At 71.7% G+C, this 56,700-nt stretch carries 49 protein-coding genes and 1 tRNA gene (1 of these 50 only partly in view); 15 read left to right on the top strand and 35 right to left on the bottom strand.

Translation table 11 applies throughout. The features are described 5' to 3' along the window. Nucleotides 1-155 precede the first annotated feature (155 nt). Complete coding sequence (locus BV907_RS15085) at nucleotides 156-599, bottom strand: SRPBCC family protein (RefSeq protein ID WP_077490561.1); 444 nt, start codon at nucleotides 597-599, stop codon at nucleotides 156-158. Between the two features lie 93 nt (nucleotides 600-692). Next, the gene (locus tag BV907_RS15080; protein WP_077490560.1) at nucleotides 693-1,475 is read right to left on the bottom strand and encodes an HpcH/HpaI aldolase family protein; all 783 of its coding nucleotides are present in this window, start codon (nucleotides 1,473-1,475) and stop codon (nucleotides 693-695) included. A gap of 258 nt (nucleotides 1,476-1,733) precedes the next feature. Between BV907_RS15080 and BV907_RS15075 the strand changes: the two genes are divergently transcribed. From BV907_RS15075 to BV907_RS15055, 5 genes are read left to right on the top strand one after another with little or no spacing between them, the layout of a single operon-like run. Continuing rightward, nucleotides 1,734-2,921, top strand: a complete 1,188-nt coding sequence (locus BV907_RS15075; RefSeq protein ID WP_217697950.1) for an ATP-grasp domain-containing protein — start codon at nucleotides 1,734-1,736, stop codon at nucleotides 2,919-2,921. Next, on the top strand, nucleotides 2,918-4,828 hold the full coding sequence (locus BV907_RS15070; protein WP_217697949.1) for an IucA/IucC family protein: 1,911 nt from the start codon (nucleotides 2,918-2,920) through the stop codon (nucleotides 4,826-4,828). The genes BV907_RS15075 and BV907_RS15070 overlap by 4 nt, the downstream gene beginning before the upstream one ends. Beyond that, nucleotides 4,825-6,333 carry an MFS transporter gene (locus BV907_RS15065; protein ID WP_217697948.1) on the top strand — a complete coding sequence of 503 codons (1,509 nt, stop codon included), beginning with the start codon at nucleotides 4,825-4,827 and terminating at the stop codon, nucleotides 6,331-6,333. The genes BV907_RS15070 and BV907_RS15065 overlap by 4 nt, the downstream gene beginning before the upstream one ends. Continuing rightward, the gene (locus BV907_RS15060) at nucleotides 6,330-8,183 is read left to right on the top strand and encodes an IucA/IucC family protein (RefSeq protein ID WP_077490556.1); all 1,854 of its coding nucleotides are present in this window, start codon (nucleotides 6,330-6,332) and stop codon (nucleotides 8,181-8,183) included. The genes BV907_RS15065 and BV907_RS15060 overlap by 4 nt, the downstream gene beginning before the upstream one ends. Beyond that, nucleotides 8,180-9,493, top strand: a complete 1,314-nt coding sequence (locus BV907_RS15055; RefSeq protein WP_245828011.1) for a type III PLP-dependent enzyme — start codon at nucleotides 8,180-8,182, stop codon at nucleotides 9,491-9,493. The genes BV907_RS15060 and BV907_RS15055 overlap by 4 nt, the downstream gene beginning before the upstream one ends. A gap of 219 nt (nucleotides 9,494-9,712) precedes the next feature. Here BV907_RS15055 and BV907_RS15050 read toward each other — a convergent pair. Together BV907_RS15050 and BV907_RS19700 are read right to left on the bottom strand one after the other, a co-directional pair. Further along, a tRNA-Tyr gene (locus BV907_RS15050) sits at nucleotides 9,713-9,794 on the bottom strand. A gap of 120 nt (nucleotides 9,795-9,914) precedes the next feature. Continuing rightward, nucleotides 9,915-10,292: a hypothetical protein gene (locus BV907_RS19700; RefSeq protein WP_342745564.1), complete on the bottom strand. Its 378-nt coding sequence runs from the start codon at nucleotides 10,290-10,292 to the stop codon at nucleotides 9,915-9,917. A 176-nt stretch (nucleotides 10,293-10,468) separates the two neighbouring features. Here BV907_RS19700 and BV907_RS15040 point away from each other — a divergent pair, with 176 nt between their 5' ends. Then, on the top strand, nucleotides 10,469-10,954 hold the full coding sequence (locus BV907_RS15040) for a YajQ family cyclic di-GMP-binding protein (RefSeq protein WP_077490555.1): 486 nt from the start codon (nucleotides 10,469-10,471) through the stop codon (nucleotides 10,952-10,954). Nucleotides 10,955-11,029: 75 nt separating this feature from the next. Here the strand turns inward: BV907_RS15040 and BV907_RS15035 are convergent, their stop codons facing one another. The 4 genes from BV907_RS15035 to htpX form a co-directional block, all read right to left on the bottom strand. After that, on the bottom strand, nucleotides 11,030-11,854 hold the full coding sequence (locus tag BV907_RS15035) for an HTTM domain-containing protein (protein WP_077490554.1): 825 nt from the start codon (nucleotides 11,852-11,854) through the stop codon (nucleotides 11,030-11,032). Continuing rightward, entirely contained in the window at nucleotides 11,839-12,144 is a 306-nt protein-coding gene (locus tag BV907_RS15030; protein ID WP_139346808.1) for a hypothetical protein, read from the bottom strand. Before BV907_RS15030 ends, BV907_RS15035 begins: the two co-directional genes overlap by 16 nt. 224 nt (nucleotides 12,145-12,368) lie before the next feature. After that, on the bottom strand, nucleotides 12,369-13,481 hold the full coding sequence (locus BV907_RS15025; RefSeq protein WP_077490552.1) for an MFS transporter: 1,113 nt from the start codon (nucleotides 13,479-13,481) through the stop codon (nucleotides 12,369-12,371). A gap of 27 nt (nucleotides 13,482-13,508) precedes the next feature. Next, nucleotides 13,509-14,387, bottom strand: coding sequence for a zinc metalloprotease HtpX (gene htpX / locus BV907_RS15020; RefSeq protein WP_077490551.1), 879 nt, complete (start codon nucleotides 14,385-14,387; stop codon nucleotides 13,509-13,511). A 197-nt stretch (nucleotides 14,388-14,584) separates the two neighbouring features. Here htpX and BV907_RS15015 point away from each other — a divergent pair, with 197 nt between their 5' ends. Both BV907_RS15015 and BV907_RS15010 read left to right on the top strand, forming a co-directional pair. Then, on the top strand, nucleotides 14,585-15,040 hold the full coding sequence (locus BV907_RS15015; protein ID WP_077490550.1) for a Fur family transcriptional regulator: 456 nt from the start codon (nucleotides 14,585-14,587) through the stop codon (nucleotides 15,038-15,040). A 76-nt stretch (nucleotides 15,041-15,116) separates the two neighbouring features. Next, nucleotides 15,117-16,562 carry a catalase gene (locus BV907_RS15010; RefSeq protein ID WP_077490549.1) on the top strand — a complete coding sequence of 482 codons (1,446 nt, stop codon included), beginning with the start codon at nucleotides 15,117-15,119 and terminating at the stop codon, nucleotides 16,560-16,562. Nucleotides 16,563-16,654: 92 nt separating this feature from the next. Here the strand turns inward: BV907_RS15010 and BV907_RS15005 are convergent, their stop codons facing one another. After that, entirely contained in the window at nucleotides 16,655-17,995 is a 1,341-nt protein-coding gene (locus BV907_RS15005; RefSeq protein ID WP_077490548.1) for an MFS transporter, read from the bottom strand. A 266-nt stretch (nucleotides 17,996-18,261) separates the two neighbouring features. Between BV907_RS15005 and BV907_RS15000 the strand changes: the two genes are divergently transcribed. The 4 genes from BV907_RS15000 to BV907_RS14985 all read left to right on the top strand — a co-directional run bounded on the left by BV907_RS15000 (nucleotide 18,262) and on the right by BV907_RS14985 (nucleotide 23,205). Further along, on the top strand, nucleotides 18,262-19,020 hold the full coding sequence (locus tag BV907_RS15000; RefSeq protein WP_077490547.1) for a GntR family transcriptional regulator: 759 nt from the start codon (nucleotides 18,262-18,264) through the stop codon (nucleotides 19,018-19,020). A 149-nt stretch (nucleotides 19,021-19,169) separates the two neighbouring features. Continuing rightward, nucleotides 19,170-20,516, top strand: a complete 1,347-nt coding sequence (locus BV907_RS14995; protein ID WP_077490546.1) for an enolase C-terminal domain-like protein — start codon at nucleotides 19,170-19,172, stop codon at nucleotides 20,514-20,516. Beyond that, a complete protein-coding gene (locus BV907_RS14990) occupies nucleotides 20,513-22,021 on the top strand; it encodes an aldehyde dehydrogenase (NADP(+)) (protein WP_077490545.1) in 1,509 nt (502 codons plus the stop codon). Before BV907_RS14995 ends, BV907_RS14990 begins: the two co-directional genes overlap by 4 nt. After that, nucleotides 22,018-23,205 carry a fumarylacetoacetate hydrolase family protein gene (locus BV907_RS14985; RefSeq protein ID WP_077490544.1) on the top strand — a complete coding sequence of 396 codons (1,188 nt, stop codon included), beginning with the start codon at nucleotides 22,018-22,020 and terminating at the stop codon, nucleotides 23,203-23,205. The genes BV907_RS14990 and BV907_RS14985 overlap by 4 nt, the downstream gene beginning before the upstream one ends. Before the next feature lie 63 nt (nucleotides 23,206-23,268). Here BV907_RS14985 and BV907_RS14980 read toward each other — a convergent pair whose 3' ends face one another. From BV907_RS14980 to BV907_RS14970, 3 genes are all read right to left on the bottom strand, one after another. After that, a complete protein-coding gene (locus BV907_RS14980) occupies nucleotides 23,269-23,892 on the bottom strand; it encodes a TetR/AcrR family transcriptional regulator (protein ID WP_077490543.1) in 624 nt (207 codons plus the stop codon). A 74-nt stretch (nucleotides 23,893-23,966) separates the two neighbouring features. Then, nucleotides 23,967-25,496 carry an amino acid permease gene (locus tag BV907_RS14975; protein ID WP_077490542.1) on the bottom strand — a complete coding sequence of 510 codons (1,530 nt, stop codon included), beginning with the start codon at nucleotides 25,494-25,496 and terminating at the stop codon, nucleotides 23,967-23,969. A 102-nt stretch (nucleotides 25,497-25,598) separates the two neighbouring features. Then, nucleotides 25,599-27,020 (bottom strand): FAD-dependent oxidoreductase, encoded by a 1,422-nt coding sequence (locus tag BV907_RS14970; RefSeq protein ID WP_077490656.1) that lies wholly within the window; start codon nucleotides 27,018-27,020, stop codon nucleotides 25,599-25,601. 174 nt (nucleotides 27,021-27,194) lie between these two features. On the opposite strand from BV907_RS14970, the gene rarD reads away from it, so the two are divergent. Next, nucleotides 27,195-28,205, top strand: a complete 1,011-nt coding sequence (gene rarD / locus BV907_RS14965; protein WP_077490541.1) for an EamA family transporter RarD — start codon at nucleotides 27,195-27,197, stop codon at nucleotides 28,203-28,205. A gap of 142 nt (nucleotides 28,206-28,347) precedes the next feature. Here rarD and BV907_RS14960 read toward each other — a convergent pair whose 3' ends face one another. The 4 genes from BV907_RS14960 to gabT form a co-directional block, all read right to left on the bottom strand. Then, the gene (locus BV907_RS14960; protein ID WP_077490540.1) at nucleotides 28,348-29,310 is read right to left on the bottom strand and encodes a type IV toxin-antitoxin system AbiEi family antitoxin domain-containing protein; all 963 of its coding nucleotides are present in this window, start codon (nucleotides 29,308-29,310) and stop codon (nucleotides 28,348-28,350) included. A 272-nt stretch (nucleotides 29,311-29,582) separates the two neighbouring features. After that, on the bottom strand, nucleotides 29,583-30,011 hold the full coding sequence (locus BV907_RS14955) for an OsmC family protein (RefSeq protein WP_077490539.1): 429 nt from the start codon (nucleotides 30,009-30,011) through the stop codon (nucleotides 29,583-29,585). A 10-nt stretch (nucleotides 30,012-30,021) separates the two neighbouring features. Continuing rightward, the gene (locus BV907_RS14950; protein ID WP_077490538.1) at nucleotides 30,022-30,897 is read right to left on the bottom strand and encodes a universal stress protein; all 876 of its coding nucleotides are present in this window, start codon (nucleotides 30,895-30,897) and stop codon (nucleotides 30,022-30,024) included. 119 nt (nucleotides 30,898-31,016) lie between these two features. Further along, on the bottom strand, nucleotides 31,017-32,378 hold the full coding sequence (gene gabT, locus BV907_RS14945; protein WP_077490537.1) for a 4-aminobutyrate--2-oxoglutarate transaminase: 1,362 nt from the start codon (nucleotides 32,376-32,378) through the stop codon (nucleotides 31,017-31,019). Nucleotides 32,379-32,538: 160 nt separating this feature from the next. Here gabT and BV907_RS14940 point away from each other — a divergent pair, with 160 nt between their 5' ends. Beyond that, nucleotides 32,539-33,972 (top strand): PucR family transcriptional regulator, encoded by a 1,434-nt coding sequence (locus tag BV907_RS14940; RefSeq protein ID WP_077490536.1) that lies wholly within the window; start codon nucleotides 32,539-32,541, stop codon nucleotides 33,970-33,972. A gap of 367 nt (nucleotides 33,973-34,339) precedes the next feature. Here the strand turns inward: BV907_RS14940 and BV907_RS14935 are convergent, their stop codons facing one another. From BV907_RS14935 to BV907_RS14865, 15 genes are all read right to left on the bottom strand, one after another. After that, nucleotides 34,340-35,794 (bottom strand): FAD-dependent oxidoreductase, encoded by a 1,455-nt coding sequence (locus BV907_RS14935; protein ID WP_077490535.1) that lies wholly within the window; start codon nucleotides 35,792-35,794, stop codon nucleotides 34,340-34,342. Between the two features lie 48 nt (nucleotides 35,795-35,842). Continuing rightward, on the bottom strand, nucleotides 35,843-37,087 hold the full coding sequence (cobA, locus tag BV907_RS14930; RefSeq protein ID WP_077490534.1) for a uroporphyrinogen-III C-methyltransferase: 1,245 nt from the start codon (nucleotides 37,085-37,087) through the stop codon (nucleotides 35,843-35,845). Between the two features lie 181 nt (nucleotides 37,088-37,268). Then, complete coding sequence (locus BV907_RS14925; RefSeq protein ID WP_077490533.1) at nucleotides 37,269-38,195, bottom strand: ABC transporter permease; 927 nt, start codon at nucleotides 38,193-38,195, stop codon at nucleotides 37,269-37,271. Then, complete coding sequence (locus BV907_RS14920; RefSeq protein ID WP_077490532.1) at nucleotides 38,185-38,910, bottom strand: ABC transporter ATP-binding protein; 726 nt, start codon at nucleotides 38,908-38,910, stop codon at nucleotides 38,185-38,187. Before BV907_RS14920 ends, BV907_RS14925 begins: the two co-directional genes overlap by 11 nt. A gap of 60 nt (nucleotides 38,911-38,970) precedes the next feature. After that, nucleotides 38,971-40,155 carry an ABC transporter substrate-binding protein gene (locus tag BV907_RS14915; protein WP_077490531.1) on the bottom strand — a complete coding sequence of 395 codons (1,185 nt, stop codon included), beginning with the start codon at nucleotides 40,153-40,155 and terminating at the stop codon, nucleotides 38,971-38,973. Nucleotides 40,156-40,468: 313 nt separating this feature from the next. After that, a complete protein-coding gene (locus BV907_RS14910; RefSeq protein ID WP_077490530.1) occupies nucleotides 40,469-41,098 on the bottom strand; it encodes a DUF6318 family protein in 630 nt (209 codons plus the stop codon). Between the two features lie 198 nt (nucleotides 41,099-41,296). After that, nucleotides 41,297-43,525 carry a catalase/peroxidase HPI gene (katG, locus tag BV907_RS14905; RefSeq protein ID WP_175637486.1) on the bottom strand — a complete coding sequence of 743 codons (2,229 nt, stop codon included), beginning with the start codon at nucleotides 43,523-43,525 and terminating at the stop codon, nucleotides 41,297-41,299. 125 nt (nucleotides 43,526-43,650) lie between these two features. Further along, on the bottom strand, nucleotides 43,651-44,574 hold the full coding sequence (gene mmuM, locus BV907_RS14900) for a homocysteine S-methyltransferase (protein WP_077490528.1): 924 nt from the start codon (nucleotides 44,572-44,574) through the stop codon (nucleotides 43,651-43,653). After that, on the bottom strand, nucleotides 44,571-45,167 hold the full coding sequence (locus tag BV907_RS14895; RefSeq protein WP_077490527.1) for a dihydrofolate reductase family protein: 597 nt from the start codon (nucleotides 45,165-45,167) through the stop codon (nucleotides 44,571-44,573). Before BV907_RS14895 ends, mmuM begins: the two co-directional genes overlap by 4 nt. A 138-nt stretch (nucleotides 45,168-45,305) precedes the next feature. Further along, a complete protein-coding gene (locus tag BV907_RS14890; protein ID WP_077490526.1) occupies nucleotides 45,306-46,688 on the bottom strand; it encodes a sulfate adenylyltransferase subunit 1 in 1,383 nt (460 codons plus the stop codon). Beyond that, complete coding sequence (gene cysD / locus BV907_RS14885) at nucleotides 46,688-47,680, bottom strand: sulfate adenylyltransferase subunit CysD (protein ID WP_139346806.1); 993 nt, start codon at nucleotides 47,678-47,680, stop codon at nucleotides 46,688-46,690. The genes BV907_RS14890 and cysD overlap by 1 nt, the downstream gene beginning before the upstream one ends. Further along, nucleotides 47,677-48,408 carry a phosphoadenylyl-sulfate reductase gene (locus BV907_RS14880; RefSeq protein ID WP_077490525.1) on the bottom strand — a complete coding sequence of 244 codons (732 nt, stop codon included), beginning with the start codon at nucleotides 48,406-48,408 and terminating at the stop codon, nucleotides 47,677-47,679. Before BV907_RS14880 ends, cysD begins: the two co-directional genes overlap by 4 nt. Beyond that, entirely contained in the window at nucleotides 48,405-50,174 is a 1,770-nt protein-coding gene (locus BV907_RS14875; protein WP_077490524.1) for a nitrite/sulfite reductase, read from the bottom strand. The genes BV907_RS14880 and BV907_RS14875 overlap by 4 nt, the downstream gene beginning before the upstream one ends. A gap of 116 nt (nucleotides 50,175-50,290) precedes the next feature. Then, nucleotides 50,291-51,529, bottom strand: coding sequence for an MFS transporter (locus tag BV907_RS14870; protein WP_245828010.1), 1,239 nt, complete (start codon nucleotides 51,527-51,529; stop codon nucleotides 50,291-50,293). Beyond that, nucleotides 51,526-52,215 (bottom strand): sirohydrochlorin chelatase, encoded by a 690-nt coding sequence (locus BV907_RS14865; protein WP_077490523.1) that lies wholly within the window; start codon nucleotides 52,213-52,215, stop codon nucleotides 51,526-51,528. Before BV907_RS14865 ends, BV907_RS14870 begins: the two co-directional genes overlap by 4 nt. A gap of 71 nt (nucleotides 52,216-52,286) precedes the next feature. Here BV907_RS14865 and BV907_RS14860 point away from each other — a divergent pair, with 71 nt between their 5' ends. Then, complete coding sequence (locus BV907_RS14860; RefSeq protein WP_077490522.1) at nucleotides 52,287-52,706, top strand: hypothetical protein; 420 nt, start codon at nucleotides 52,287-52,289, stop codon at nucleotides 52,704-52,706. Between the two features lie 364 nt (nucleotides 52,707-53,070). On the opposite strand, the gene BV907_RS18945 is transcribed toward BV907_RS14860, so the two are convergent. The 4 genes from BV907_RS18945 to BV907_RS14835 form a co-directional block, all read right to left on the bottom strand. After that, a complete protein-coding gene (locus BV907_RS18945; RefSeq protein WP_175637484.1) occupies nucleotides 53,071-53,994 on the bottom strand; it encodes a hypothetical protein in 924 nt (307 codons plus the stop codon). Nucleotides 53,995-54,188: 194 nt separating this feature from the next. Next, the gene (locus BV907_RS14845) at nucleotides 54,189-55,292 is read right to left on the bottom strand and encodes a polyprenyl synthetase family protein (protein WP_077490519.1); all 1,104 of its coding nucleotides are present in this window, start codon (nucleotides 55,290-55,292) and stop codon (nucleotides 54,189-54,191) included. Between the two features lie 9 nt (nucleotides 55,293-55,301). Then, on the bottom strand, nucleotides 55,302-56,633 hold the full coding sequence (locus BV907_RS14840) for a geranylgeranyl reductase family protein (RefSeq protein WP_077490518.1): 1,332 nt from the start codon (nucleotides 56,631-56,633) through the stop codon (nucleotides 55,302-55,304). 5 nt (nucleotides 56,634-56,638) lie between these two features. Further along, on the bottom strand, nucleotides 56,639-56,700 hold the 3' end of the coding sequence (locus BV907_RS14835; RefSeq protein WP_077490517.1) for a demethylmenaquinone methyltransferase. Its footprint extends 715 nt past the window's final position; 62 of the gene's 777 nt are visible here — the last part of the coding sequence; the start codon falls outside the window, past its right edge; it ends in the stop codon at nucleotides 56,639-56,641.

Raw genomic sequence — 56,700 nt, 5'->3', positions numbered from 1 at the left:
TGGCGCGGGGTTCCCGTGCAATTAATCGTACGTTCAGTGAGCATTCACCGGGAGGATCGGCCACCCCCTGGAAGATGAACTTTTGGGGTCTGAGCCGCGGAAACGAACGCTGCCCTGCGGGCCGTCGGCCGACGCTGACAATTCCCGTCCCGGCGTTATCCGCGGGCCTCTAGCCGCTCTTTCAGCCGCCTGTAGCTCGCCGGGGCACCCCGCGCTGCCAGCTCACGTACGGCGGGCACGAACGCCTTGCCGAAGCCCTCACCCTCGAAATCGAGCTCGAACGTCACCCGGGACCGTGCGCCGCCGTCGAGCGGTTCGACGTCGATGCTCGCGTGAGGCCGGATCGGGCCGTCGACGCCTTGCGCGGCGAACCGATGGGACGGCTCGACCTCCGTGATCTCCTGGGTCATCGTGTACTCGTCGGGGCCGATCCGGCGGGTGGTCGTGAACCGCGACCCCACCTCCCCGCCGCCCGCACCCTCGAAGTGCACCTCGAGGACGTCAGGCTGCCACTCTGGGAAGTGAAGCGGGTCGCTCGCATACGCAAAGACCTCATCTGGCGGACGGTCGATTTCTATGGTGTTCGTGAGTGCCGACATGGTTCCTCCTTCTCCTCCATCGTCCCTTCCTCCCACCGAATTCGACCCTGAAAGTATGGATCCTTGAGCGAGCCCTTGACGACGTCGAAGCGGTCAGTTCAGCCCGGCGGGCGCCGCCTCGGCGATGCGGCGCTGGGCGCGGAGGGCCCCGGCCGCGAGGTCCCGGTCCTCGCCAAGGGAGAACGCCCGCACGCCGGCCGCGCGCCACCGCTCGATCGATTCGGCGCTGCGGGCGATCGGGCAGAAGGGAATGCCCGCGGCGGAGCAGGCGTCCGCCAGGCGGGCGACGGCGTCGAGCACGGCCGGGTGGCGGACCTGCCACGGCACGCCGTAGGACTGCGAGAGGTCCCCGGGGCCCGGCATGACCATGTCGACGCCGGGCACGGCCAGGATCTCGTCGATCGCGGCGACGCCGTCGGCGTCCTCGACGAGGGCCACGACCATGACCTCGGCGTTGGCGCGGCGGATGTACTCCTCGGGCGGGATCGCGCCGAAGCCGGCGGGGCGGCCGCCGTTGAGCGACCGCTCGCCCTCGGGGTGGTACCGGGCAGCGCGCACGGCCGCGGCGGCGTCGGAGGCCGAGCGGACATGCGGCACGACGATCCCGAGCGCGCCGGCGTCGAGAGCTCGCAGCACGGCGCCGGGGTCGCCCTCGGGCACGCGGACGAACGGCGTGAGCCCCACGGCCTCGGCGGCGCGGACGAGGTTCTCGAGCTTCTCGGGGTCCACGAGCGCGTGCTCCGTGTCCAAGATCACAAAGTCATACCCAGCGCAGCCGATCATCTCGACGATCTGTGGCATGGGCAGCGAGCAGAAGAGCCCGAAGGCCTCGCCGCCGACGGCGAGCTGGGCCTTGACGGCGTTGGGCTTGAGCATCCTTGGGGTCCTCTCGGCAGCGGTCTCGGGCCGGCCCGCGCCGCCCTCGGCGCGCACCGCAAGGTCACTTGTAATACGCAAGCCTTTTGTGAGCAAATTGGTCGCGGGCGGGGTCGGGCAGCTTGACGTGGGGCACGGGAAGTGATTTAGGTTAGCCTCGCCTAACTTCCCGAGGGGCCGCTGCGCGCGGCCCTGCCGACCCCCGCTGGAGCCCGGCCTGTGACTCTGTACCTGACCGCCCTGAATCCCACTGACTCCGTGACCCACGGCCTGCTGCCGGCCGCGGCGCGGCTGGCCCGGCCCGTCGTCGTCCTCACCGACGACCCCGAGGCCCACGCCGCCGCCTACGCGCGGCTCGACGCCGGGCTGCGCCCCGCCGTCGAGCGCGCCGAGGTGCGCGACGCCGGCGCCGTCGCCGCACGCGTCGAGGCCCTCGCCGCGCGGCACGGCGCTCCCGCGGCCCTGCTGAGCAACAGCGACCACCTGCAGACCCCCACCGCGCTCGCGGCCGAACTGCTCGGCCTCCCCGGCAAGGACTGGCGGGCCACGCTGCGGTGCAAGAACAAGTCCCTCACGCGCAGCGCGCTCGCCGCCGCCGGGCTCGACACCGTCGCCAGCGTCGAGATCGGCCCGGACGACGACGCCGTCGAGGCCGCCGGGGGGCTGCCGTTCCCCGCCGTCGTCAAGCCGCGCGAGGGGGTCGCGAGCGAGGACGTCGTGCTCGTCGCCGACCTCGGCGAGCTCGTGGCCCGGGTCGCGGACATCCGCGAGCGCCGGCCCGGCGCCGTGCTCGTCGCCGAGGAGTACCTCGCCGGCCCGCTGCACACCTACGAGACCCTCGGGGACGGAACCGAGCTGCGGCACGTGAGCTCGTGGCGCACGACCCTCGGCGAGCCGCCCTACTTCACCGAGTCCCGCCGCGACTGGGTCGGGGCGCTGCCGGCCGCCGTCGAGGAGCACCTCCGGGCACAGCTCGCCGCGCTCGGCGTGGGCTTCGGCGCGTGCCACACGGAGTTCGTCGTCCAGGCTGACCGGGCCCGGATCATCGAGGTGAACTACCGGCTCATCGGCGACACGATGGACCTCATCTGCTCCGAGCTGCTCGGCGCGGATCTGTTCGAGGCGCTCCTGCGCGTGCACCTCGGCGAGCCGCTGCCCACCCACGTGCCCACGGCCGCTGCCGTGGACCGCCACGTGCACATCCGCTACCTCACCGCCGAGGCGCCCGGGACCCTCGCCGAATCCCCGGAGCCGCAGACGGCGAAGCTGCCCGGCGGCGTCATGCTCGGCCACCGCCGCCTGCGCGAGCCCGGCGTCACGGCGCCCCTGCACGGGACGAACCGGGACTACCTCTCCGTCGTGCACGCGATCGCGCCCACGGCCGAGGGTGCGTCTGGCGCCGTCGAGGACTTCGTCGCGGCCAACCGCTGGGTGGTCAGCGCGTGAGCGCCGCTGCACCAGGTGCAACCGCCGCCCCTGCCCCCGCGTCCGCCGCCCCGGGTGCGACGGCCGCCGCCGGGGGCGCTGCGCCCGCCGCCGGCCCCGGTTCGCAGGAGGCGCTCATGCTGCGCGTCCTCGACGCCCTGCTCCGCGAGGACCACCTCGGGATCCAGTCCCGGGGCGTCCTCCGCACACGGCCCCAGGGCCTGCCCGCCTCCGGGGACCGCCGCGCGTGGAACGGCCCCTGGTGGTCCGCTCCCCTGCCCGACGGCCGGGCGCTCCACCTCCCCGTGCAGCCGGACGGGTTCCTCGCGCCCTGGCGGCTCGCCGCCGCCTTCGTCGCCGTCGAGGGCCCGGGCGCGCGGCTCTCCGTCGAGGACACCCTTGACGGCGTCCTCGCCGCGCTCGCCCCCGCAGTGGACCCCGCCGAGGATCCCGAGGCCGCGGCCGGATGGGGGGCGTTCACGGAGGAATGCCGGCAGACGTCCGCCGTCGTGCGCCTGCACGACGACGCCGCGCCGCGCCTCTACGGGCGCCTCGCCGGCGGGCCCTCCGGCGGGCTCTCCGGCGGGCCCTCCAGCAATGCAGCGCGCGGCTGCGCGGGGCTCCTGCCCCTCGAGGCCGCCGCGGCGCTGCGCGACCATCCCGTGCACCCGACCGGCCGCTGCCGGTGGGGGCTGTCCGAGGACGAGATCCGCGCCTACGCCCCCGAGTACGCGCCCGAGTTCCGGCTCCGCTGGGCCGTCCTGCCGCGCACCGACGTCCGCCTCTCGGCGGCCCTCGGCACGGGCCTGCCCGCGTGGTGGCCCGCCCCGACCCAGCTCGGCCTTCCGGCCGGAGCGGACGAGGAGCTCGTTGCGCTCCCGGTCCACCCGCTCACCGCCGCGCGCGGCGAGGTGCCGTGCCTCGACGCGCCGGGACCCGCCGTCGTGCCCACCCTCTCGACCCGGACCGTCGCGCTCGTGGATGACCCGCGCGTCCACCTCAAGCTCCCGCTGCCGACGGCGACGCTAGGCAGCCGCAATCGGCGCACCATCAAGCCCGGCTCGCTCGCCGGGGGCGAGGTGTTCGAGTCGCTGCTTCGCGAGGTCCTGGCCCGCGAGCCCGTGCTGGCATCGCGCGTCCTGCTCGCCGACGAGACCCGGTGGGCGGACAGCGGGAGCGACCTGCACGCCGTGCTCGTGCGCGAGTTCCCGCGCGGCCTCGAGCGGGACCGGCTCGCCCCCCTCGCGGCACTCCCGGCCCCCGCCCCCGGCGGCGAGGCCACGGTCCTGGACCTGCTCGCCGCCGAGGCAGGCCTCGCCCCCGTCGCGTGGTTCGACGCCTACGTGGGCGTGCTCCTGGACTGGCACGTCGCGCTGTGGCTGCGCTACGGGATCGCGCTCGAGGCGCACCAGCAGAACATCACCGTCGCCCAGGGCCCGGCGGGCGTGCGGCTCGTGTACAAGGACAACGACAGCGGGCGCATCGACCTCGCCCGGCTCTCGGCGGCCCTCGGCCGGCCGGTGCCCGCGGGCATCTTCGCGGACCCGCGCATCGCCGTGCAGGATCCGGCCGAGCTCGCCGACATGGTCACAACCATCACGCTGCACCTGTGCGTCGGCGCGATCGCAGACGGGCTCGCGGCCGGTGACGCCGGCCTGCGGGCTTCCCTGTTCGCGCTCGCCCGGACCCGGCTGGAGGAGGCCGCGGAGCGCTGGGTCGACCCGCACGACGCCGGCTCGGTCGCCGCCGTGCGGATGCTGCGGGAGCGGATCCTCGACGCCGAGGCGCTTCCGGTCAAGGGCATGGTCACCGCCGGGACGCTCCTGCCCAAGGAGCGCCTGGGCTGCACCGACGTCAACAAGTATTACCTGCGCACCGGGCCGAACTGGCTCCGCAGGGAGTCCGGAGGCCGGGGAGCCCGGTCGTGAGCGCACAGGCCCCCGGCACGGTGGCGCCCGGCACAGCAGCCCCCGGCACGGTAGCGCCCGGAACTGTGGCGCCCGGCACCGTAGCGCCCGGCGCCCTGCGCCGCCGCCACGTCGCCACCGTCGCCGCGGCCCACTGCGCCTCGGCCTTCGCCGCACTGGGCCTGCCGCCGTACCTCTCCCGGCTCCTGCCCGAGCTCGGGGACCCCAGCGCGGCGTGGGCAGGCCTCCTGTACGTCCTGCCCACGCTGTGCACGGCGCTCGCCGCGCCCATGTGGGGGGGCCTCGCGGACCGGTACGGGCCCAAGCCGCTCCTCGTGCGGGCCCAGCTCGGGCTCGCGGTGGCGTTCGGGCTCGCGGCCTGCGCGCAGGACGTCGGCACCCTCGCCCTCGCGCTGGCACTGCAGGGCCTGCTCGGCGGGACGTACGCGGCGAGCACCGCTTACCTTGGCGGCGGCCTCGCAGGCGACCGCCTGGCCGGGGCCCTCGCGCTCATGCAGGGCTCGGCCCGCACAGCGCTCGTCGTGGCGCCGCTCCTCGCGGGTGTGCTCTCGACGGTGCTCGACGTCCGGGCCATGTACGGACTCGCGGCGCTCCTGCCCCTCGCGGCGGCCGGGGCCACGCTCGTGCTCGCCCCGCCGGGGACGGGCGCCGCACGTGCAGAGGCCACCTCGCCCGCGGCGGGAACCGCGCCAGCGCCAGGCGCCGCGGCGGCGGGAACCGCGCCAGCGCCAGACGCCGCGGCGGCGGCGGGAACCGCGCCAGCGCCAGGCGCCGCGGCGCCCGCCGCCCCCGAGCGCCCCGCGACGATCACCGTGTGGGGCCTGTGCCTCGCGGAGGCCGGCTTCGTGCTCGTGACGGTCGCGACCTACCCGTACTTCGTCCCGCTCGCGTCCCAGCTCGTCCCGGGACTGCCGCCCGCCGCGGCCGGGGCGCTCTTCGCGGCCCCCCACGTGTGCTACCTCGCCGCCGCGTGGGGCATGCTCCGGCTCCTGCGCGGCCGGGCACGGCTCGGCCTGACGCTCGGGTACGCGTTCGCCGCGGCCTCGGCGGCGGCGCACCTCGTGCCCGTCGCGGTCCCGGCCCTGGTCCCTGCCTGGGCCGCCGCCCTCGGCTCAGGGCTCAGCCCCCTTCTGACGGCAGGTGCGGCACCCGCGGTGTGGCTCGCCGTCGGCCGCCTCCTGCTCGGCGCGGCCCTCGCGTTCGGCCTCCCGGCCCTCTCCCTCCTCGGCAGCGAGGCCGCGGCGGGCCGAAAGACGGGCCGGCTCTTCGGCCGCGTCGAATCCGGCTCGAAGGCCGGCGCCGTCCTCGCGGGGGCCTCCGCCTCGGGCGCCATGGCCGCTGGCGCCCTCGGGCTCGGCGCCGCCGCACCCCTCGTCCTGCCCGTCCTCGCGGGGGCGGCCCTCGCGGCTGCCGCCCCGCGGTTCACCGCGCCCCGCCCCGCACTGCGCCCCGATGTCCGCCAGCACCAGACCCCCGTCCCGACCCTCGAACGGAGCTCCCCGTGACTGCTTCACTCCTCGCCACCGGACGCGTCCTCGACGCCGACACCGCGTCCGCCCATACCCTGCTCGGCTGCCTCGTCCGCGAGACCGCCGGCCCCGACGGCCAGACCGCGCTCGACGCCGGGCATCTCCTCGTGCGCCTCCCGCACCTCGGCGAGCTCGTCAGGGCCCGCGTCCTGCGGGTCTCCCCCGTCGCGGCCCACCGCTTCACGGGCCCCGTCCAGCTGTACCGCAGTGGCGAAGAGCGTGGCGGGGAGTGGGAGGACCTCGGGCTCGACGCGCTCGCGCGCCTCGTCGGCGCCGAGCTCACGGCCCGCACGGGCGTCCCGAACGAGGAGTTCGCCGCGCAGGCCGCCGCAAGCCGCGACAGCCTTGCCGACATCCTCGCCACCCGCCCCGCCGAGCGGACTGAGACGTCCGGGATGTCCGGGACGCCGCTGGAGGGCGCCCCGGCCCTCTTCGTCGACTCGGAACAGGGCCTCATCGCCGGCCACCCGCGGCATCCCGCGCCCAAGTGGCGCTCGGGGGACCGTGCCCAGTGGCGGCGGTTCTCGCCGGAGGCCCGGACGGCGTTCCCGCTGCACTGGCTCGCCGCGCGTGCAGAGCACATCGTGGAGCACGCCGCCGACGGCCCCGCCGTCGACGGCCCCTCAGGCAGTACCCCGACCCCGGGCTTCGACGGGCACGCCGCGACCGCTCGGCTCCTCGGGGAGTCCGCGGCCCGCGTGCCGGCGGGCTGGAAGGCCGTCCCGGTGCACCCGTGGCAGTTCGAGCTCCTGCGCTCGGACCCGCGCCTCGGCCCCGTCCTCGAGGCGGCCCTCGCGGACGGCGTCCTGCTCGACCTCGGCGAGGTGGGCCTGCCGCTGCACCCGACGGCGAGCGTGCGCACGCTCTACCAGCCGGAGGCGGACGTCTTCCTCAAGACCAGCCTGAGCGTGCGGATCACCAACTGCCTCCGCAAGAACGCCGAGTACGAGCTCTCCGGCGCCGTCGCCCTCACCGAGTTGCTCGAGGCCCCGCTCGCCGAGGTCTCCTCGCGGCACGCGGGCTTCGCCGTCCTGCCCGAGCCGGCCGCGCGCAGCGTCGCGCTGCCCGAGGGCTATGGCACCGCCGAGGACCGGCACGCGCTGCTCGAGGGGCTCGGCTCGATCGTGCGCACGGGCATCGCCCCGCACTACGACGGCGACGAGCGCGTGCACCTCGCGGCGAGCCTCGCCGCCCTGCCCGACTGCATCCCCGCCGGGACCCGCCTTGCCGAGCTCATGGAGCTCAACGGCCCGGCCGTCCCCGCCGCCTGGGCCCGCGAATGGTGGGGCCGCTACCTCGGCCTGCTCGTGCCGCCGGTCCTGCGGCTCTGGGCCGTGCACGGGATTGTCCTCGAGCCGCACCTGCAGAACATCCTCGTCGTCCTGGGCGAGGACTCCCTCCCCGTGCGGGTCCTGGCCCGCGACCTCGAGGGCACCAAGCTCCTGACCCACCGGCACGCCGATGCCCTCGCCGGCCTGCCAGCCCAGATCGCCGAGAACGCCGGCTACGACGAGGAACGCGGCTGGAACCGCATCGCCTACTGCCTCTTCGTGAACCACCTCGCCGAGATGGCCGGGGCCCTCGCGGACCTTGTCCCCGGCGAGCCGGCCTTCGAGGCGGAGCTGTGGGACGCCCTCGGCGAGGCCGTCGCCGAGGCCAGCGCCGAGCTCGGCGAGCCGGCCCGCCTGCGGGCCCTCCTCGCCGGCGTCCCGCTCCCGGCCAAGACCAACCTCATGGTCCGCTGGCAGCGCCGCGCCGACCGCTTCGCCGGCTACGTCCCCTTCCCCAACCCCTTCGGCCGCGCCGTCCCCCAGGAGATCCGATGACCGCCCTCTCCACGCCCACCGCACCAGTCCCCGCCGTGCCCGCCGCCGCGCCGCTGGCGATGTCCGGCCGCGCCGCCGCCGTCGTGCCCGCCGGCACCCCGCTGACCGCCGCCGTCGAGACCGCGGTCCGTGAGCACGCCCACGACGGCGCCCTGCCCGCCTACGTGTACGACCTCGCCCACCTGCGCGCCCACCTCGTGCGCATCCGCGCGGCGCTCGTGGGGACCGGCGTCGAGCTCCTCCATGCGGTCAAGGCCAATCCGGACGCGGCGATCCTCGCGACTGTGGTCCGGCACGTCGACGGGCTCGAGGTGGCCAGCGGCGGCGAGCTCTCGCACGTCCGGGCCGTCGCCCCCGGGGTGCCGCTCGCGTTCGGCGGCCCGGGGAAGACCGACGGCGAACTGGCCGCCGCCGTCGCGGCCGGCGTCGACCGCTTCCATGTCGAGAGCCTGACCGAGCTGCGGCGTCTCGACGCGACCGCCCGTGCCGCCGGCGCGCGGGCCGACGTGCTGCTGCGCGTCAACATCCCGGCGGCGGGGCCTGCGTCGCCGGGGTCCGGCGCCATGGCAGGACCGGCCCTCACCATGGGTGGCGCGCCGAGCCCCTTCGGCATGGACCCGGCCGAGGCGGACGCCGCTGCGCGCGAGCTGCCCCGGCTCCCCGGCGTCGAGGTCCTCGGCGTTCACGCGCACCTCGCGAGCGGCCTCGGGCCCGAGCAGTGCGCGGCGCAGGCAGAGGGGATCGCCGCGTGGGCGGCAGGGTTCGCGGCGCGGCACGGGATCTCCCTGCGCGAGGTCAACGTGGGCGGCGGGATGGACGTCGACTACGGCGCGCCCGCGCGGACCTTCGACTGGGAGGGCTACGGCGCCCGGATCGGCCGGGTCGCCGCCGCCCACCCCGGCGTGACGCTGCGGATCGAGCCGGGGCGGGCGGTGTCCGCATACTCGGGCTGGTACGCGAGCCGTGTCCTGGACGTCAAGCGCAGCCACGGCGAGTGGTTCGCCGTGTGCTCGGGCGGCACGCACCACCTGCGCACGCCCGCGGCGAAGGGTCACAGCCAGCCGCTCGCCGTCCTCCGCGAGGACCGCTGGGAGGCGCCGTGGGAGCGCCCGGCGTCCGACGGCGGGCCAGTCACCTTCGTGGGGCAGCTCTGCACGCCCAAGGACGTCCTGGCCCGGCAGGTCCCGGTCCCTCAGGTGCGGGCGGGCGACCTCGTGGTCTTCGCCATGGCCGGGGCGTACGCGCACAACATCAGCCACACCGGGTTCCTCATGCACCCGGACCCGGCGATCGTGCACGTGGGCGGCTGAGGGCCTGGCTGGCTGACCGCCGGGGCCCGGTTCCTTGTCTGGAACCGGGCCCCGGCCGCGATGTGTACGTCCGCCCGGGAAGCTGCCCCCCGTTTCGGAGAATGCCCCACGGAACGGCGGGGTGCATTTTCCGAAGCACGGGGCACTTCCGAATCGGCGGCTCGGACGGGAAAACGAAGAACGCCCCCGGCCCGAAGACCGAGAGCGTTCTCTCGAAAGTGGCAGATGAGGGATTCGAACCCCCGTAGGCAATGCCAGCTGATTTACAGTCAGCCCCCTTTGGCCGCTCGGGTAATCTGCCAGAGCGCAGCCCCACAGAGACCGGACCCAGTGGCCGGTGTTCCGCGGTGCGAGCAAGACAACCTTACAGAACAATCCGCCACAAATCGAATCGGGCTGAAGGGCCCCCGCCAGCGCCCCCTCAGGCCGCCGACGACGGCGGTGCGGCGACGGCGTTCGGCTCCCCGTCGCCGTCGTCCGGGTCCTCGCCGTCGTCGTCCGCGAGGATCTCCCGGGCGAGCTGGGCCTCGAGGAAGGCCGCCTGTTCCTCCGTGATCTGGTGGAGGGCGACGGCCCGCTGCAGGTCCTCGTGGACGCCGTCGAGGCGCGCGGACGGGGCAGGCGCCGGCGACATCACGACCCCCGCCGCGAGAGTGGCCGCCGCGACGACGCCGCCCGCGGCGGCGACAACCCCTCCGGCGGCGGCCCCGAGGCTGCCCGCGGCCGCGACGACCATCGACCGACCCGTCCGGTAGGCGCGCCCCTGCGGGCCAGGCTCGTTCGCGGGCGTTCCAGCCACGGATCCTCCTTCGTCGGTTCGTCCACCGGATCCAACGCTGCCACCGGCGGATTCGAGCCCGCTGGGGTTTGGCTATGAGTGAACTGTGGAACGGGCCGCCGGCGGCCCGCCCCGACGCGGAGGGCGGCGGGCTAGGCTTGAGGCCAGTATCCGCACACCCCATCCCGGAGGCATCCATGGCAGATTCGACGTTCGACGTGGTCAGCAAGGTGGACAAGCAGGAGGTCGCGAACGCCCTCAACCAGTCCCAGAAGGAGATCGCCCAGCGCTACGACTTCAAGGGCGTCGGCGCGGAGATCGACTTCAGCGGCGAGAAGATCCTCATGAAGGCCAACTCCGAGGAGCGCGTCAAGGCCGTCCTCGACGTCTTCGAGTCCAAGCTCATCAAGCGCGGCATCTCGCTGAAGTCCCTCGACGCGGGCGACCCGTTCGCCTCGGGCAAGGAGTACCGCATCGAGGCCTCCATCAAGGAGGGCATCTCCCAGGAGCACGCGAAGAAGATCTCCAAGCTCATCCGCGATGAGGCGCCCAAGAGCGTCAAGGCGCAGATCCAGGGCGACGAGCTCCGCGTCTCGTCGAAGTCCCGCGACGACCTCCAGGCCACGATCTCCCTGCTCAAGGGCTTCGAAGAGGCCGACCTGCAGTTCGTCAACTTCCGCTGACACGCCCGAGGACCGCAGCCACACGTCCCGATGCTGCGGTCCTCGTCGTCGGCCGTGGGCCAAACGTAGCTGCGGTCACTGCGCCGCGTGGGCTGCGCGGACCCTGGCGCCACGACCCGGGATCCGCCATTGCCCGCTCACCAAGGACTCATGGGCGAAGAGCACATAGCCGCTGGACATGAGCATCGCGAACGAGATCAACGGGCCCGGGTAGAGCAACAGCACCAGGATGCCCACGTGGAGCCCGAATCCCGCGATGAAAGCCAGCAGCCGGGTGCGCGGCAGCCAGAGGGCGACAGCCAAGAACGCCTCGACCACAATGCTCGTCACTGCAACGGCTGGCAGGAGGCTGTCCGGGACCGGAACCCACGGGCGCAGCTGGTCTGCCAAGACGTCGCCTGACAGGTACTGGGGGTTGACCTTCGAGATGGCCGTCCATGCATAGAGCGTCGTGATTTGGGCTTTGATCAGGAACGCCGGCCAGTACGGCACCGGCTGTGTCGCTTTGGGCCGGAGGACCGTCATCGCCTTGGATGCGCCACTGAGCCCAATGAAGGTGCAGAGCATCACCAGCAGCAGGAAATGGTTGCTGTAGACCTGCTGGTCCGCGAGCAGGACGATGGCGGAGCAGGCAGCCACGGCGAGCGCTGGGAGCCCGCCAAAGATGCCCATCACCATGGCGGCGGACCCGAGCAAGGACACGGCGAACAGGCCGTAAACAGCAGCGGTAGGCACAGAGGGCAGGCCGTCGAACACGGGAAGAGCCAGATAGTCGCCAGACGCTACCCTCAGCATCGGTTTGAGCCACTCCACCGGGAGGAGGAACGAGGCCAGCCCGATGATGATCCGAGCCAGCGCGAGCGGCCGCGCATCGATGTCACGGTTCACAAACTGGAGCACCGGAACTCCTGATCAGCTGGAGGGTAGCCACGAGTCAGCCGCACCGACTGAACTGGCTCCTCTCTGGCGCAGATGAACCGGGCCAGTGGCTCCAGGTAATCAGGCTCAGGGCGAAACCTGGCCACGATCTCGGTGGTGTTCCGTGGCTCGACCGTCCCGTCATCAGTCGTTACCTCGATCTCGGGGGCATCGATGCTCCCGGCATACATATGCCAACCGAACGGGGCCGGCCTCCGATCATCCAGGGCAGTCATGGGCACGATCACCATCAAGCCGAGCGCGGCGGCCACGACCGCCACTCTGGCCCTGCTGAGAGCCTTCGGCCTAGCCGTGCGACGCGATGTCAGTCGGGCAGCCGACATGCGCCTGCGCCCCCGGGCATGGCGTGACGGTGTTTCGGCGCCTCCGGTTGCCCGGCGTCCCCCCACATCATGCGGCAATCCTAACGGCACCGCTTGGCCGCGAGTGAGGGCTGGTGGGGTGTTGATCCCGACGCCTTCGCACGGCGGGCCACCTATGGCGTCGGCGATGTCGCGTCGTAGCGCGCGAAGCTCGGCTGGGCCAGATGCAGGATGCCGACGAGCGCGATGCACAGCACCGCCCCGGCGACGACGGCCCACCCCCACCCGAGCCACCCGGCCATGCCGCCGGAGAAGGCGTCCCCGATCCTGGGGCCGCCGCCCACGACGACCGTGAACACGCCCTGCAGCCGCCCGCGCATCGCGTCCGGCGTGGCCGCCTGGAGGATCGTCGAGCGCAGGGCCGCGCTCACGGCGTCGGCCGCGCCCGCGGCGACCATGCAGAGGAAGGCCGGGACGACCCACCACGTCGCGGCGCCGGGCTCGCTCCCCGGGGAGGAGCCGTCCGCGGCCAGGACCACGGCACCGAACGCGAGGATGCTCGCGCCCCAGGCCACGACGGCGAGCTCGACGCCGCGCCCCTGCCAGCGCAGCCGCGCGACCGGCCCCAAGAAGAGCCCGCCGAGGAACGTCCCGGCGGCGATGCCGGCGAGGAGGGCGCCCGCCGTCGCGGCGCCGCCGCCGAGGGCAAGGGCGGCGATGGCCGGCAGGAGCGCGCGGGGCATCGCGAAGACCATCGCCGCCAGGTCCACGAGGAAGGTCATGCGGATGTTGGGCCGGGTCGAGAGGAACGCGAAGCCCTCGGCCACCGAGCGCAGCCCGGCGCGCCGCACGGGCCCCTCGGGCGGGAGCGGCGGGAGCCGGAACAGGGCCCACATCGCGACGGTGAAGGACAGGACGTCGAGCGTGTAGGTCCAGCCGTAGCCGATGGTCGCGACGAGGGCGCCGGCGAGGAGCGGCCCGGCGGCCCCGCCGAGGCCCAACGTGATCATGTTCAGGGCGTTCGCCGCGGCGAGCAGCTCGGGACGGATGAGCCGCGGGATGATGCTGCTCCGGGCCGGCATGTTGATCCCCGAGCCGAAGGCCTGGAGCGCGACGAGGACGTAGATGAGCTCGACGCTGTCGACCCGCAGCCACGCCTGGAGCGCGATGAGGGCGCTCGTGCCCCACAGGAGCCCGGCGGAGGCGATCGCGACGATGCGGCGGTCGTGCGCGTCCACGATGGCGCCGCCGTAGAGGCCCGCGAGGACGAAGGGCACGAGGGCCACGAGGCCGCCAGCGGGAAAGCACCTGCGTCAGCCGCCGAGCGGCCTCCCGGCCATGCGCTCGAGCCGGACGATGCGCTCCGCCATCGGCGGGTGGGTCGCGAACATCTTCGCGAGGCCCACCCCGCCCCGGAACGGGTTGGCGATCATCAGGTGGGACGTGTTGACGAGCCGCTGGTCCGCCGGCAGGGGCGCGATGCGCACGCCGCCCTCGATCTTGCGCAGTGCCGAGGCGAGCGCGAGCGGGTCCCCGGTGAGCTGCGAGCCGTCCTCGTCGGCGTCGTACTCCCGCGTGCGGGAGATCGCGAGCTGGATGAGCGAGGCCGCGAAGGGCGCGAGGAGGCTCAGCGCGATCAGGGCTATCGGGTTGACGTTGCGGTCTCGGCCCCCGCCGCCGAAGAACATCGCGAACTGGGCCACGGACGTGATGACGCCCGCCACGGCGGCGGCGATCGAGGACGTGAGGATGTCCCGGTTGTAGACGTGCATGAGCTCGTGGCCCAGGACGCCCCGGAGCTCGCGCGCGTCGAGCAGTCGCAGGATGCCCTCGGTGCAGCACACGGCGGCGTTCTCCGGGTTGCGGCCGGTCGCGAAGGCGTTCGGCGACTGCGTGGGCGAGACGTAGATCCGCGGCATGGGCTGGTTGGCCCGCTGGGAGAGCTCGCGCACGATCTGGTACAGGCCCGGGGCCTCGCCCTCGCTCACCGGGTAGGCGCGCATCGAGCGCAGCGCGATCTTGTCGCTGTTCCAGTAGCTGTAGAACGTCATGGCGACGCCGAGCAGGGCGAAGATCCAGATCGGCGAGCCGCTGCGCGTCCAGACCCCGACGAGCGCGCCGAGCCCGAGCAGGACAGCCCAGAGCACTCCGAAGAGCGCCGCCGTCTTGAGTCCGTTGTAGTGGTTGTGCACTTCGCATCCCTCCTGCTGGGCTCAACGATTCACGGAGCTCCTGTGTCCCCGCGCGGGTCGGCACCCGTTCTGCCCGACCCGAAGACCCCGATGCCGTGCACGAGCGCGAACCCTCTCCGTGCCCTCCAGCTGAGCGATCGAGCCTACTTAGGCTCGCCTTATTGTGAGTGGATCAAAATAAGTGGTTCAATGGGGCCATGGAACCGAGCACCGAGCACACGCAGTGGGCCGCGGCCCTGCGCGCGCACGGTCGCAGGGTGACCAAGCAGCGTCTGGCCGTCCTGGCCGCCGTCGACCGTCATCCCCACTCCCCCGCCGAGGCGATCCTCGCCTCGGCGCGCGAGGAGCTTCCCGACATGACGCCGCAGTCCGTGTACGTCGTGCTGGGGGACCTGACCGACCTCGGGATGCTCCGGCGCTTCGAGCCGCCGCACTCCCCCGCCCTCTACGAGACGCGGGTCGGCGACAACCACCACCACGCGATCTGCTCGATCTGCGGCCGGGTCGAGGACGTCGAGTGCGCCGTCGGCCACGCCCCGTGCCTCACCCCGAGCGACTCGCACGGCATGACGATCATGATCGCGGACGTCACCTACGTCGGCATCTGCGCCGACTGCGCCGCCTCCCAGGCCTCCAGCCCGGCGGCGGGCTGAGCGCACCGCGCCGCCCCCGCCCACAGACCTTCCGGCTCAACGAACAGCAAGTACAAGGAACACACGAAGGAGAGACATGACGGTCAACTACTCGACGACCCAGTCCGGCGCCCCGGTCACCTCGGACGCACACTCCCAGTCCGTCGGTGCCGACGGCGCCATCATCCTCACGGACCACTACCTGGTCGAGAAGCTCGCCCAGTTCAACCGCGAGCGGGTCCCGGAGCGCGTCGTGCACGCCAAGGGCGGCGGCGCCTTCGGCACCTTCGTCGCCTCCGAGGACGTCTCGAAGTACACCAAGGCCGCGTTCCTGCAGCCGGGCACCGAGACCGAGATGCTCATCCGCTTCTCCTCCGTCGCGGGCGAGAACGGCTCCCCCGACACGTGGCGCGACCCGCGCGGCTTCGCGGTGAAGTTCTACACCACCGAGGGCAACTACGACCTCGTCGGCAACAACACCCCCGTCTTCTTCATCCGCGACGGCATCAAGTTCCCGGACTTCATCCACTCGCAGAAGCGCCTCCCGGGCAGCCACCTGCGCGACGCGGACATGCAGTGGGACTTCTGGACCCTCTCCCCCGAGTCCGCCCACCAGGTCACGTGGCTCATGGGCGACCGCGGCCTGCCGAAGACGTGGCGCAACATGCAGGGCTACGGCTCGCACACCTACCAGTGGATCAACGCCGAGGGCGAGCGCTTCTGGGTCAAGTACCACTTCCACACGAACCAGGGCGTCGAGAACCTCACGGGCGAGGAGGCCGAGCGCATCGCCGGCGAGAACGCCGACTACTACATCCAGGACCTCTACGAGAACATCGCCGAGGGCAACTTCCCGAGCTGGGAGCTCTTCGTCCAGGTCATGCCGTACGAGGAGGCCAAGACCTACCGGTACAACCCGTTCGACCTGACGAAGGTCTGGTCCAAGAAGGACTACCCGCTCATCAAGGTCGGCACCATGACGCTGAACCGCAACCCGGAGAACTACTTCGCGCAGATCGAGCAGGCCGCCTTCGCGCCGTCGAACTTCGTGCCGGGCATCGCGGCCTCGCCGGACAAGATGCTGCAGGCGCGCATCTTCTCCTACGCCGACGCGCACCGCTACCGCGTGGGCACCAACCACGCCCAGCTGCCGGTGAACGCGCCGAAGACCGAGGTGCGCAACTACAGCCAGGACGGCGCCGGCCGCATCAGCTTCAACTCCCCGGAGACCCCGGTCTACGCGCCGAACACCGTCGGCGGCCCCGCCGCCGTCGAGCCGGCCGTCCCGGGCGGCCGCTGGGAGAACGACGGCGAGCTGACCCTCGCGGCGCACTCGCTGCACGCTGAGGACGGCGACTTCGTCCAGGCCGGCATCCTCTACCGCGAGGTGTTCGACGACGCCGCTCGCGGCCGCTTCCTGCAGACCATCGCCGGCGCGGTGGGCGGCGTGCAGCGCGCCGACATCAAGGAGCGCGCGATCCAGTACTGGACCAACGTCGACGCCGAGCTCGGCGCCAAGCTCCGCGCGGAGCTCGGCCAGTAGAGCCCGTCGCAGGCTGAGGCCGCCAGCAAGATCGGCCGACCTCGCACACCAGAAGGGCCCGGTGCCTCGGCACCGGGCCCTTCTGCGTCCGGCTAGGCGGCCGCCGGGACCTTGAGCCGCTCGATCCTGCCCATGAAGAACAGGTAGTTCGCTGCGCCCAGCAGGGCGACGCCTCCGATCACGGCCAGCGGGGCCAGGAAGGATCCCGTGGCGTCGACGAGGACGCCGATGAGGATCGGCGTGAAGATGCCGGCGAGGTTCGAGGCGAAGTTCTGCAGGCCGCCGATCGAGCCCACGTGCCGGGAGCTAGGGGCCACGTCCGCCGGGAGGGACCAGATCCCCGTCGCGGCAACCGTCAGGCTCGAGTAGGCCACGGACAGCAGGGCCAGGGCCATCCACGCCTCTGGGACCATGGCGGCGAACATGATCACGGAGCCGCCGGCCAGACCGCCGGCGATCGCCGCCTTGCGCACCTTGTTCACCGAGTGTCCGCGGCGCACGGCCTTGTCGGCGAGGTAGCCCCCGAGCCAGCCAGCGAGCACCGCGCAGATGCCCGGTATGGCGCCGAAGAAGCCGAGCTTGAGCAGGTCGAAGCCTCGCTCCTTGACGAGGTAGCTCGGGAAGAACGTGATGAAGAAGTAGATGGCGCTGTTCAGGCAGAAGAAGCCGAACATCATCGCCAGGATCGTGCGGTACTTGAACAGCGCACGCCAGGGCAGCTTGGCCGCTCCCTCGTCGTCGCTGTCGCTGCCGCGCGCGCCGCCCTCCTGGATGTAGGCCAGCTCCTCGGCGCCCACCCGCGGGTGCTGCTGCGGATCGCGGTACACCTTCCACCACACGACGGCCCAGACGAGGCCCAGGGCGCCGATGATGATGAACACTCCCTGCCACGAGGTCAGCGAGACGAGCAGGGTCACGATGGGCAGCGCGATCACCGCGCCGACGCGCGAGCCCGAGTCCCAGATGCTGGTCGCGAAGGCCCGCTCGCGCACGGGGAACCAGGTCGCCACGACCTTGGCCGAGGTGCTCGGGGCCGGGCTCTCGCCGACGCCCAGCAGGAAGCGGGCGGCGAAGAGGCTCCAGAAGCCGCGGGCGAAGGCCGTGGCCATGGTGAAGACGGACCACCAGAGCGCGGCCAGGGTGAACGATCGGCGCGGGCCGACCTTGTCCACGTACCAGCCGGCGGCCAGCTGGCAGAAGTCGTAGGCCCAGAAGAAGGCGGCGAAGATGAGGCCCTGCTGGGTGGCGGTCAGGTGGAAGTCCTCGCCCATGAAGGGGAGGGCAACGCCGAGGCTCGAGCGGTCGAGGTAGTTGATGCTGAGGCCGACGAAGGCCAGCCAGATGATGGCCCAGCGCATTCTCGTCATCGTACGGGGCTTGGTGGAGCCGGCGGCGGTGCCGGTCCGGCCCGTGGGGCTTCCTAGCGCAGTCATGCGGGTCTCCTTTGACATGGACATGGCTTGTCGAGGGATCTGGAGCTGGGGGTGAAGCGTCGCCGTACGGGCGGCTTCGGGAATGGCGGAACCGCCGCCTCGGAATCATATAGGAATAGTGACGATCATATAGGCCATGTGATTCAGGTCAAGCGCCCGGGGTCTGGAGGCCCCCTGCCTCGACACCGCTGCGCGCCGCTCGACCGGCGGCGCGCGGCGGCCGCTCGCTTAGACTTCCCCCAGTGCTCGAAGGGAAGAGAGGGACCATGCCCCCACGCAGAACGGCCAGCGACTCCACGGCGGAGGCCCCGAAGTCCGAGGCCCCCAAGGCCAAAGTGGCCGCCGGCGAAGCGTACGCCGTGATGCGGGCATCGATCCTCGACGGCGAGCTGGCGCCGGGGGAGCGGATCAACATCGACGCCCTCGCCCGCCGCCTCCACGTCTCCCCCACGCCCGTGCGCGAGGCCCTCCAGCGGCTCGAAGGCGACAATCTGGTCGTCTACAGCCCGGGCCGGGGCTACAGCACTACCCCCCTGCTCGAACCCTCCGAGTTGCGTTCACTGTTCGAGTTCCGGCTCCTCGTCGAGCCCTGGGCGGCGCGTTCGGCCGCCGTCGACCGCCTCTCCAATCCCGGCCGCACCCTGCATCGGGAACTCGACACGCTCGAGCAGCGGATCGAGGAGGGCGGCGACATCCGGCAGGACCTCGTGGCGCACGATGCGCGCTTCCACGACCTGATCCTCGCCGCCGCGGAGAACCCGGTCGTGCGGCACGCGTACGCGCAGACCCACTGCCATCTGCACACCTTCCGGCTGTACCCCGCGGACGTCGAGGGGGATATCACCCTGGCCGAACACCGTGAGATAGCGACCGCCATCGGCGACTGCGACGCCGCAGGCGCCGAGGCCGCGATGAGCCGGCACGTCTTCAAGTCCTTCGACCGCTTTGCCCAGGCCTTCCAGGGCTCGTCCTCGCTAGAGCCGCTCAAGCGCCCCTGGGGCCCGCGGCGGCGCCTCGCCCCCTAGCCTCCCTCTTCCCGCGCTGAAGCCCCAGCCCTCCCGGCTGGGGCTTTCTTCGTCGTTGACAGAGTTCTGGATTCCTATATGATTCCTGTCATTCATATAGGATTCCCATCCCGGCCTCCGGGCCACTCACCGAAGAGACAGAGAGTCCGATGTCCCGCATCGCTTCCATCACTGTTCACGACATCCGCTTCCCCACCTCGCTCGAGCTCGACGGCTCGGACGCGGTCAACGTGGATCCCGACTACTCCGCCGCGTACGTCATCACCCGCACGGACGACGGCGAGGAGGGCCACGGCTTCGTCTTCACCTGCGGCCGTGGCAACGAGGTCATCGTCAAGGCCATCGAGGCCTACGCCGCGCTGCTGCAGCGACGCGACGTCGACGAGCTGATCTACGATCTCGGCGGCGCCTCGCGCCGGCTCGTGCACGATTCGCAGCTGCGCTGGCTCGGCCCTGAGAAGGGCGTCAGCCAGATGGCCTGCGGCGCCCTCGTCAGCTCACTGTGGGACCTGCGGGCGAAGCGCGAGGGCAAGCCGCTGTGGCTGCTGCTGAGCGGGATGTCCCCGGAGGAGATCGTCGACGTCGTCGACTTCACCCACATCAGCGACGCCCTGTCGCCGGCCCAAGCCCTGGACATCCTCCGGGCCGGGCAGGACGGCAAGGCCGAGCGGATCGCCTCGCTCCAGGCCGAGGGCTTCCCCGCGTACACGACCTCGCCGGGCTGGCTGGGCTACAGCGACGAGAAGCTCGTGCGGCTGAGCAGGCAGGCCGCCGCCGAGGGCTTCTCCATGATCAAGCTCAAGGTGGGCGGCAGCCTCGCCGACGACCAGCGCCGCCTGCGCCTGGCCCGCGAGGCCGTCGGCGACCTGCCGATCGCGATCGACGCCAACCAGCGCTGGGACGTGCCGGAGGCCATCGAGTGGGTCCGGCAGCTGGAGGACTTCCGGCCGTACTGGGTCGAGGAGCCGACGAGCACCGACGACATCCTCGGCCACGCGGCCATCCGGGCGGGCGTCTCCCCCACCCGCGTCGCGACGGGCGAGGCGGTGGCCAACCGCATCGTCTTCAAGCAGCTGCTCCAGGCCAAGGCCATCGACGTCCTCCAGCTGGACTCCACCCGCGTCGCCGGGGTCAACGAGAACATAGCCAACCTCCTCCTCGCCGCCCGCTTCGGCGTCCCGGTCTGCCCGCATGCCGGCGGGGTCGGGCTGTGCGAGCTCGTCCAGCACTTCTCCTTCTTCGACTACGCCGCCGTCTCCGCGAGCCAGGAGGACCGCATGATCGAGTACGTGGACCACCTCCACGAGCACTTCGCCGAGCCGGTACGGATCGGCGGGGGGCGCTACGCCGCACCGCAGAGGCCCGGCACCGGCGCCGAGATGCTCGCCGCCTCGAGGGCCCGGTGGGAGTTCCCCTCGGGGCAGGGCTGGCTCGACGTGGGCGGCCGCACCGCCGTCACCGCTCCGGGGCTCGCGAGCGCGGGGGCCTCGCGATGACGGCCTCCGCCCCGACGTCCGCCCGCCTGTCCACGTCCCCCGAGGAGCTGGCGGCCGCCGTCGAGCGCGCCCAGACGGCCTTCGAACAGGCCCGCGGCACGGACCTGGCCACCCGCGCCGGCTGGCTCGAGTCCATCGCCGCCGCGCTCGAGGCAGAGGCCGAGCCGCTGGTCGACGCCGGGTGCCGGGAGACGCACCTGGGACCGGAGAGGCTCCGCGGCGAGCTGCGCCGCACGGTGTTCCAGCTGCGCCTCCTCGCGCTGGAGGTCCGGGCCGGGGAGCATCTGGACGCGACCGTCGACCACGAGGACCCCGACTGGGGCATGGGCCCCCGCCCGGACCTCCGCCGGGTCAACGTCCCGCTCGGGGTCGTCGGCGTCTTCGGCGCCTCCAACTTCCCCTTCGCGTTCAGCGTCATGGGTGGGGACACCGCCTCCGCGCTGGCGGCGGGCTGCGCCGTCGTGCACAAGGGCCACGACGGGCACCCCGAGCTCGCCGCGCTCACCGCGCGGGCAGTGCTCCACGGCCTCGAGGAGTCCGGGGCGCCCGCTGGGCTCTTCGCCCTCGTCACGGGCCGGCAGGCCGGGGTGGCCCTCGTCGAGCACCCGCTCGTGAAGGCCGTCGGCTTCACGGGCTCGACGGCGGGCGGGCGCGCCCTGCTGGACCGCATCGCCACCCGTCCGGAGCCCATCCCCTTCTTCGGCGAGCTCGGGGGAATCAACGCCGTCTTCGTCACCCCGCGCGCCTGGGACGCCCGGCGGAGCGAGATTCTTGCCGGCTACGCGACGTCCTTCACTGTGGGCATGGGGCAGTTCTGCACCAAGCCGGGACTGCTCTTCGTCCCGTCCGGGGACGGCGAGGGGGTCCGCGACCGCCTCGCGGGGGCACTGGAGGGCTTCCGTCCCGCGCCGCTGCTGACCGAGCGCCTGCACGAGGGGTACACGGAGGCCGTCCGCTCCGTCGCCGAGCGCGACGGCGTCGGGGTGCTGCTGGAGGGCAGCTTCGGCGAGCCCCCGCAGCCCACGGTCCTCGCCACGACCGGCGAGGCCGTCCGGCGGGACCCGGAGATCCTGCGCCGGGAGATGTTCGGCCCGGCCAGCATCGTGGTGCAGTACCGGGACGAGGCGGAGCTGGCCGAACTCGCCGGGCTGCTCGAGGGTCAGCTGACCACCGGGATTCACGCCGAGGCGGGCGACGACGTCGACGAGCTCTCCATCCGCCTGGCCGAGATCAGCGGCCGGGTGCTGTGGAACGGCTGGCCCACGGGCGTGACGGTCAGCTACGCCCAGCACCACGGCGGACCCTACCCTGCCTCCACCTCGGCGTCGACCTCCGTGGGCACCGCTGCCATCCGGCGGTTCCTGCGCCCTGTGGCCTTCCAGTCCTGGCCGCACGAGAGGCTGCCCGAGCCGCTGCGTGACGACAACCCGTGGCGGGTGCCGCAGCGGGTCGACGGCTCCTGGCGGCGACCCGGCCACGATGGCCAGAACGGAGTCCAGGAATGAACAGGGACGAGCTGCTGGGCCTGCTGCCCGAGGACGCCCCCGAGGCGCTGCTGGTCGGCAGGGTCTGGGACGTCGAGAGCGGAGGACCGCGCGTTGTCGCAGTGCTCGGTGAGGAGGTCTTCGACCTCCGGTCCGTCGCCCCGACGGTGGCCGAGCTCCTCGACGACCCCTCCCCCGCGCGGCGGGTGCGGGCCGCCGTCGAACGCCTCTCCCCGCGGTGGAGCGCACTCGAGCTGCTCGAGGCATCCATGGACCGCGACGCGTCCCGCCCTCGCTTGCTGGCCCCGATCGACCTGCAGGTCGTGAAGGCCTGCGGAGTGACCTTCGTGGACAGCATGATCGAGCGCGTCATCGAGGAGAGGGCCAGCGGCGATCCCTCCCGGGCTGCCGAGCTCCGAGGGAAAGTGGGCCGGGCGCTGGGCGGCAGCCTCGAGGGGGTGCGCCCGGGCAGCGCCGAGGCCGAGAGAGCCAAGGCCGTCCTGCAGGAGGAGGGCCTGTGGTCGCAGTACCTCGAGGTCGGCATCGGCAAGGACCCGGAGGTCTTCACCAAGGCCCCGGTCCTGTCCTCGGTGGGCGCCGGCGCCCGCATCGGCATCCCCGCCTTCTCCAGATGGAACAACCCCGAGCCCGAGCTGGTGCTGATCGTGGACCCGTCCGGGCGTCCGGTCGGGGCGACCCTCGGCAATGACGTGAACCTGCGCGACGTCGAGGGCCGCAGCGCCCTGCTCCTGGGCAAGGCGAAGGACAACAACGCCTCGAGCGCCATCGGGCCGTTCATCCGCCTGTTCGAGGAGGGCTTCGGCCTTGACTCGCTGCGGTCCGAGGACATCCTGCTGCGCGTCGAAGGGCCCGACGGATACCTCCTCGAGGGGCGCAACAGCCTGGCCCGGATCAGCCGGCCGTTCGAGGAGCTGATCGAGGCCACCGCCGGGGCACACCACCAGTATCCAGACGGGTTCGCCCTCTATACCGGCACGCTGTTCGCCCCCACTCAGGACCGCGGCAAGCTCGGGCGAGGCTTCACGCACCTGCTGGGCGACAGGGTCTCAATCTCCAGCCGCCTGCTCGGCACCCTCGTGAACGAGGTGGGCCGGGCGGAAGAGCTGGAGCCGTGGACCTTTGGGCTGCGCGAGCTCTTCGCCTCCCTTGCCGCGGAACGGGAGCCCGTCCCCCAAAGTCCATGACAAGGAGGCCATGACGAAGGGGCCCGGTGCGTTGTACCGGGCCCCTTCTTGTCATGCGTCCCGTCAGGGGGACCGCAGCTCCCCGCGCCGTGCGGAGGCCATGGGCCCTCCCCCGGTCGCGAGGCGCGAGGCGAAGCCGTCCGCGAGGACGTCGAAGGATGCGAGGGCCGCCGACCGGTCCCCCGTGATGACGTAGTCGTAGAGGGTGCCCATGATGGCGCCCACGTAGGCCCGCCCGATGACCTTCGCGCGCTCGGGCGACAGGCCCTGGCCCACGAGCCACCCGCTGAGGAACCCGGACCAGCGCTCGATGAGCTCGGCGCCGACGCGGCGGGGCTCGGGGGCGACGACGTCCTGGACGGCCGCCTCGAACTCCAGGCGCTGGAGGTGCCGGCCGCGGTGGTCAAGCGTCAGGGCGAAAGCGCCCTTGGCCCATTCGATGAGCTCACGGACGCCGGCCGAGGGCGCCCCGGCGTCGATCCCCTGGAACCTCGAGGTGATCCCCCGGATGATCTCGCCGACGAGCTGCTCGCGGTTTCCGAAGTGGTACACGAGGACGTAGCTGCTGATGCCGAGGCCGTCCGCAAGACTTCGGAAGGTGAGGTCCGCGAGCGTCGACTCCAGGAGGTAATCGAGGATCTGCTCGAGGAGTTCAGTCTTCCGCTCGGGACGAGGAGGTCGCGCCATGTGACCTATCCTAGACCGAAGCAATCATCTGTATGACAAATTCTGCAAAATGCCTTGCCGCGCATGGTGCATTGTCAGTTCCCACTGCTGTCCCCCGTATCGGTCCTCGCCTCGACCGCCTCGCGCGTGGCCGCGAAGCGCTCGTTCAGGCGCGAATGCTTCTGACCGTACAGGAAGTAGATGGCGAAGCCCAGAACGAGCCAGACGATGAAGTATGCCCACGTCTCCACGGCGAGGTTCGTCATGAGGTAGACGCAGAGGAGGGCCGAGAGGACCGGGACGGCCTTGCCGCCGGGGACCCGGAACGCCGGCTTGAGGTCCGGGCGCTTCTTCCGCAGGACGAGGATGCCCAGGCTCACGACGACGAAGGCCGAGAGCGTGCCGATGTTGATCATCTCCTCGAGCACGTCCACGTTCGTCAGGCCGGCCACGAGGGCGACGGCGACGCCGCAGACGATCTGGAGGCGGGCCGGCGTCGCGCGCTTGACGCTCGTCACGGACAGGGCGCGCGGGAGGAGGCCGTCACGGCTCATCGCGAGGATCACGCGGGCCAGGCCCATGAGCAGCACCATGATGACGGTGGTGAGGCCCACGAGGGAGCCGAAGGCGATGACCTTCGCGGCGTCGGCGTTGCCGACGGCCTCGAACGCCGTCGTGAGCGTGGGCGACTCGGCCGCGGCGAGGGTCGTGTACGGGACCATGCCCGTGAGCGCGAGGGAGACGAGGATGTACAGCAGCGTCACGAGCCCGAGGCCGCCGAAGATGCCGCGCGGGAGGGTCTTCTGCGGGTCCTTGACCTCCTCGGCCGAGGTGGCCACGACGTCGAAGCCGATGAACGCGAAGAAGACGAGGGCCGCGCCGGCGAACACGCCGAACAGGCCGTACTGTGCGGGGGCCGCGCCGGTGAGGAACGAGAACAGCGACTGCTTGAGCACCTCGGTTCCGCCCGTGCCCCCAGTGGGGACGGCGTCGGGGACGAACGGCGCGTAGTTCTCCGCCTTGACGTAGAAGAAGCCGACGACGATGACGAAGAGCACGACGGCGATCTTCACGAGCGTGAACACGTTGCCCACGCGCGCGGACAGCTTCGTCCCGAGCACGAGCAGGACCGTGAAGACGGAGACGACGAGGAACGGGCCCCACACGAGCTCGACGGGCCCGAGCGCGATGCTCGGTGGGATCTCGACGCCCACGAGCGAGAAGACCTTGCTCAGGTACAGGCCCCAGTACTTGGCGACGACGGCCGCGGCGGTGAACAGCTCGAGGATGAGGTTCCAGCCGATGATCCAGGCCAGCAGCTCGCCCATCGTCGCGTAGGTGAAGACATAGGCCGAGCCGGCCACGGGGATCGCGGTGGCGAACTCCGCGTAGCACATGATCGCCAGGGCGCACGTGACGGCGGCGACGGCGAACGAGACGGTGACGGCTGGGCCGGCGAAGTTCGCCGCGGCCTTGGCGCCCACGGAGAAGATGCCGGCGCCGACGGCGACGGCGACGCCGAGGATCATGAGGTCCCACGAGCTCAGGGTGCGCTTGAGGCGGCGGCCAGGCTCATGGGAGTCCGCGATCGTGGTCTCGATCGGCTTGGTCCGGAGGATCTGCATTCCAGACTCCTGGTGTTCGGGGGGATGGCACAAAACCCGACAACTATAGGCGTCCAGCGTGCGAGACCTTCAGAATGTCTCAGGATGCGAGACGGGCGGCCCTCAGCGGTCGCTGCGCTCCCGGGAGATGCGCACCATGTCCTCGCGCGGGACCACCTTGACGCGCTCGCGCTGCACGCCGCTCTCGGCCGTGTACTTCTCGCCGAGCGACTTCTCGTGCGCGTCGAGCTCGTTCCAGCCTTCCCACGTCGTGTAGTCGACGCCGCGCTCCTCGAGGAGCGCGATGATCGCGTGCTCGTCGGGGTTCGTCGCCGGCGGGAGGTCGTCGCGGTCCTCGAGCAGGCAGCCGATGGTCTCGAGGGCGTCGCCCTTCGTGTGGCCGATGAGGCCGACCGGCCCGCGCTTGATCCAGCCCGTCGTGTAGACGCCCGGCATCGGGGTGCCGTCGTCGCGCAGGACGCGCCCGGCGTCGTTCGGGATCACGCCGCGGCGCTCGTCGTATTCGAGCTCGGCGAGCTCCGAGCCGTGGTAGCCGATCGCGCGGTACACGGCCTGGACCGGGTAGTCGAGGAACTCGCCCGTGCCGCGGACGTTGCCCGTGCCGTCGAGCTCCTGGCGCTCGAAGCGGATCCCGGCGACCTTCCCCGGGGTCTCCGCGGAGTCGTAGACCTCTACCGGGCTCTGCAGGAAGTGCAGGTGCAGGCGGCGCGACGCGCCCGTGTCCTGGTCCTCGGCGATCCAGTTCGCGAGCGTGTTGACCATGGTCTTGACCTGGTTGTTCGACTTGATCGCCTCGTCCGAGGCGTCGTCGAACTCGAAGTCCTCGGGGTAGAGGACGATGTCGACGTCGCGGGAGTGCGAGAGCTCGCGCAGCTCGAGCGGCGTGAACTTGATCTGGGCGGGGCCCCGGCGGCCGAACACGTGCACATCCGTCACGGGGCTGCGCTTGAGGGCCTGGTAGACGTTGTCCGGGATCTCTGTCACGAGCAGGTCCTCGGCATGCTTGCTGAGCATGCGGGCAACGTCGAGGGCAACGTTGCCGTTGCCGATGACGGCGACCTCCCTGGCCTCGAGCGGCCAGTCCCGAGGGACGTCCGGGTGACCGTCGTACCACGAGACGAAGTCGGCGCCCCCGAAGGAGCCCTCGAGCCCGATGCCGGGGATGTCCAGCTCAGCGTCCCGGATCGCGCCCGTGGCGAAGATGACGGCGTCGTAGAAGTCGCGGAAGTCGCTCAGCGTCAGGTCCCGGCCATAGGTGACGTTGCCGATGAATCGGATGTCGCCGCGGTCCAGGACCTTGTGCAGTGCGTTGACGATGCCCTTGATGCGCGGGTGGTCCGGCGCCACGCCGTAGCGGATGAGGCCGTACGGGGCCGGGTACTGGTCGAACAGGTCGATGCTGACCTCGACCTCGCCGCCCTTGACCTCGTTCGACTTGGTGAGGATGTCCGCCGCGTAGACGCCGGCGGGGCCGGCACCGATGATGGCGACCCGCAGCGGACGCTGCACAACATCGCGCTGCACGGAATCGCGCTGCACAACATCGCGCTGGGAGCTGTCGGCGGGGGCTTCGGGCACGGGGTTTCCTTCCGGGATCCTGGCTGGCGGCCGGCGGCCACGCACAACCGCTTTAGTCTACCGCTGGCGCACCCGGCACGGGCCGGGAATACGTGACAGGTGCGTCGACGTTCTACGCTCGTGACCGAGAAGCAGACCGCCGAAGCCCCCGTACCCACCACGAGAGCCGTCGAAGCGGCTCCAGCGAACCCCTCGGGATCCACTGGTTCGCCGGGCTCGTCGGCGGGTCTCCTCTTCGGCATCGGGGCCTACGGCCTGTGGGGCCTCCTTCCCCTCTACTTCGTCACCCTCGTCCCCGCCGGGCCAGTCGAGATCGTCGCCGACCGGGTCCTGTTCTCCCTCGTCGTCTGCTTCGTCCTGCTCACCGTTGCGCGCTCGTGGCGCGCCTTCGGCGCCGTCCTGCGCAGCGGGCGGGCCTTCGGCGCGCTCGCCCTCGCCGCGGCGCTCATCGGGGTCAACTGGCTCACCTACACCTTCGGTGTGCTCAACGGGCAGGCCATCGAGGCCTCGCTGGGCTACTTCATCAACCCGATCGTCTCGGTGCTGCTCGGCGTGCTCGTCCTCAAGGAGAGGCTGCGGCCGCTGCAATGGACGGCAGTGGCCATCGGCGCCGTCGCGGTCCTCGTCCTCTCGGTCGCCTACGGGCAGGTCCCCTGGATCGCGCTCATCCTCGCGTTCAGCTTCGGCTTCTATGGGCTCGTCAAGAACCGCGTCGGCGCGACGGTTGACGCCGTCACGAGCCTCACCGTCGAGACCGTCGTGCTCACCCCGGCGGCCCTCGGCGTCGTGGCGTGGCTCGCCGCCGCCGGGACCCTCACGCTCACGGGCCATGGCCCGGGGCACTTCTGGCTCCTCGCCGCGAGCGGCGTCATCACCGCCACCCCGCTGCTCTTCTTCGGCGCGGCCGCGCGCCGGCTGCCCATGACCACCATCGGCCTCCTGCAGTACATCGCACCGCTGTCCCAGTTCCTGCTCGCCGTGACCGTGCTCGGCGAGCACATGGCCGCCGGGCGGTGGATCGGCTTCGGGATCGTGTGGCTCGCGATCCTCGTCCTGACCGCGGACACGCTCTTCGTGGCCCGCCGCCGGCGGGCCGGCCTCCGCGCCGCCGCTGAATCCGCACGCGCCTAGCGGACTCCTCAGGTCCAGCAGGCCGGGCTCTCATCGGCGTGGCAGGCGCTTGCCTTCACAACAGGCGTTGGCGCGGGCCTGTCGTGAGGGGCACGGCCTGTCATGCGGGTCGCGCTCCTGATTCAGGCATTCGCCGAAGTTGCTATGCCGCCAGTTTGCGCGCCCTCTCGAACGCAGAGAGGACCGTGGAGGCAACGTGTCCGGGGACCGAGAGGTCCGCCCAGCGCACCCTCGCCACCGTCCACCCTTCAGCGACGAGGGCGAGCTCTCGTCGGCGCTCGGCGAGCAGCACCTCCTGCGTGGGCCGGTAGTCGAAGTACTTGGCGTCCCCGTCGAACTCGAGGACCACCAGGAGGTCCGGCCAGGCGAAGTCGGCCCGGTACTGGCCCTCGGACGTCTCGATCCGGTGCTGGAGGACAGGAGTGGGCAGTCCCGCGGCGGCCAGAGCGAACCGCGTCCGGGTCTCCCCGGGAGACTCGGACAGCCCGTCGAGGAGGCCGAGGAGGTTCTCGATACGGCGTGCACCGCGTGCGGCTCCCGACCTTTCCGCCGCGGCCCTGATTCCGTCGAGTGACGCGCCGAGCCTCAGCGCATGGTCCCCGATGATGGCGGCGCGTTCCGGGTCTAGGATCCTGGCGACATCCGCGACGGATCGCTCCAGGGACGTCGACCGCGCCATGCGTCCCGGGCCGAGACGGACTGGGACGATGTCCTCATCCGGAATGTACAGGGAGTGTGCCCGGACGTCCGCCCCGTGACTCGTCTTCGATCCGGAATACGGGACCGTCACGTGGACGCTGGCATCAGTACCCCACGTGCGGCAGCCCAGGATCCTCGCCGCAGTCGCGTGGCTGTAGACCGCACCTCCCTGGGTCGATAGCCAATGGGCCTCGATCCTGAGCCTCTCCTGATCCCACGGGGCCAGAGTCAGCCAGTAGGCGCGCCGAACGTACACGCCCCGTCGCAGACGAACGAGCTCCTTGCGGCGCACCGCCTCCGTCAGGACACGGTGGTCGATCCCGGCGGCAGCAAGCTCCGACGTCGACGCGACATGTGGTTCGGGCCATCGAGCCTCGATGAGGCCGCGCATCTGGGTGGGCTTCATCCCTGCAGTCTGCCCTGCGGCCAGGCCTGCGGGGCGGGCCGCGGTGGGTCTGTGGATAACCTTGCCCAACACCGCGGACGCTTGTGCTCGACTCCGACAAGCCTCGCGCCTGCTCGACAGGCCTTGGCGACACAGCAGGCGTTGGCGCGGGCCTGTCGTGCCGGTCAGAGCCTGTCGTACCGCGTGCGGGCCGTCGGGATGCACGACGGCGGGCGGCGCGGCTGCGCGTCAGCCCGCTACTACGACGGACGGCGGGTGGTGCGGCTGCCGCCTCAGCCCCCGCCCGCCGTCGTGCGCACCCTGACCGAGGCGAGGCCGACGGGAGTGCCGACGCGCACGATGCGCAGGATCACGGCGTTCTCGACGACCTCACGGACGAGGGACTCGAGCTCGGCCTCGGGGCTGGCGCCCTCGAGGTCCACCTCCAGGGCAACCCCGGTCGAGCGTGTGAGCTCCGCGTCGAAGGCGCCATCGGCCCGGACCTCGACCCTGCCGAGGCCGATGCCACGCGCGGCAGCCGCCGTGTGGAGGTCGTTGAACACGCACGTCGCCATGGACAGGTGGAGGAGGTGGCCGCCGGAAGGGACCTCGGCAGAGAGCACGGCCGCACCGCTCTTGTGGTGCCGGATAGCCAGGCCGTGCAGCGGAACGGCCCCCGGATAGTCCGGGGACGAGGCGATGCCTGCGGCGAAGCCGGCCATGGCTCCTCCCCTAGCCCAGCGGGTGGGACTCGGCGCGCTCGTAGTCGCGCGGGACAACGACCATGGGCACGGGCAGGGCACGCAGAACCTTGTTGGCCATGGAGCCGAGGAAGATCTGGCGCTTCTGGGCCAGTCGCGAGGAGCCGACGATCACGATCTCGCCCTCGAGCCAGTCGAGGCTGTCCACGGCCTCCTCGAACGTGCGCCCGTGGGCGACTTCCACGCCCGCCTCGTGCCCCACGGGGAGCCGGTGGGCCGCCTCGGTGAGCACGGTGTTGGCGTGCCGGTGGGCCGCGTTGATGTTCTCCCCGAAGTCGTCGGCCCGCTCATCGAGCTCGACGAGGGAGACGAAGCGGAGCGGGACGTTGCGGCGCCCGGCGGCGACGAGTGCGACGTCGATGGCGGCGTCCGCGCCCTCGCGCCGGCCGACCAAGGCAGTGAGCCGCTGGATCGGGTCGGTGCGGTCGTAGCCGCGCGGGGCGAGCGCCACGGGGACGGGCGACGCATGCAGGAGCGCGTTGGCCACGCTGCCCACGGTGTAGCGCTTGAGGAGCCCGTAGCTCGCGGCGCCGATCACGATGAGGGCGGCCTCAGACTCGACGGCTGCCTCGATGAGAGCGGCCGCGAAGGAGTGCGCCCGGCGGACGTGGAAGTCGGCCTTGACGTCCTCGGGCACGAGCCGGAGGGCGTCCCCCTGGGCCGTGAGGATCAGCTGTTCCTTGACGTCGAGGCGCTTGCCCGCCGGGCTCGGCGGTACGTATGGCACGTCCTCGTTGAGCACGAAGACGAGGTCCAGCTCGGCGCCCTGGGCGCGGGCGAGTGCGACGGCGAGAGTCACCGCGTCGGCTCCCCGTGCGTCAGGCTGGTATCCGACGACGTAGCGCATGGCCCACCCTCCTGGTGTCAGAGCACACCTGTGCTATCACAGCAGAGACGGCGAGGGCGCCCGGCGATGCCGCGCGCCCTCGTCCGGTCTGCGGTCTACCGCAGACTCTACCGGGATCGCTAGGCGACGCTTCGGATCGCCGCCTCGAGCACGTCGAGGGCGTCGGCGAGCAGCTCGTCGCCGATCACGAGCGGCGGCAGGAGGCGCACGACGTTGCCGTACGTGCCGCACGTGAGGATGATGACGCCCTCCTTGAGGCAGTAGTCGGCGATCTTCTTGGTCGCGTCGGCGTCGGGAAGCTTCGTCGTCGCGGCGCTGCCGGGCTTGACGAACTCGAGCGCGAGCATGGCGCCGCGGCCACGGATGTCCCCGATGATGGAGCCCTCGCCGAGCTCGTCGCGGAGCCGGCCGAAGCGCTCCTTGACCGTCGCCTCGATCTCGCGGGCGCGGGCGCGCAGGTCCTGGGAGTCCATCGTCTCGATCGCTGCGAGCGCGGCGGCGCAGGCGACCGGGTTGCCGCCGTAGGTGCCGCCGAGGCCGCCGCCGTGGACGGCGTCGAGCAGCTCGGCGCGGCCCGTCACGGCCGAGAGCGGCATGCCCCCCGCGATGCCCTTCGCCGTCGTGATGAGGTCCGGGACGACGCCCTCGTGCTGGACGGCGAACCACTCGCCGGTGCGGGCGAAGCCGGACTGGACCTCGTCCGCGATGAAGACGATGCCGTTCTCCTTGGCGAACTCCGCGATGCGCGGCAGGAAGCCTTCGGCCGGGACGATGAAGCCGCCCTCGCCCTGGATGGGCTCGATGATGATCGCGGCGACCTGGTCGGCGCCGATCTGCTTCTGGATCGTCAGGATCGCGCGCTCGGCTGCCTCCTTGCCCGTGATCTGCTGGTTCTCCTCCCGGAACGGGTAGCTCATCGGGACGCGGTAGACCTCGGGCGCGAACGGGCCGAAGCCGTACTTGTAGGGCATGGCCTTCGCGGTCAGGCCCATCGTGAGGTTCGTGCGGCCGTGGTAGGCGTGGTCGAAGGCCACGACGGCGTTGCGGCCGGTCGCGACGCGGGCGATCTTGACGGCGTTCTCGACGGCCTCGGCGCCGGAATTGAACAGGACCGTGCGCTTGGCGTGCTCGCCCGGGGTCAGCTGGTTGAGCTTCTCGGCCACGGCGACGTAGCCCTCGTACGGGGAGACCATGAAGCACGTGTGCGTGAAGTGCTCGACCTGCTCCTTGACCGCGCCGACGACGGCGGCGTCGGAGGCTCCCACGGTCGTCACCGCGATGCCCGAGCCGAGGTCGATGAAGGAGTTGCCGTCGACATCGTGGATGACGCCGCCGTCGGCATCGGCCACGTAGACGGGCACGGCGGAGGCGACGCCGGCGGCGACGGCCTGGGCCCGGCGGGCCGCGAGCTCGAGGGACTTCGGGCCGGGGAAGTCGTGGAGGACCTTCCGCTTCTGCTCGAGACGGTACTGGATGTCCATGTGGGGTGTTTCCTTTCGGTGCAGTGGCGCCCGGGGCGCTCCTCGCCTGCGTCGCCTTCCACGGTATGCGAGCGGCGCCACAGCAGGAATGGCCGATCGCACCACCTTGCCTCTGAGACGTAGTGCGATCGGCCAGCCAGCAAAGCCTATAGTGGTGGGCATGGCCCTGACGCTCTCCGACCTCCTCTCACGCCCCGATCTGGGTCTCCGGCTCGCGGGATCGGCCGGGTCGACGCTCGGCGCGGAGATCCAGTGGGTGGCGGTTACGGAGCTCGAGAACCCCGCCCCATTCCTCTCCGGCGGCGAGCTCGTTCTCACTACGGGCGTGCGTCAGCGCAGCGCCATCGAGCAGCGCCGGTTCGTCCGCGTCCTCCAGCGAGCGGGAACCCTCGGGATCGGCTTCGGCGTCGGGCTCGGGCACGACGAGATCCCCTCGGCCCTCATCGCAGAGGCCAACCGCTGGGGCGTGCCGGTCATCGAGGTCCCCTACCAGACCCCGTTCATGGCCATCGGCAAGCTCGTCGCCGACTCGCACTCGGCGGACCACTACGCAAGCCTCGAGCGGCTCATCGCGGAGCACCAGGTCCTGGCGCGCTCGCTCCTGACCGGCGGCGGCCTCGCCGACCTGCTGCGGAACCTCGGCCAGATGCTCTCGACCGACCTCGTCCTGACCCAGTTCACGGCCCAGCTCTACGCCTCGAGCCCCGACGCGGGCACGCCGTCGATGGACCGCTGGGTCCCCTACCCCATCCCGACTGGCCGGCGCGACGCCTCGACCCTGTGGGCCAAGAAGCCCTTCGAGGACACTGGGATCGTCTCCTACGCCCAGAACCTCATCAGCCTCGAGCTCAACAACCTCATGAAGCAGCGCCAGGCCCAGCGGGCCCTCGCCGGGCAGGTGATGAACGACGTCGTGCGCGGCACCCTCGAGGCCGACGAGGCCTCGCGCCGCCTCGCCGGGGTGGGGGTCAACTCGACGCGGCGCAACGTCGTCCTGCTCGCGGAGTCCGCGGCGCACCACAAGAACCTGCGCGGCACGACCCTGCCCCCGGCGCTGGAGAGCGCGGTCTCGGCGACGCTCGACCACGACCTCGTCGTCGTCGTGGAGGACGACGGCGCGCGGGCGCCGCGGCTGGGCCGCCTCCTCGCCGATCACCTCACCGAGGCCGGCATCCACGCGACGGTGGGGATCGGCGGCTCGTACACGAAGCCGAATGGGCTGCGGTGGAGCTACTTCGAGGCCAAGGAGGCCGCGACGCGCGGCCTCGACGTCAACGAGCCCGAGCGGCTGAGCCTGACCTCGCTCCTGCTCGCGAGCGAGGACGTGCCGCTCGCGGACATGGCGGGCGAGGCCGTCGGGCCGCTGGTGCGCTTCGACGCGCAGCACGGCGCGGAGCTCGTGCACACGCTCGAGACCTACCTGAACCTCAACGGCTCCGTGGCGCAGGTGGCCGAGGAGCTCAACCTGCACCGGAACACCGTGCGCTACCGGCTCGGGCAGATCGCCGAGCTCACGGGCTACGACCCGGCCGTCACGGCGGACCGGGTCCAGCTCTACCTGGCCCTCGCGGTGCGCAAGGTCGCGAAGGCCTGACGCAGGCCCCTTCGGCCCCGCTTCTCGCCGAGATGGGGGCCTGGGCCGGCGAAATGGGGTGCCCGCGACCGCCGAAATGGGGGCCTAGGACTTCGAAGTCGGGGTGCGCAGGCTCACCAGAGGTTGTCGCCATACAAGTGCTGCCCTGAGCCGCTTCTCCTTGGTGAACTACGCAAGGAGAAGCGGCTCAGGGCAGCAGATATTGCTAGGGAGGCTAGCCGGGCGGGCCGCAACGCGAGGTCAGCCTGCGCCTGCGAGGCGAGTCCCGCCGTCGTCCGCCCAGGCATTGCCAGGACCCCATCTCGGCGTCCCATCACCCCATCTCGGCGGCACAGAACCCCATCTCGGCGAGGGGAGGCCTCGGGCGTCAGCCGGCGGTGATCGCCGCGCCGTTCGAGATGGCGACCATCTCGTCGCGCGCCACGACCTTGACGCGCTCGCGCGCGACCTCGCCCTTGTGCGTGAGAGCCGGCTCGGCGGCGGCGCCGAGGGCCTTCTCGTGCGCGTCGAGGGAGATCCAGCCCTCCCACGTCGTGAACTCGACGCCACGGGCCGCGAGCAGCTCGGTCACGGCCTGCTCGGCGGGCTCGGCCGCGAAGGGCAGGTTCTCGCGGTCCTCGAGGAGGAAGCCGACGGTCTCGAGGGCGTCACCCTTCGTGTGGCCGATGAGGCCGACCGGGCCGCGCTTGATCCAGCCCGTGGCGTAGAGGCCCGGCACGTGGGTGCCGTCGGCGTCGAGGACGCGCCCGCCGTCGTTCGTCACGACGCCGCGGCGGTGGTCGAACTCGACGTCCGGCAGGGCCGAGCCGAAGTAGCCGATCGCGCGGTACACGGCCTGGACCGGGTAGTCGAGGAACTCGCCCGTGCCGCGGACGTTGCCCGTGCCGTCGAGCTCCTGGCGCTCGAAGCGGATGCCGGCGACCTGACCCGGGGTCTCGGGCGAGTCGACGATCTCGACCGGGCTCTGCAGGAAGTGCAGGTGCAGGCGGCGGGAGGCCGTGAGCTCTTCAGGCTCCTCGGGCTGCTCGGCGATCCAGTTCGTCAGCGTGCCGACCATGGTCTTGACCTGGTTGTTGGTCTGGATCTCGCGGTCTGAAGCCTCGTCAAACTCGAAGTCCTCCGGGTAGAGGACGATGTCGACGTCGTGGCTGTGCGAGAGCTCGCGCAGCTCAAGCGGCGTGAACTTGACCTGGGCGGGGCCGCGGCGGCCGAAGACGTGCACGTCGGTGACGGGGGACTCCTTGAGGATCCGGTACACGTTGTCCGGGATCTCGGTCACGAGCAGCTCGTCCGCGTGCTTCGAGAGGACGCGCGCGACGTCGAGCGCCACGTTGCCGTTGCCGATGACCGCGATCTCCTTGGCCTCGAGCGGCCACTCGCGCGGGACGTCCGGGTGGCCGTCGTACCACGAGACGAAGTCGGCCGCGCCGAAGGAGCCCTCGAGCTCGACACCGGGGATGTTGAGGTCCGCGTCCTTGATCGCGCCGGTGGCGAAGATGACGGCGTCGTAGTGCTTGCGGAGGTCCTCGATGCTCAGGTCCGTGCCGTAGTCGACGTTGCCGAAGAACCGGATGTCGCCGCGGTCCAGGACCTTGTGCAGGGCGTTGACGATGCCCTTGATGCGGGGGTGGTCCGGGGCGACGCCGTAGCGGATGAGGCCGTACGGCGCCGGGTAGCGGTCGAAGAGGTCGATGCTCAGCGTGAGCTCGCCGGAGGCGACGGGCGCGCTCTTGGTCAGGAGGTCGGCGGCGTAGACGCCGGCGGGGCCCGAGCCGATGACGGCGACGCGGAGCGCGCGCTGAGCGAGGGGGGTGTTCGACACGGCTGTGTTCCTTCTGTTGGTTCTCGTCAGGACGAAAGGTGCTGGTGGTCAGGGGGTCGTGCGGGAGGCCAGGGGTGCCGGGAAGTGTGCGCGGGCGTACGGGCTCACGCGCACGACGTCGCCGATCACGACGACGGCGGGGTTCGCGACGCCGACCGCGCGGGCCCGGTCAACGATGGTACCGAGGGTGGCGATGGTGACGCGCTGCTCGGGCGTCCAGCCGCGCTCGACGACGGCGACCGGCGTGTCCGCGCCGAGCCCCCGCGAGCGCAGGACGGCCACAGACTCCGCGAGCCGGCGCACGCCCATGAGGAGCACGATGGTGTGGTCGGGCCGGGCCGGGAGCTCTGCGAGCTCGTCGTGCCCCGTCGCGACGCTGAAGCCCGTGGCGAGGCCACGATGCGTGACTGGGATGCCGGCGGCCGCGGGGACCGAGACGGCGCTCGTGACGCCCGGGACCACCTCGACGTCGACGCCGTGCTCGCGGCAGTACTCGGCCTCCTCGCCGCCCCGGCCGAGGACGTACGGGTCCCCGCCCTTGAGGCGGACGACGACGTGCCCTGCCCGGGCCTCGCGCACGAGGATCGCGTTGATCTCGGACTGGGTGGCCTGGTGGGCGCCGGGCGCCTTGCCGACCTCGATCACGCGAACGCCCTCGCTGAGCTCGGAGAGCAGGTCCCGGGGGCCGAGGCGGTCGGCGACGACGACGTCGGCCTCCGCGAGGAGCTGGCGCCCGCGCACGGTGATGAGCCCGGGGTCGCCGGGACCGCCGCCGACGAGGGCCACGCGGCCGGGACGGCGGCCGTGGCCCTTCCGGTGCCGGCGCAGGGGCAGCTTCCCGGTGCGCAGGGCGAGGACGATCGCGTCCTTGAGGGCCTTGGCCCGGCGCGGGTCTCCCCCGGCGTTCACGGCGATCGTGACGTCGTCGACGCGGGCGGTGGCGGGGGTCCACGCGGCGGAGGCCTCGTGGTCGGCGGCGTTGACGCACCAGATCCGGCGCTCCTCGGCCTCGGCGGCCACGCGGGCGTCGACGGCGGGGACGCCCGTGGCGGTCTGGACGAACCACACGCCCTCGAGGTCCGCGGTCTCGTAGGCGCGGGGCACGAGCGTGAGGAGGCCGGCGCTCGCGAGGCGGGCGACGTCGTCGTGCGCGTCCGGGGCCACGACCGTGACGATCGCGCCGGCGTCGAGGAGGCCCTGGGCGCGGCGCGCGGCCACCCGGCCGCCGCCGACCACGAGGACGGGGCGCCCCAGCAGGCGGAGCGCCGCGGGATAGAGGTCCTGGAGTGCCATGGATCAACGGTAGGCTCCGCCCCCGCGGCGGTGACAACAGATCGACACAGCCGTTCACGAGAGGTAACCCTGCGTCACAAAGGATCGGGTCCGCGACACAGGGGCGGCACGGCAGCGGCCCCGCCCCTCGCCCGGACGGGCGCGAGAGACGGGGCCACGGGGGCTGTCCGTGTGGAGAGGGCTAGCCGGTGCTCCCGGAGAGGAGGCCCCGGCGGGCCAGCAGCCGGCGCTCGATCGGGCCGAAGACGGCGAGCTCGATGAGGATGCCCACGAAAAGGATGATCAGGATCGCGCTCATGACGACGCCCATGTCGCTCAGCGTGCGGCCCTGGTCCAGGAGCGAGCCGAGGCCGAAGCCCATCGTGCCGCCCACGGCGATGATCTCGGCGGCCATGAGCGAGCGCCAGGAGAACGCCCAGCCCTGCTTGAGCCCCGCGACGTACCCGGGCAGGGACGCCGGGAGGATGACCTGGAGGGCGAGCTCCGCCCGGGAGGCGCCGAGCACCTTCGCGACGGAGCGGTACTGCGGAGGGACCTGGTCGATGCCGGAGACGAGGCCGTTGACGATCGAGGGGATGGCGCCCATGAGCACCACGAAGTAGACGGTCGCGTCCGTGAGGCCGAACCAGATGATCGCGGCCGGGACCCACGCGACGGACGGCAGGACCTGCAGGCCCGAGATGAGCGGCCCGAACGCGCGGCGCAGGGTCCTGACCTGGCCGAGGAGGAGGCCGAGCGGGGTCGCGACGACGACGCTCACCGCGAAGCCGAGCAGGCCGCGCTGGAGCGAGGTCCACACCGACTCCTGGACCTTGCCCTCGGCCCACAGCTCCGCGAGGGAGGCCAGGACGTCGAAGGGGCCCGGCACGAGGTCGCGGCGCTTGAGCCCGAGGCTCACGTACAGCTGCCAAGCCAGCACGAGGACGACGACGGCGGCGATCGGCAGGAGCGCGCGGGTCCAGTCCCGTCGGCGGCGGGACGTTTCCGACTGGAGATGGTCGAGGCCGGCCTCGAGGGTCCGCAGCTCCGCGTCGGAGGACTGCGGCTGCGCGTGGCCTGGTGCTTGAGTGCTCACCGTGTCCCTCTCGAGGGTGGAATTACTTGGCATGGCGTGCAATCTCCTCACGCAGGCGGGCGGTGACGTCCCCCGTGAGGGCGGCGACAGCGGCGGCGTCGTTCTTCGTCTCCTCCGGAACCGCCCACTCGGCGACGACCCGGCCCGGGCGCGACGAGAGGAGCAGGACCCGCTGCCCGAGGCGGATCGCCTCGCGGACGTTGTGGGTCACGAAGATGATGGTACGGCCGGTTTCGCGCCAGATGCGCGTGAGCTCCTCGTGGAGGAGGTCGCGGGTGATGGCATCGAGGGCGGCGAAGGGCTCGTCCATGAGCAGGACCTGGCGGTCCTGGGACAGGGCCCGGGCGAGGGCGACGCGCTGGCGCATGCCGCCCGAGAGCTCGTGCGGGCGCTTGTCGCCGGCCTCGCCGAGGTGGACGAGGTCGAGGAGCTCCGTGGCCCGCGCCCGGCGCTCGGCCTTGCCGACGCCGCGGAGCTTGAGCGCGAGCTCGATGTTGCCGCGGGCCGTGAGCCACGGGTAGAGCGCGGCGTCCTGGAACATGAACGCCGCGCCGTCCGCCGGGACCTCGAGCGCACCCGAGGTGGGGCGCTCGAGGCCGGCGATGATGTTCAGCAGGGTCGACTTGCCGCAGCCCGAGGCGCCGAGGAGCGCGACGAACTCGCCCTGGGCGATGCTCGCGCTGACGCCCTCCAGGACGGGGGCGCCAGCGCCGAAGCGCTTGCCGAGGTTCTCGAGCAGTACGGTCATGTCGGTTCCTTCTGTGTGGTTCCTGGACTGGGTCGGTCCGGGCCGAGTCCGAAGCTACGGTCAGTCCTGGCCGAGGCCGGCGGCGCTGGCCTTCTCGTGGCCAGGCACTGAGTTGAGGACGCGGAGGTCGAACAGGCCATCGATGTTGGCCTCCTTCGTGACGCCCGCCGTGACGCCGTCCTTCAGGAGCTTGGGGAAGGCCCCCGCGAGCGGGTCGGTCGTGAAGGTGATGTTGCCGAGGGCCCGGTCGATGACGTTCGCAGGGAGCTCGGCGCCCGAGGAGGCCTTGAGCGCGGCGTTGATGGTGCTCGCCTTGTCGGCAGCGCTGGCCCCGTTGAGCCAGTTCACGGCCTCGACGTGGCCCGCCAGGAGGGCCTCGACGGTCTGGGGGTGCTCGGCGGCGAACTTCTTGTTCACGATGAGGATCGTGGTCGGGAACTGGCCCGGCTTGCCCGTGCCCTCACCGTCCCAGAGGTCCTTCTCGTCGACGAGCACCTTGGCGCCGGCCTGGAGCACGAGGCGCGAGGCCCACGGCTCCGGCAGCCACGCGCCGTCGAGTTTGCCGTCCGTGAAGAGCTTGAGGGTCTGGGCGTTCTCGGTCGGGTTGATCGTCACGTCACCGCCGCCGTTCGGCGTCGTGGCGAAGCCGTGCTCGGCGAGGTAGGCGCGCAGGGCGACGTCCTGGGTTCCGCCGAGCTGTGGGCTCGCGAGGACCTTGCCCTTGAGCTGCTCGGGCGAGGTGATCTCGGGCTTGACGACGAGCTGCGCCCCGCCCGCGGCCGCGCCGGCGACGACGGCGACGGACTCGCCGTTGCTCTTGACGAAGGAGTTGATCGCCGGGTTGGGGCCGATGTACGCGGCGTCGATCGCGCCCGCGTTGAGGGCCTCGATCGCCGCCGGGCCAGCGTTGAACACCTGGGTGCTGAACGTGTCCGTGCCCGCGGCCTTGACCGCGTCCTCGACGAGGTGGTTCTGGACACCCACAAGGGCAGGGGCGTGGGTGACGTTGCCGAAGTAGCCGAGGCGGAGCTGCGGGGCCGGCGTCCCGACGGGGGCGGCCGCGCTCTGGGACGGCTGGGACTGTGGGGCGCCGGCCGTGGCCGTGGCGATGGCAGCGCCGGCCCCGAGGAGGAGCACGACGGCGGCGGCGATCCCGATCTTGAGGCCTCGGCCGCTCTTGGCCTCCTGTTCGGCGGATTCCGCCGTAATGCGCACGGTCTCGGGGGTCTTGGTGGTCTCGCTCATGAAGGGTCCTTGGTCTCGCAGGGGTCGCAGGTCTCTGGATGGGGCCTATCGACGGGCCCGACATCGGGGCGTGGCGCCCCGGCAACGGGCAGGCAACTGCGGGATCATGCGTTCAAGCGTAGGGACGCGGGTGGTCCGTCCCAAGGGTGCGGTCACGGGCGGTCACGTTGCGTCACGGAGCGTCACACGGGGCTGCCGGTGGGGGCAGTTCGACGGGCGCGGCGGCGAGACCGGTCCCCGGCTGCGAGGCCGGTGGTTGACCGACCGGTCTCGGGAGGGAGCACCGGTCTCGTCGCGAGACCGGTCCTTGCCTTCACTGGTGAGCTTCGGTTGGCACTCCGAGGTCTGACATCGACCAGCGGCCGTTGGCATATTCGGCTGTGGCGAGAACCGTCGCCGAAGCTGCTGGCGCCAGCGCCGAGACGCTGCCGGATTGAGAGACGTTGCTGGTCTCTGTCTGATGGAGTTCGACTTCCGCTGTCCACAGACCGTTGGCGTCGGGGATCCCGTCGGTGGAGAACCCAGAGAGAGTCAGGCGTCCCCCGATGATCCAGCCGCCCGCCGCGGTTGCCGCGTCGATGCTCTTCGCAGAGGTTCCACACATGGTGCATCCAGCGCCGGCATGGTCCAGTGCGGGCTCCGTGTCACCGGTCTGATAGGCGTAATCGAGCAACGAAATGTAGTGCCGCACGAAGGCTTCGAAGCCTTCCTTCGTGTTCTGCTTCGCCGCCTCCGGCAGTTCCGGCACCGGGATGTTGCGGGCCGGCTCTGTCGACGACGCCGGGGTCGGGCGGGCGTCGATGGTCGAGGTGGCCGGGTTCGCCGTCTCGCTCGGCGAGGGGTTCGCTGTCGAGCCCCCTGTGCAGCCCGTCAGGGCCAGGGCGCTGGCGGCGGCAAGTGCGGGCAAAGCCGTGCGGAGCGTGCGGCGGAGCGCCATTGACATCCCCCGAATCGTCGGTGCGCCGCCCCCGGCGGCCTGTTCTGACCGGAGTCTACCGAGGCATGACATCCAGCGTGAAGGCTGTCCTCAGGTGCGCCCGCAGCGCACGCTGCGAGGCCGGCGTCGTGCGCCGGGGGCACGACGAACCGGACCGGCCGCCGAAGCGGCCGGTCCGGGTGCACAGATCAGCGCAGGACGACGTCAGCGCAGGTCGAAGCGGTCCAGCTCCATGACCTTCGACCAGGCCGCCACGAAGTCGCGCACGAACTTCTCCCGCGCGTCCTCGCTCGCATAGACCTCGGCCAGTGCGCGCAGCTGGGAGTTGGAGCCGAAGACCAGGTCGACGGCGGTCGCGGTCCACGTGAGCTCTCCCGATCCCACATCCCGGATCTCGTAGACGCCCTCCTCGCCCTCGGAGGCCTTCCACTGCGTCCCCGGGGACAGGAGGTTGACGAAGAAGTCGTTCGTCAGGACCCCGGGCCGGTCGGTCAGGACCCCGTGCTGCGAGCCGCCGAGGTTCGTGCCGAGCGCCCGCATGCCGCCGAGCAGCGCCGTCATCTCGGGCGCCGACAGGTCGAGCAGGTACGCCTTGTCGACCAGGAGCGTCTCCGGCTGGAGCTTCTCCCCCGGGCGGACGTAGTTGCGGAAGCCGTCCGACCGCGGCTGGAGGTACTGGAAGGACTGGACATCGGTCTGCTCCTGCGAGGCGTCCGCCCGGCCCGGCCGGAACGGAACCGTCACGTCGAAGCCGGCGTCCTTCGCCGCCTTCTCCACCGCCGCGCAGCCTCCGAGGACGATCAGGTCCGCGAGGGAGACCTTCTTGCCGCCGTTCTGGTCACCGTTGAACGCCTCCTGCACCCCCTCGAGCGCCTGCAGCACGGTGCCCAGCTGCTCGGGCTGGCTGGTCTCCCAGCCGCGCTGGGGCTCGAGCCGGATGCGCGCGCCGTTGGCCCCGCCGCGCCGGTCGGTCTTCCGGAAGGTCGACGCCGCCGCCCACGCGGTGCCGATGAGCTGGGCGGGCGACAGACCGGAATCCAGGAGCTTGGCCTTGAGGGATGCGATGTCCTGCTCGTCGATGAGCCCGTGGTCGACGGCGGGGATCGGGTCCTGCCAGAGCTGCGGCTCGGGGACCCAGGGCCCGAGCAGGTGCGGTCCGACGGGGCCCATGTCGCGGTGCAGGAGCTTGTACCAGGCCTTGGCGAAAGCGAGGGCGAACTCGTCGGGGTTCTCGAGGAAGCGCCGGGAGATCTTCTCGTAGGTCGGGTCGATGCGCAGCGAGAGATCCGTCGTGAGCATCGTCGGGCGGTGCTTCTTCTCCGGGTCGTACGCGTTCGGGATGATCTCCGGGCCGTCCTTGGCCACCCACTGGTGGGCACCGGCGGGGCTCTTGGTCAACTCCCACTCGTACTCGAAGAGGATCTCGAAGAACCGGTTGCTCCACTGCGTCGGCCGGTCGGTCCACGTGACCTCGAGTCCCGAGGTGATCGTGTCCGCCCCCTTGCCCGTGCCGTGGGTGCTGAGCCATCCGAGCCCCTGCGCCTCGAGATTGGCGCCCTCAGGCTCCGGGCCGACGTGCGGGTCGGCCGCGCCCGCGCCGTGGGTCTTGCCGAAGGTGTGGCCACCCGCGATGAGGGCCACGGTCTCCTCGTCGTTCATGGCCATGCGCCCGAAGGTCTCGCGGATGAACGCCGCGGCCGCGGCCGGGTCCGGGTTGCCCTTGGGGCCCTCGGGGTTGACGTAGATGAGGCCCATCTCGGTGGCGCCGACGACGGGGGCCATCTTCCCCTCGCCCACGTAGCGCTCGTCGCCGAGCCACGCGTCCTCCGGCCCCCAGAAGATCTCCTCGGGCTCCCACACGTCCTCGCGGCCGAAGGCGAACCCGAAGGTCTTGAACCCCATCGACTCGAGCGCGACGTTGCCGGCGAGGACGAGCAGGTCGGCCCACGAGACCTTCTGGCCGTACTTCTGCTTCACGGGCCACAGCAGGCGCCGGGCCTTGTCGAGGTTGGCATTGTCCGGCCAGCTGTTCAGCGGCGCGAACCGCTGCCCGCCGTCGCCGGCCCCGCCCCGGCCGTCGTAGACGCGGTAGGTGCCGGCGGCGTGCCAGCTCAGGCGGATCATGAGGCCGCCATAGTGGCCGAAGTCGGCGGGCCACCAGTCCTGCGGCGTGGTCAGGACGTCGATGATGTCCTGCTTCAGGGCGTCGACATCGAGCTTCTGGAATTCTTCGCGGTAGCTGAAGCCCTGGCCGAGGGGGTTGCCCGCCGGGTGATGCGCGTGGAGCACGGAGAGGTCGAGCTGGTTCGGCCACCAGTCCGAGTTTGTCCGCGGCCGATGGGCCTTGGGCTGTGGCGAGTCGATCGCCGGGTTCTCGCTCTCGCTGCCGTGCGAGGTGGCGGCCGGGGATCCGTCCTGCTTGCTGTCGGTCATCGTCATCCTTCCTCTCCCCGAGGCCGGCGTCGGACTCGGGCGACCGGTCGAACACCGCCCATTGGATCATGTGCGTCGGGGGTAGGGCTACCCGCGAAAACGGACCGATCTGGGTTCGGATTGGCTCAGCCGGCCGCGCGAGCGAGGGCGGCGATGTCCGCCGGCGTCGTGCGGCAGCAGCCGCCGATGAGCCGCGCCCCGAGCGCCGCCCACTCCCCCGCGCGCGAGGCGAGCAGGCCGGCGTCGTGCGTCCCCGTCCCCCAGGTGCGCGTCGCCGCATCGTAGCCCTCGCCCGAATTCGGGTACGCCACGAGCGGCAGGTCTGTGCGCGCGGCGAGCTCGGCGAGGGCGGGACCGACGAGCGCCGGCGGGACGCAGTTGACGCCGATGGCGGCGACGCCTGGCCGGCCCGCGAGCTCCTCCGCAAGGCGGGCCAGCGGCGTCCCGTCGCTCAGGTGACCGGCGTCGCGGAGCGTGACGCTGAACCACGCGTGCGCGCCGAGCTCCTCGACGAGGTCGGCCAGGACGAGCACCTCGGCGGCGTTCGGCAGCGTCTCGCACGCTAAGATGTCTGCGCCCGCGTCCAGGAGCGCCTCGGCGCGCGGCCGGTGGAAGTCGAGGAATTCATCGCGCGTGAGCGCGTAGTCGCCGCGGTACTCCGAGCCGTCCGCGAGGTAGGCGCCGTACGGGCCCACGGAGCCGGCGACGAAGAGCGGCGGCCCCTCAGGGTGCTCGGTGCGGTGGTCGCGGCGGGCGCCCTCGGCGAGCCGCACGCTCTCGCGCACGACGCCGAGCGCCTCCTCCTCGCTCAGGCCTCGCCTCGCGAAGCCGGGCACCGAGGCCTGGTAGCTCGCTGTCGTCGCGACGCGCGCGCCCGCGCGGAAGTAGTCCCGGTGGACGGCGGCGATGATCCCCGGCGCCTCGAGGAGGACCTTGGCGGACCACAGCGGGTCGCCCAGGTCGCAGCCGCGGGCCTCGAGCTCGGTGGCCAGCGCGCCGTCGAGCACGAGCGTCTCCCCCGCGGCGAGGGCGGCGGCGAGGGGGTTCACCCGCTGGCGGCGGGCCGATAGGTGTTGATCACCAGCCCAGAGGGAATGGCGCGCGACTCGACGAGGGCCAGCCGGGAGACCGGGAAGCCGTCGGAGAACAGCTTCTTGCCCGTGCCCAGCACGAGCGGGTGGACGATGAGCCGGTACTCGTCGACGAGGCCGTGCTCGGCCAGGGTCCTGATCAGCTGGGTGCTGCCCCACACCCGGATTTCGCCGCCCGGCTCCTCGCGGAGCTTCTGCACCGCTCCGGGGACGTCGGGGCCCAGGAGGTGGGAGTTCTTCCAGCCGAGCTCGCTCAGCGTGCGTGATGCGACGTACTTCGGGATGCGGTTGTAGAGCCTCGTCAGCTCCCCCTCGAAGCCTTCGGCGTCCTCGTCCCACACGCCCCACGAGTTGGCGAAGATCTCATAGGTCTTGCGCCCGAGCAGCAGGGCCTCCGTCCTGCTCTCCCACTGCTGGACGGTGTCGTCGCCCTCGTACTCGAACTGCCAGCCCCCGTGCTCGAAGCCCTCCTCCCGGTCCTCGTCGGATCCGCCGGGCCCCTGGACGACGCCGTCGAGTGTCATGAACGCCTGGACCACGATCGAGCTCATGTCGGTTCCCCTCTTTCGCCCCAGCGCTGTGGCGCGCCGTCAGTCAAGGACGCAACCGAGTGTAGAGACGACGGCGGCGCCCGTCACCCTTCCGAGATGAAAGGGGCGGGCGCCGTCGTGCGTGCGAGGGTCAGGACCTCAGATCCAGTACCGCTCGTCCTCGGTGTCGCCCGGGTGCGTGCCGACCATGCCGGCGGCGAGCGTGTTGCCGTCCTGCGGGTCGATCACGAGGAACGCGCCGGTGCGGCGGTGCGTCGCGTACGGCTCGAGCGGCAGCGGCGCGGCCAGGCGGATCTGGACCTCGCCGATGTCGTTGAGCTCGAGGCCCGACGCCGGGGACACCTCGAAGGACTCGAGGTCGAGCTTGCCGGTCACGGCGCGCACGAGGCCGCGCACGGTCGAGGTGCCGTGCTTGACGTACACCTTCGCGCCCTCGCGCAGCGGCTTGGTCGAGAGCCAGGCCAGCGAGCCGTAAAGGTCCGCGGAGCTCTCAGGCAGCGTGCCGGCGGCGGCGATCGTGTCGCCGCGCGCGACGTCGAACTCGTCGGCGAGGCGCAGCGCGACGGACTGCGGCGCGGCGGCCTCCTCGAGCGAGCGGCCGGCGACGTCGATCCCCACCACGGTGGTCTCGCGCGGCGCCTGGCCGGGGGTCACGACGGCGACGCGGTCGCCGACGCGCACGACGCCCTCGGTCACCTGGCCCGCGTAGGCGCGGTAGTCGCGGAACTCGTCCTCGTCGAGCCCGGGCGCGAGCGCTCCCTGCGGCCGGATCACGGTCTGGACCGGGAAGCGGAACGCCTCGTGCTCGTCGTCCAGCTCGTCGGTGCTCGGCAGCGTCTCGAGGAGCTCGAGCAGCGTCGGCCCGGCGTACCACGGGGTGCGGTTGGAGCGGTCGACGACGTTGTCGCCGTCGAGCGCGGAGACCGGCACCGCGACGGCGTCGCGGAGACCGAGCTCGCCGGCCACGCGGGCGACGTCCTCGGCGATCTCCGAGAACACGGGCTCGGAGAAGTCCACGAGGTCGATCTTGTTCACGGCCACGACGACGTGCGGCACGCGCAGGAGCGCAACGACGGAGAGGTGCCGGCGGGTCTGCTCGAGCACGCCCTTGCGGGCGTCGATGAGCACGACGACGGCGTCCGCGGTGGACGCGCCCGTCACCGTGTTCTTGGTGTACTGCACGTGGCCCGGGCAGTCCGCGAGGATGAAGTTGCGGCGGTCGGTCGCGAAGTAGCGGTACGCGACGTCGATGGTGATGCCCTGCTCGCGCTCGGCGCGGAGGCCGTCGGTGAGGAGGGCCAGGTCCAGGCCGCCCTTCTCGCCGCCGAAGCCGCGGTCCGCGGAGGTGCGGGCGACGGCGTCGAGCTGGTCGGCGAGGATCGCCTTCGAGTCGTGCAGGAGGCGCCCCACGAGGGTGGACTTGCCGTCGTCGACGGAGCCGGCGGTGGCGAACCGGAAGAGCGAGCCGGAGCCCAGCACCGCCTCCGCGGACTCGACGATGTCGATCGGGGTCGAGGTCATCAGAAGTACCCGTCCTTCTTGCGGTCTTCCATCGCCGCTTCGGAGATGCGGTCGTCGGCGCGGGTGGCCCCGCGCTCGGTGAGGGTCGAGGCGGCGACCTCGCGGACGACGTCGTCCACCGTGAAGGCGTCCGAGAGCACGGCGCCGGTGCAGGACATGTCGCCGACGGTGCGGTACCGGACCGTCTTCACGACGACGTCCTCGTCCGGGCGAGGCTGGGAGAACTCGCCGATCGCGCGCCACATGCCGTCACGCTGGAACACCTCGCGGTCGTGCGCGTAGTAGATCGAGGGCAGCTCGATGTTCTCGCGGGCGATGTACCGCCAGATGTCCAGCTCGGTCCAGTTGCTGATCGGGAAGGCCCGCACGTGCTGGCCGACGGTGTGGCGGCCGTTGTACAGGTTCCACAGCTCGGGGCGCTGGTTGCGCGGGTCCCACTGGCCGAACTCGTCGCGCAGGGACAGGATGCGCTCCTTGGCGCGAGCCTTGTCCTCGTCGCGGCGGCCGCCGCCGAACACGGCGTCGAACTTGTTCCGCTCGATCGCATCCAGCAGGGGCACGGTCTGCAGCGGGTTGCGCGTGCCGTCGGCGCGCTCGGCCAGCTCGCCGCGGTCGATGAACTCCTGCACGGAGCCGACGACGAGCTTGAGGCCCAGGCGCTCGACGGTCCTGTCACGGAAGTCGAGGACCTCGGGGAAGTTGTGGCCTGTGTCCACGTGCAGCACGGGGAAGGGCACCTTGCCCGGCCAGAAGGCCTTCGCGGCGAGGTGGAGCATGACGACCGAGTCCTTGCCGCCCGAGAACAGCATCGCGGGGCGCTCGAACTCGGCGACGACCTCGCGGATGATGTGGATGGCCTCTGCCTCGAGGGCGTCGAGCAGGGGCAGGGCCGGGCCGACTTCGGCGGCCACGGCCTCCTGCTCCTCGGCCCGCTCGGCCACGGGGAACTCCTGCGTCACGCTGTCTACCGTCTCTTCAACTCGAGTGCTCATACGTGGAGCCCGCATTCTGTCTTGTCGGTGCCGGACCAGCGCCCGGCACGGGGGTCTTCTCCTGGGGCGACGGGCCGCGTGCAGGGCGCGCAGCCGATCGACAGGTAGCCCTTCGAAAGGAGGGGGTTGACCGGCAGGAGGTTGTCCTCGGAGTACTCGACGAGCGCCTCGAAGGTCCACGGCGCGACCGGGTTGACCTTGACGAGGCCGTTCTTCTCGTCCCACGTCACGAGCGGCGTGTTCGTGCGGGTCGGGGACTCGTCGCGGCGGACGCCGGTGAACCACAGCTCGTAGCCGGCCAGGGACCGGCTGAGCGGCTCGACCTTCCGCAGCGCGCAGCAGCGGCCGGGGTCGCGGGCGAAGAGGTCCTTGCCCTCGGCGGCGTCCTGCTCGGCGACGGTCTGCTTCGGCGTCACGTCGACGATGGTCACGCGCAGGTTCTCGGCTACCTCGTTCCGGGTCTGGTACGTCTCCGGGAAGTGATAGCCAGTGTCGAGGAAGAGGACGTCGACGCCGGGCAGCTGGTCCGCGACGAGCGCCGGCAGGACGGCGTCGGCCATCGAGCACGCGACGGCGGTGGCCTCGGTCGCGAAGTTCCGCGCCACCCAGCCGATGACCTCCTGGGCGGAGGCGTCCCAGCCGAGCTCGGCGGCGCCGGCCTCGGCGAGGGCCTTGAGCTCCTCGATGGAGCGCTTGCTGGGCTTGATTGCCGTGGCGTCACCGGTCACTGCAGGGCCTCCTCGTCTGCGGACAGGGCCCACTCGGCGAAGCTCTGCTCCTCGCCGGTGCGGTCGGCGTGGTAGCGGCGGGTGACGCGCTCGACGTAGTCGGGCAGGTCCTCCGCGGTGACCTTGAGGCCGCGCACGGTGCGGCCGGTGCCGGCCTCCTCGCGCGTGTCGGAGGCGAGGCCGCCGCCGAGGTGCACCTGGAAGCCGGGGGTCTGGCCGCCGTTGCCGTCCGGCAGGAGCTGGCCCTTGAGGCCGATGTCCGCGGTCTGGATGCGGGCGCACGAGTTCGGGCAGCCGTTGACGTGCAGGGTCAGCGGCTTGAGCAGCGCGTCGGCGCCGCTGCCGTCCTTGGCCGGCGCGTCCGCGAAGCGCTTCTCGAGCTCGGCCACCGCCGCGGTCGCGGTGTCCTTCGTGTCCACGATCGCGAGCTTGCAGTACTCGATGCCCGTGCAGGCGATCGTCGAGCGGCGCCACGGGCTCGGGTTCGCGTAGAGGCCGAGCTCCTCGAGGCCCGCGACCAGCGAGTCGACGCGGTCCTTCTCGATGTCGAGGACGACGAGCTTCTGGTGCGGGGTCGTGCGCAGGCGCTGGGAGCCGTGGGCCTCGATGAGGTCCGCGAGCTGGAGCAGGATCTCGCCCGAGACGCGGCCCACGGTCGGCGTCGCGCCGATGTAGAACTTCCCGTCCTTCTGCGCGTGCACGCCCACGTGGTCGCCCGGCGTCGACGGCTTGACGGCGGCGGGGCCGTCCGGGAGCGGCGCGGAGAGGTACTCGGTCTCGAGGACCTGGCGGAACTTCTCGGCACCCCAGTCCTGGACGAGGTACTTGAGGCGGGCCCGGTTGCGCAGGCGGCGGTAGCCGTAGTCGCGGAAGATGCTCGTGACGCCGGCCCACACCTCGGCGGCGCGGGAGGGCTCGACGAAGGTGCCGAGGCGCACGGCGAGGTGCGCCGCCGTCGAGAGCCCGCCGCCGACCCACAGGTCGTAGCCGGGGCCGAGCTCGGGGTGCACGACGCCGACGAGCGCGATGTCGTTGATCTCGTGCACGACGTCCTGGGACGGGTGGCCCGTGATCGCGGACTTGAACTTGCGCGGCAGGTTCGCGAAGGACTCGTCGCCGATGTAGCGCTCGGCGATCTCCTGGATCTGCGGCGTCGGGTCGAGGATCTCGTCCGCGGCGATGCCGGCCACGGGCGAGCCGAGGATGACGCGCGGGACGTCGCCGCAGGCCTCGGTCGTGTAGAGGCCCACGGACTCGAGGCGGCGCCAGATCTCCGGCACGTCCTCGACCTCGACCCAGTGGAGCTGGATGTTCTGGCGGTCGGTGATGTCCGCAGTGCCGCGCGCGAAGTCGACCGAGATCTGGCCGATGACACGCAGCTGCTCGGTGGTGAGCGCGCCGCCGTCGATGCGCACGCGCATCATGAAGTAGCGGTCCTCGAGCTCGTGCGGCTCAAGCGTGGCGGTCTTGCCGCCGTCGATCCCGGGCTTGCGCTGGGTGTAGAGGCCCCACCAGCGGAAGCGGCCGTGCAGGTCGGTCGGGTCGATCGAGTCGAAGCCGCCCTGGGCGTAGATCGTCTCGATGCGCTCGCGGACGCTGAGCCCGCCGTCCTCCTGCTTCCAGGCCTCGTTGGCGTTGAGCGGGGTGGTCCCGTCCACCTTCCACTGCCCGTTGGGCTTGGACGCGCGGGGACGGGCCGGCCGCGCCGGGGCCTCGGCCGCGCGGGCGGATCGCTCCGTGCGCTCGGGTGCAGCAGTCTCACTCATGCATTCGAGGGTACGGACGCCACGCGGTCCCGCCCTACGCCCTGTGACACGGAGGGTCACCCGAGGACACATTTCGTCGCATACCCGCGCATTGTGACGGGGAAGGCTTGACTCACCTAGCGCTGGAACGAGCTCCACGGGTGCGTCGCGCCGTAGCGGCGGAGCCACAGGGCGAGCAGGAGGCAGACGGCGTAGCCGGCACCCACGGCGACCCACCCGGCGTCGAACGCGCCCGTGGCGTCGGCGAGGACGCCCATGAGCAGCGGCCCGAGCGCGAAGCCGGCGTACATGCCCATCGAGAGGACGCCGGAGGCCGCGCCGATGCGCTCGGCGGGCACGACGACGAGCACGGCGGCGTTCGTGATGACGTTGGCTCCCAGCACGGTCGCCCCGTGGAGCGCGACGCCGGCCCACAGGAGCGCGGGCGCGTGCCACGCCCCCGCCCCGAGCAGGCACGCGATGCCCGCAACCGCTCCCACGGCGAGGACCGCAAGGAGGCCGGAGGGCCGCGCGCCGCGGGCCATGCGGCGCCCCCACATGATGCGCGAGGTGACCCCGACGATCCCCGAGACGCCCGCGGCCGCGCCCGCGAGGACGAGGGGGAAGCCGAGCTCCCGCACGGCGAAGAGCGGCAGGTAGACGTTCGTGGCCTGCATGCCCAGGCCCGAGCAGAACGCGAAACCCGCGAAGAGCCACACGGGGAAGCCGAGCGTGCCGCCCGAGCCGCGCTTCGCCGTGCGCGGACGGGGCGGCTGCCGCGGGACCGTCAGGAGCCCGAACGCGAGGAGCCCGAGGGCGACGGCGGCGGCGAGGCCGAAGGCTCCGTGCCAGCCGAGCCACAGCGAGATGGCGGGGAAGAAGAGGCCGGCGAAGAGCTGGCTCGCCTGGACGCCGGACTGCTTGACGCCGATCCAGCCTGCGCGCTTGGCGTGCGGGACGTCCGTGACGATGACGCGGTTGGTCGTGGGGTTCGAGAGCGACTGCGCGGGCCCGGCCAGGAGCGAGGCCGCGAGCAGGAGCCAGTAGCTGCCTGCGAGGGCCGCGGCGACGAGCGCGACGGCGGTCCCGCCGAAGATGACGACGAGCTGCTGGCGCGTCGTCGTGCGGTCGCTGAGCCGCCCGAGCGAGAAGCTGCTGACCGCCGCGGACGCGAACACCGCCCCGGCGAGGATGCCGAACTGGGACTGGCTGATGCCGAGGTCCGCGATGATGAGGGGGCTCACGGCGCTCAGGCCATAGTTGAGCAGGGGCCCGACGCCCATCGCGGCGACGAGCACGACGAGGATGGCGGGCCGCCCCGCGAGCTCGGGGGTGGGGCCAGTCGTCGAGCGCGGTGTCGCTGCGCCCGGGGTCACTGCGCGGCGGCGAGGGCCGCGTCGTACCGGTCCAGGGCGAGCTCGGCGATGACGGGGGACGGCAGGAGCGGCGCGGCGACGGCGTCGGCGCCGGCCTTGGCCAGCTGGTCGTGGAAGTACCCGGGGGCGAGGAGGTAGCTCGCCACGACGATGCGGCCTACCTCCTCCTCGCGCAGCTCCGCGACTGCCTCGGGGACGCTCGGGCTCGCGCTCGCGCCGTAGCCGGGCAGGATGCGGTTCGGGACGCGGTGGCGCAGCATGTCGGCGAGCCGCTCGATATCGACCGCCGCGCGCGGGTTCGACGAGCCTGCGGCGGCGAGGACCACGGCGTCGTCCGCCCCGAGGCCCGCCTCCTGGAGGCGCTCGGCGAGCAGCCCGGCGAGGCGCTCGTCCGGGCCGAGCGGCCCGGCCGCGAGCGTTCCCGGCCGCGACGTGACGGCCTTCGCGATGTCCACCTTGACGTGGTAACCCACGGTCAGCAGGAGGGGGACGACGACGGCGCGCGCGCCCTCGGGCAGGCCCGCCACGACCTCGGGCAGCTCGGGGCCGTGGACATCGACGTACGCGTCCAGGACCGTCAGTCCCGGGCGGGCGGCGCGGATCTGCTCGACGACCTCGAGGATCGCTGCCTTGCCCTCGGTGTTGCTGGTTCCGTGCGCGCAGGCCACGAGGAAGTCGTGAGTCATGAGGGGAGCGTACCCCTGAGGGGGTTTACGTGGCAGAAACGCGGCCCCTGCGCGCGGCTAGGATGAACAGCATGAGCGAGATGTTCCTGGAGAAGTTCCGCGCGCTTGTCCCCAAGTACCTCGAGGATCCCTGGCAGCCGAGCGACGGCCTCTCCGAAGAGGAGCTCGACGACGCCCTCGAGGAGCATGCGTTCACGATCCCGCTCGCGCTGCGGGAGTTCTACCTCGCGCTCGGCGGAAGCGAACTCATGGAGGCGTACCACTTCTTCTGGGACCCCGAGGAACTCGAGGTCGACGATGAGGGATTCCTCATGTTCCTCGAGGACGAGGAGGAGCAGTTCACGTGGGGCTTCCGGTCCGGGGACCTGCGCGTCCCAGACCCCATCGTCTACCGCAAGAACAACGCGCGCGGCGAGTGGGTCTCCGAGGACGGGACGTTCTCCGAGTTCACGTTCGACATGTTCGAGTGGGTCTTCACGGACGAGGACTAGCCTGCGTAACGCATGTGACGCCTGAGTTCACACATTGTTGACGGGGTCTATTGGCTTTTTGACGAATCTGTCATATGCTGGGTCGTGGGTTCACTACTTAGCCTCCAGTGAATCCGGGTGCGAACGGAAACGGCCCCGGGGAGCGGTTCTACCGCCTCCCGGGGCCATCCCTTTTAACCTCCCAACGATCCGGGGTCACCTCCCAACGATGCGGGGTCACCTCCCAACGATCCGGGGTCACCTCCCAACGATCCGGGGTCACCTCCCAACGATCCGGGGTCACCTCCCAACGATGCGGGGTCACCTCCCAACGATCCAAGGGTCACCTCCCAACGATGCGGGGTCACCTCCCAACGATGCGAGGTCACGACACCCGTGCGGCCAGGTACTTACGCAACTCAGCCCGGACGCGGCCAAAATCGTCGTGTCGGTCTTCGGCCGTGACGATGATGACGACCCATCCGGCTGCACGGAAGGCGGCATCCCGCCTGGCATCGCGCTTCCGCCGTTCATCTGTTTGGTGATGGCCGCCGTCGTACTGCAGGACGACCTTGATGCCGCGGTAGCCCAGGTCGCCGCTGGGAGAGAAGGGGTCGTAGGGCCGCAACACGATCTGCAGTTCGGGTTCAGGGAATCCGTAGGCGAGGAGACAGAGCCGCAAGAGCGTTTCCGGCACAGAGTCGGCTCCGACCCGCATGTCAGCGAGTGCGGCCCGGCATCTGGCCACGCCCTGCATCTTCGGGTGTGCCCGGAGCATCGCGGCGAGTGAGTTCCTGGTAGCATGCGGACGGTCACGGCCTTCGAAGTCGGGTCGCGGGACTCGGATCAGCTGGTCGCCGAGGACCACGAGCGCCACCGGGCCGAGCTCATTCCCCAGGTCGAGCCACGTCCTCGCGGGACTGCTGACCCGGATCCCGGATTCGACTTCCACGACCTCTTCAGGGCGGATCCTCACACGGTGTCCAACGACGCCGGCGCGTCTGACCCTCGGCAGCTCAGTGGGCTTGCTGAGGTGGAGAAGGGTCTGATCGTCTGCAGCGTCGGGAAGCCACAGTCCGTGCAAAGCTGCAGCCGTCCGATGCGAGGCCCAGGCGCCGGGCGTTACAGCCAGATGCGCGCGGACTCGGTCGACAAGCCCAGACTGGCCCCCTCCAGGCACATAGAGCTCCCGGCTTACGTGCCGGACGTCCTCGCGTAGCAGGGCGAAGTAGTCCAGACCGTGTTGTCGGGCAGCGGCAGCCGTGAAGGGTGCGTCGAGCATGGCCCCGTGAGTCGCGAGAACGTCCATGGCGAACATGGTGGCACCGACGGGCGGAGCCCATCCGACGTTATCCACAGGGCCGGCTCGACGAAAGCGTCACCGCGCGGGAGTCCGATTCCCCTCCACAGGAAGACGTGGGATCGGACGTAACCCCGCAACGTTGAGAGATGACCCCGCAACACAGGGAGGTGACCCCGCAACGTTGGGAGGTGACCCCGGGACTAGAGGGTGCGGTCGACCACCGCGTCGGCGAACGCCGCAAGCGAGGCCTTCACAACCCCCTCGGGCAGCGGCTCGAGCGCGGCCTTCGCGGCATCGGCCCACTCGCGGGCCACGGCCCACGCCTCCTGCGTCGCAGGATGCGCCGAGAGGGCCTCGACCGCGCGGGCGAGCGCCTCGTCGCTCGTGAGGTCACCGTCCACAAGGGCGACGACCTCCGCCGCGGAGGCATCGCCGTCGTGCGCGGCCCGGCGCGCGAGCAGGACGGGGAGCGTGGGCACACCCTCGCGCAGGTCGGTGCCCGCGGACTTGCCCGAGGAGGCCTTGCCGCCGGTCACGTCGATGACGTCATCGGCGAGCTGGAACGCGACGCCGACCTTCTCGCCGTACTCGACGAGCAAGTCCTCGTACTCGTCCGGCGCGCCCGAGAAGATCGCCCCAAGCTGGCCCGAGGCCGCGATGAGCGAGCCGGTCTTGTCCGCCAGGACGGACAGGTAGTGCTCGACCGGGTCCTCGCCATCGCGCGGGCCGACGGTCTCGTGCAGCTGCCCGAGGCACAGGCGCTCGAACGTGCGGGCCTGGATGGACAAGGCGCGGCCGCCGAGCTCAGAGACGAGGATCGAGGCGCGCGCGAAGATGAGGTCGCCCGTGAGGATGGCGACCGTGTTGCCCCACACCTCGTGCGCCGTGGGGGCGCCGCGGCGGTACGGGGCGGAGTCCATGACGTCGTCGTGGTAGAGCGTCGCGAGGTGCGTCAGCTCGACGACGGCGGCCGCCTGCAGGACCTCGGGACGCTCCGGGTCGCCAAGGTGCGAGCACAGGATCGTCAGGAGCGGGCGGATCCGCTTGCCGCCGGCCTCCACGAGGTGCCGGCTCGTCGCGTCCGCGAGCGGGTCGGAGTTGGCGATGGCCTCGCGGAGGCGCTTCTCGACCCGGGCCATGCTGGTCGTGATCGCCGGGCCCAGCTCGGCGTCGTCGGCGATCGCGGCGAAGCCCGCGGGAAGCTGGAGGCCGGCGGCGATCGCCGTCGTGGTCGGTGCCGGCTCAGCCGACGACGGGCGGCCATGCCCGGCGTGCGTCCAGCTGTGGTCTCGAGAAGTCGTCACGGGTCAAGCCTAGCTTTCGGGGCGCCGGGTGGGCGCAGGCGTGCGGGGGCGGTCAGTGTTGGAGGTCGCCGGGACGAGCGACTCCAGGACGCGGATCGCGGCGTCGGGCAGGCTCGTGCCCGGCCGGTCGGCGAGATTCGCGAGGAGCCGCACGACGAGGCGCATGAGCGGCGGGATGGGCATCCCCGTCGCGAGCGCGGCGCGCATGACGGCGGGATGTCCGATGAGCGCGGCGAACATCCGCCCGAGCGTGAAGTGGCTCCCCCACTCCGCGCGCACCCGGCCGGCATACGCCGCGAGCCGGCGGTCGACGTCGTGCGCGGACGGCCGCGCGAGGCCCGCCGCGCGCTGGGCCGATGCGGCGTCGACGAGGTACTGGGCTGCGAAGCGCGCGGACTCCATGGCATACGAGATGCCCTCGCCGTTGAACGGGCTCACCATGCCGCCGGCGTCGCCGAGCAGCGCCATCCCCGGAACGACGTGCGGGGTCCGGTTGAAGCCCATCGGCAGGGCGGCGCCGCGCACCGGGCCGACCTGGTTCTCCTCGGTGAAGCCCCATTCCTCGGGCATCCCCGCGGTCCAGTCGCGCAGCACCTGCCGGTAGTCGAGCTTCCCGAACTCCTCGGACGAGTTGAGGATGCCCAGGCCCACGTTCGAGGTGCCGTCGCCGACGCCGAAGACCCAGCCGTAGCCAGGCAGCGGCTTGCCGTCCCGGCCGGGCAGCTCGAGCCAGCCCTCCATCCAGTCGTCCTCGTGGCGGGGGCTCGTGAAGTACGTGCGGTACGCGACGCCGAGCGGGCGGTCGTCGCGCTTCGCGAGCCCGTGCGAGACGGCGGCGCGGGTCGAGTTGCCGTCGGCCGCGAGCACGACGTCGGCCCGGAACTCGCGCGTCTGGCCTGTCCGCCTGCCGTCCCCGTCGAGGAGGTGGGCGCGCGCGCCCACGACGCGGCCGCCATCGTCGATCACCTCAGTGACGGCGTGGCCCTCGAGAATGCGGGCGCCCGCCGCGCGGGCGTGCTCGGCGAGCTCGGCGTCGAAGCCGAGGCGCGTGCGGATGAGGCCGTAGTCCGGGAAGTCGCCGAGGGCGGGCCACGGGAGCTCGAGCGTGCGGCCGCCGGCGATGAGGCGCAGGCCCCGGTTGCGGCGCCAGCCGTCCGCCTCCGCGTGCGGGAGGCCGAGGAGCTGGATCTCGCGCACGGCGCGCGGGGTCAGTCCGTCGCCGCAGACCTTCTCGCGCGGGAAGCGCGTCTTCTCGAGGACGGTGACCGGCACGCCGGAGCGGGCGAGGTAGTGGGCAGCGGTGGAGCCGGCGGGGCCGGCCCCGATGACGAGGACCTCCATGCGTCTCAGCGCGCGGCGCGGCGGGCCCGGCGGGCCTTGGCGAGCGGGCCAGCGGTCGACGCCGGGG

This window comes from Sinomonas mesophila, from assembly GCF_001999765.1.
GTDB lineage: Bacteria > Actinomycetota > Actinomycetes > Actinomycetales > Micrococcaceae > Sinomonas > Sinomonas mesophila.
The sequence above is the reverse complement of the archived record's forward strand: the minus strand, read 5'-3'. Positions and strand labels throughout refer to the sequence as shown.

What these genes read in the sequence shown, in the direction of transcription:
- BV907_RS15055 (WP_245828011.1), top strand. Translation starts at nt 8,180, where the DNA reads ATGACCGCCCTCTCCACGCCCACCGCACCAGTCCCCGCCGTGCCCGCC.
- katG (WP_175637486.1), bottom strand. Translation starts at nt 43,525, where the DNA reads ATGACCGACAGCAAGCAGGACGGATCCCCGGCCGCCACCTCGCACGGC.
- BV907_RS14940 (WP_077490536.1), top strand. Translation starts at nt 32,539, where the DNA reads ATGGCCCTGACGCTCTCCGACCTCCTCTCACGCCCCGATCTGGGTCTC.
- BV907_RS14955 (WP_077490539.1), bottom strand. Translation starts at nt 30,011, where the DNA reads ATGGCCGGCTTCGCCGCAGGCATCGCCTCGTCCCCGGACTATCCGGGG.
- BV907_RS14995 (WP_077490546.1), top strand. Translation starts at nt 19,170, where the DNA reads ATGTCCCGCATCGCTTCCATCACTGTTCACGACATCCGCTTCCCCACC.
- BV907_RS18945 (WP_175637484.1), bottom strand. Translation starts at nt 53,994, where the DNA reads ATGGACGTTCTCGCGACTCACGGGGCCATGCTCGACGCACCCTTCACG.
- BV907_RS15005 (WP_077490548.1), bottom strand. Translation starts at nt 17,995, where the DNA reads ATGACTGCGCTAGGAAGCCCCACGGGCCGGACCGGCACCGCCGCCGGC.
- BV907_RS14840 (WP_077490518.1), bottom strand. Translation starts at nt 56,633, where the DNA reads ATGGAGGTCCTCGTCATCGGGGCCGGCCCCGCCGGCTCCACCGCTGCC.
- BV907_RS14960 (WP_077490540.1), bottom strand. Translation starts at nt 29,310, where the DNA reads ATGAAGCCCACCCAGATGCGCGGCCTCATCGAGGCTCGATGGCCCGAA.
- BV907_RS14865 (WP_077490523.1), bottom strand. Translation starts at nt 52,215, where the DNA reads ATGACTCACGACTTCCTCGTGGCCTGCGCGCACGGAACCAGCAACACC.
- BV907_RS14890 (WP_077490526.1), bottom strand. Translation starts at nt 46,688, where the DNA reads ATGACCTCGACCCCGATCGACATCGTCGAGTCCGCGGAGGCGGTGCTG.
- BV907_RS14910 (WP_077490530.1), bottom strand. Translation starts at nt 41,098, where the DNA reads ATGTCAATGGCGCTCCGCCGCACGCTCCGCACGGCTTTGCCCGCACTT.
- BV907_RS14985 (WP_077490544.1), top strand. Translation starts at nt 22,018, where the DNA reads ATGAACAGGGACGAGCTGCTGGGCCTGCTGCCCGAGGACGCCCCCGAG.
- cysD (WP_139346806.1), bottom strand. Translation starts at nt 47,680, where the DNA reads ATGAGCACTCGAGTTGAAGAGACGGTAGACAGCGTGACGCAGGAGTTC.
- BV907_RS14925 (WP_077490533.1), bottom strand. Translation starts at nt 38,195, where the DNA reads ATGCCAAGTAATTCCACCCTCGAGAGGGACACGGTGAGCACTCAAGCA.
- BV907_RS14950 (WP_077490538.1), bottom strand. Translation starts at nt 30,897, where the DNA reads ATGCGCTACGTCGTCGGATACCAGCCTGACGCACGGGGAGCCGACGCG.
- BV907_RS15000 (WP_077490547.1), top strand. Translation starts at nt 18,262, where the DNA reads ATGCCCCCACGCAGAACGGCCAGCGACTCCACGGCGGAGGCCCCGAAG.
- BV907_RS14915 (WP_077490531.1), bottom strand. Translation starts at nt 40,155, where the DNA reads ATGAGCGAGACCACCAAGACCCCCGAGACCGTGCGCATTACGGCGGAA.
- BV907_RS14920 (WP_077490532.1), bottom strand. Translation starts at nt 38,910, where the DNA reads ATGACCGTACTGCTCGAGAACCTCGGCAAGCGCTTCGGCGCTGGCGCC.
- BV907_RS14980 (WP_077490543.1), bottom strand. Translation starts at nt 23,892, where the DNA reads ATGGCGCGACCTCCTCGTCCCGAGCGGAAGACTGAACTCCTCGAGCAG.
- gabT (WP_077490537.1), bottom strand. Translation starts at nt 32,378, where the DNA reads ATGGACATCCAGTACCGTCTCGAGCAGAAGCGGAAGGTCCTCCACGAC.
- BV907_RS14895 (WP_077490527.1), bottom strand. Translation starts at nt 45,167, where the DNA reads ATGAGCTCGATCGTGGTCCAGGCGTTCATGACACTCGACGGCGTCGTC.
- BV907_RS15010 (WP_077490549.1), top strand. Translation starts at nt 15,117, where the DNA reads ATGACGGTCAACTACTCGACGACCCAGTCCGGCGCCCCGGTCACCTCG.
- BV907_RS15080 (WP_077490560.1), bottom strand. Translation starts at nt 1,475, where the DNA reads ATGCTCAAGCCCAACGCCGTCAAGGCCCAGCTCGCCGTCGGCGGCGAG.
- BV907_RS14860 (WP_077490522.1), top strand. Translation starts at nt 52,287, where the DNA reads ATGAGCGAGATGTTCCTGGAGAAGTTCCGCGCGCTTGTCCCCAAGTAC.
- BV907_RS15040 (WP_077490555.1), top strand. Translation starts at nt 10,469, where the DNA reads ATGGCAGATTCGACGTTCGACGTGGTCAGCAAGGTGGACAAGCAGGAG.
- BV907_RS15085 (WP_077490561.1), bottom strand. Translation starts at nt 599, where the DNA reads ATGTCGGCACTCACGAACACCATAGAAATCGACCGTCCGCCAGATGAG.
- BV907_RS14990 (WP_077490545.1), top strand. Translation starts at nt 20,513, where the DNA reads ATGACGGCCTCCGCCCCGACGTCCGCCCGCCTGTCCACGTCCCCCGAG.
- BV907_RS14875 (WP_077490524.1), bottom strand. Translation starts at nt 50,174, where the DNA reads ATGAGTGAGACTGCTGCACCCGAGCGCACGGAGCGATCCGCCCGCGCG.
- BV907_RS14975 (WP_077490542.1), bottom strand. Translation starts at nt 25,496, where the DNA reads ATGCAGATCCTCCGGACCAAGCCGATCGAGACCACGATCGCGGACTCC.
- cobA (WP_077490534.1), bottom strand. Translation starts at nt 37,087, where the DNA reads ATGGCACTCCAGGACCTCTATCCCGCGGCGCTCCGCCTGCTGGGGCGC.
- BV907_RS15015 (WP_077490550.1), top strand. Translation starts at nt 14,585, where the DNA reads ATGGAACCGAGCACCGAGCACACGCAGTGGGCCGCGGCCCTGCGCGCG.